The sequence below is a fragment of the Thermoplasmata archaeon genome (genome assembly GCA_038874435.1).
Classification (GTDB): domain Archaea; phylum Thermoplasmatota; class Thermoplasmata; order Lutacidiplasmatales; family SKW197; genus SKW197.
This window is the reverse complement of sequence record JAVZCK010000002.1, coordinates 1-57671: the sequence shown is the minus strand read 5'-3', so window position 1 is coordinate 57671 and position 57671 is coordinate 1. Positions and strand designations below refer to the sequence as shown.

Annotated in this window: 48 protein-coding genes and 2 tRNA genes; 28 read left to right on the top strand and 22 right to left on the bottom strand. The window is 42.9% G+C overall.

All coding sequences use genetic code 11. The features are described 5' to 3' along the window. The first annotated feature begins 72 nt into the window (after positions 1-72). Complete coding sequence (locus QXD64_01170; GenBank protein ID MEM3395926.1) at positions 73-693, top strand: 30S ribosomal protein S7; 621 nt, start codon at positions 73-75, stop codon at positions 691-693. Between the two features lie 7 nt (positions 694-700). Further along, positions 701-2902: an elongation factor EF-2 gene (locus QXD64_01165; GenBank protein MEM3395925.1), complete on the top strand. Its 2202-nt coding sequence runs from the start codon at positions 701-703 to the stop codon at positions 2900-2902. 29 nt (positions 2903-2931) lie between these two features. Here the strand turns inward: QXD64_01165 and QXD64_01160 are convergent, their stop codons facing one another. Continuing rightward, complete coding sequence (locus tag QXD64_01160) at positions 2932-3474, bottom strand: acyltransferase (GenBank protein MEM3395924.1); 543 nt, start codon at positions 3472-3474, stop codon at positions 2932-2934. A 124-nt stretch (positions 3475-3598) separates the two neighbouring features. Here QXD64_01160 and QXD64_01155 point away from each other — a divergent pair, with 124 nt between their 5' ends. The 7 genes from QXD64_01155 to QXD64_01125 all read left to right on the top strand — a co-directional run bounded on the left by QXD64_01155 (position 3599) and on the right by QXD64_01125 (position 9660). Next, positions 3599-3895, top strand: a complete 297-nt coding sequence (locus tag QXD64_01155; GenBank protein ID MEM3395923.1) for an MTH1187 family thiamine-binding protein — start codon at positions 3599-3601, stop codon at positions 3893-3895. Between the two features lies 1 nt (position 3896). Further along, the gene (locus QXD64_01150; GenBank protein ID MEM3395922.1) at positions 3897-4757 is read left to right on the top strand and encodes a THUMP domain-containing protein; all 861 of its coding nucleotides are present in this window, start codon (positions 3897-3899) and stop codon (positions 4755-4757) included. Further along, positions 4754-5263 (top strand): cob(I)yrinic acid a,c-diamide adenosyltransferase, encoded by a 510-nt coding sequence (gene cobO / locus QXD64_01145; protein MEM3395921.1) that lies wholly within the window; start codon positions 4754-4756, stop codon positions 5261-5263. The genes QXD64_01150 and cobO overlap by 4 nt, the downstream gene beginning before the upstream one ends. Positions 5264-5337: 74 nt before the next feature. Continuing rightward, entirely contained in the window at positions 5338-5559 is a 222-nt protein-coding gene (locus QXD64_01140) for an ATP-binding protein (GenBank protein MEM3395920.1), read from the top strand. Further along, the gene (locus QXD64_01135; protein MEM3395919.1) at positions 5516-6817 is read left to right on the top strand and encodes an AAA family ATPase; all 1302 of its coding nucleotides are present in this window, start codon (positions 5516-5518) and stop codon (positions 6815-6817) included. The genes QXD64_01140 and QXD64_01135 overlap by 44 nt, the downstream gene beginning before the upstream one ends. Before the next feature lie 21 nt (positions 6818-6838). Continuing rightward, positions 6839-8485, top strand: coding sequence for a tetratricopeptide repeat protein (locus tag QXD64_01130; protein MEM3395918.1), 1647 nt, complete (start codon positions 6839-6841; stop codon positions 8483-8485). 50 nt (positions 8486-8535) lie between these two features. Continuing rightward, on the top strand, positions 8536-9660 hold the full coding sequence (locus QXD64_01125) for a pyridoxal phosphate-dependent aminotransferase (protein MEM3395917.1): 1125 nt from the start codon (positions 8536-8538) through the stop codon (positions 9658-9660). Here the strand turns inward: QXD64_01125 and QXD64_01120 are convergent. From QXD64_01120 to QXD64_01095, 6 genes are all read right to left on the bottom strand, one after another. Further along, the gene (locus QXD64_01120) at positions 9655-10326 is read right to left on the bottom strand and encodes a DUF47 family protein (GenBank protein MEM3395916.1); all 672 of its coding nucleotides are present in this window, start codon (positions 10324-10326) and stop codon (positions 9655-9657) included. The two genes, QXD64_01125 and QXD64_01120, sit on opposite strands and share 6 nt — an antisense overlap. 4 nt (positions 10327-10330) lie before the next feature. Beyond that, entirely contained in the window at positions 10331-11410 is a 1080-nt protein-coding gene (locus QXD64_01115; GenBank protein MEM3395915.1) for an ABC transporter ATP-binding protein, read from the bottom strand. Next, positions 11410-12495, bottom strand: a complete 1086-nt coding sequence (locus tag QXD64_01110; GenBank protein ID MEM3395914.1) for an ABC transporter ATP-binding protein — start codon at positions 12493-12495, stop codon at positions 11410-11412. Before QXD64_01110 ends, QXD64_01115 begins: the two co-directional genes overlap by 1 nt. Next, positions 12492-14162 carry an ABC transporter permease subunit gene (locus tag QXD64_01105; protein ID MEM3395913.1) on the bottom strand — a complete coding sequence of 557 codons (1671 nt, stop codon included), beginning with the start codon at positions 14160-14162 and terminating at the stop codon, positions 12492-12494. Before QXD64_01105 ends, QXD64_01110 begins: the two co-directional genes overlap by 4 nt. A 71-nt stretch (positions 14163-14233) precedes the next feature. Continuing rightward, positions 14234-19078 (bottom strand): fibronectin type III domain-containing protein, encoded by a 4845-nt coding sequence (locus QXD64_01100; GenBank protein MEM3395912.1) that lies wholly within the window; start codon positions 19076-19078, stop codon positions 14234-14236. A gap of 241 nt (positions 19079-19319) precedes the next feature. Then, entirely contained in the window at positions 19320-20753 is a 1434-nt protein-coding gene (locus tag QXD64_01095) for an ATP-binding protein (protein MEM3395911.1), read from the bottom strand. Positions 20754-20915: 162 nt separating this feature from the next. Here QXD64_01095 and QXD64_01090 point away from each other — a divergent pair, with 162 nt between their 5' ends. The 4 genes from QXD64_01090 to QXD64_01075 are packed head-to-tail and all read left to right on the top strand — an operon-like array spanning position 20916 to position 24191. Then, a complete protein-coding gene (locus QXD64_01090; protein MEM3395910.1) occupies positions 20916-21833 on the top strand; it encodes a zinc ribbon domain-containing protein in 918 nt (305 codons plus the stop codon). Between the two features lie 44 nt (positions 21834-21877). After that, complete coding sequence (locus QXD64_01085; protein ID MEM3395909.1) at positions 21878-22243, top strand: prefoldin subunit beta; 366 nt, start codon at positions 21878-21880, stop codon at positions 22241-22243. Continuing rightward, positions 22243-23205 (top strand): DHH family phosphoesterase, encoded by a 963-nt coding sequence (locus QXD64_01080; GenBank protein MEM3395908.1) that lies wholly within the window; start codon positions 22243-22245, stop codon positions 23203-23205. The genes QXD64_01085 and QXD64_01080 overlap by 1 nt, the downstream gene beginning before the upstream one ends. After that, positions 23202-24191, top strand: a complete 990-nt coding sequence (locus QXD64_01075; protein ID MEM3395907.1) for a class I SAM-dependent methyltransferase family protein — start codon at positions 23202-23204, stop codon at positions 24189-24191. Before QXD64_01080 ends, QXD64_01075 begins: the two co-directional genes overlap by 4 nt. A 28-nt stretch (positions 24192-24219) precedes the next feature. On the opposite strand, the gene QXD64_01070 is transcribed toward QXD64_01075, so the two are convergent. Continuing rightward, positions 24220-27801, bottom strand: a complete 3582-nt coding sequence (locus tag QXD64_01070; GenBank protein MEM3395906.1) for a NosD domain-containing protein — start codon at positions 27799-27801, stop codon at positions 24220-24222. A 259-nt stretch (positions 27802-28060) separates the two neighbouring features. Between QXD64_01070 and QXD64_01065 the strand changes: the two genes are divergently transcribed. After that, the gene (locus QXD64_01065; protein ID MEM3395905.1) at positions 28061-30589 is read left to right on the top strand and encodes a hypothetical protein; all 2529 of its coding nucleotides are present in this window, start codon (positions 28061-28063) and stop codon (positions 30587-30589) included. 88 nt (positions 30590-30677) lie between these two features. Further along, entirely contained in the window at positions 30678-32066 is a 1389-nt protein-coding gene (locus QXD64_01060) for a tetratricopeptide repeat protein (protein ID MEM3395904.1), read from the top strand. Position 32067: 1 nt separating this feature from the next. On the opposite strand, the gene QXD64_01055 is transcribed toward QXD64_01060, so the two are convergent. Beyond that, positions 32068-34209, bottom strand: coding sequence for a tetratricopeptide repeat protein (locus tag QXD64_01055; GenBank protein MEM3395903.1), 2142 nt, complete (start codon positions 34207-34209; stop codon positions 32068-32070). A 94-nt stretch (positions 34210-34303) separates the two neighbouring features. Between QXD64_01055 and QXD64_01050 the strand changes: the two genes are divergently transcribed. After that, positions 34304-35065 carry a PrsW family glutamic-type intramembrane protease gene (locus tag QXD64_01050; protein ID MEM3395902.1) on the top strand — a complete coding sequence of 254 codons (762 nt, stop codon included), beginning with the start codon at positions 34304-34306 and terminating at the stop codon, positions 35063-35065. 46 nt (positions 35066-35111) lie between these two features. On the opposite strand, the gene albA is transcribed toward QXD64_01050, so the two are convergent. Both albA and QXD64_01040 read right to left on the bottom strand, forming a co-directional pair. Next, positions 35112-35396 (bottom strand): DNA-binding protein Alba, encoded by a 285-nt coding sequence (albA, locus tag QXD64_01045; protein ID MEM3395901.1) that lies wholly within the window; start codon positions 35394-35396, stop codon positions 35112-35114. A gap of 67 nt (positions 35397-35463) precedes the next feature. Further along, the gene (locus QXD64_01040) at positions 35464-37965 is read right to left on the bottom strand and encodes a PAS domain S-box protein (protein MEM3395900.1); all 2502 of its coding nucleotides are present in this window, start codon (positions 37963-37965) and stop codon (positions 35464-35466) included. A gap of 262 nt (positions 37966-38227) precedes the next feature. On the opposite strand from QXD64_01040, the gene QXD64_01035 reads away from it, so the two are divergent. Both QXD64_01035 and QXD64_01030 read left to right on the top strand, forming a co-directional pair. Further along, positions 38228-40801: a DUF2791 family P-loop domain-containing protein gene (locus QXD64_01035; GenBank protein MEM3395899.1), complete on the top strand. Its 2574-nt coding sequence runs from the start codon at positions 38228-38230 to the stop codon at positions 40799-40801. Between the two features lie 10 nt (positions 40802-40811). After that, a complete protein-coding gene (locus QXD64_01030) occupies positions 40812-41495 on the top strand; it encodes a PHP domain-containing protein (GenBank protein MEM3395898.1) in 684 nt (227 codons plus the stop codon). A 3-nt stretch (positions 41496-41498) separates the two neighbouring features. On the opposite strand, the gene QXD64_01025 is transcribed toward QXD64_01030, so the two are convergent. Next, entirely contained in the window at positions 41499-41720 is a 222-nt protein-coding gene (locus tag QXD64_01025) for a hypothetical protein (protein ID MEM3395897.1), read from the bottom strand. A gap of 161 nt (positions 41721-41881) precedes the next feature. Here QXD64_01025 and QXD64_01020 point away from each other — a divergent pair, with 161 nt between their 5' ends. Beyond that, the gene (locus tag QXD64_01020; GenBank protein ID MEM3395896.1) at positions 41882-42316 is read left to right on the top strand and encodes a pyrimidine dimer DNA glycosylase/endonuclease V; all 435 of its coding nucleotides are present in this window, start codon (positions 41882-41884) and stop codon (positions 42314-42316) included. A gap of 25 nt (positions 42317-42341) precedes the next feature. Here QXD64_01020 and QXD64_01015 read toward each other — a convergent pair whose 3' ends face one another. The 3 genes from QXD64_01015 to QXD64_01005 are packed head-to-tail and all read right to left on the bottom strand — an operon-like array spanning position 42342 to position 44705. After that, positions 42342-42578, bottom strand: coding sequence for a thioredoxin family protein (locus tag QXD64_01015; GenBank protein ID MEM3395895.1), 237 nt, complete (start codon positions 42576-42578; stop codon positions 42342-42344). After that, a complete protein-coding gene (gene arsB / locus QXD64_01010) occupies positions 42575-43648 on the bottom strand; it encodes an ACR3 family arsenite efflux transporter (GenBank protein ID MEM3395894.1) in 1074 nt (357 codons plus the stop codon). The genes QXD64_01015 and arsB overlap by 4 nt, the downstream gene beginning before the upstream one ends. Position 43649: 1 nt before the next feature. After that, positions 43650-44705, bottom strand: coding sequence for a permease (locus QXD64_01005; protein MEM3395893.1), 1056 nt, complete (start codon positions 44703-44705; stop codon positions 43650-43652). 73 nt (positions 44706-44778) lie between these two features. Between QXD64_01005 and QXD64_01000 the strand changes: the two genes are divergently transcribed. The 9 genes from QXD64_01000 (at position 44779) to QXD64_00960 (ending at position 51972) form a co-directional block, all read left to right on the top strand. Next, the gene (locus QXD64_01000; protein MEM3395892.1) at positions 44779-45150 is read left to right on the top strand and encodes a metalloregulator ArsR/SmtB family transcription factor; all 372 of its coding nucleotides are present in this window, start codon (positions 44779-44781) and stop codon (positions 45148-45150) included. Positions 45151-45189: 39 nt separating this feature from the next. Continuing rightward, positions 45190-45646, top strand: a tRNA-Gln gene (locus tag QXD64_00995). A 22-nt stretch (positions 45647-45668) separates the two neighbouring features. After that, positions 45669-46823 carry a CorA family divalent cation transporter gene (locus QXD64_00990; protein ID MEM3395891.1) on the top strand — a complete coding sequence of 385 codons (1155 nt, stop codon included), beginning with the start codon at positions 45669-45671 and terminating at the stop codon, positions 46821-46823. Continuing rightward, positions 46785-46869: transfer RNA gene (locus QXD64_00985), tRNA-Leu, on the top strand. Before QXD64_00990 ends, QXD64_00985 begins: the two co-directional genes overlap by 39 nt. A 249-nt stretch (positions 46870-47118) precedes the next feature. Beyond that, complete coding sequence (locus QXD64_00980) at positions 47119-47979, top strand: hypothetical protein (protein ID MEM3395890.1); 861 nt, start codon at positions 47119-47121, stop codon at positions 47977-47979. A 38-nt stretch (positions 47980-48017) separates the two neighbouring features. Then, complete coding sequence (locus QXD64_00975) at positions 48018-49148, top strand: ATP-NAD kinase family protein (protein ID MEM3395889.1); 1131 nt, start codon at positions 48018-48020, stop codon at positions 49146-49148. Between the two features lie 18 nt (positions 49149-49166). After that, positions 49167-50216, top strand: coding sequence for an L-threonine 3-dehydrogenase (gene tdh, locus QXD64_00970; GenBank protein ID MEM3395888.1), 1050 nt, complete (start codon positions 49167-49169; stop codon positions 50214-50216). A gap of 9 nt (positions 50217-50225) precedes the next feature. Continuing rightward, the gene (locus tag QXD64_00965; GenBank protein MEM3395887.1) at positions 50226-51413 is read left to right on the top strand and encodes a glycine C-acetyltransferase; all 1188 of its coding nucleotides are present in this window, start codon (positions 50226-50228) and stop codon (positions 51411-51413) included. A gap of 421 nt (positions 51414-51834) precedes the next feature. Beyond that, positions 51835-51972 carry a hypothetical protein gene (locus QXD64_00960; protein ID MEM3395886.1) on the top strand — a complete coding sequence of 46 codons (138 nt, stop codon included), beginning with the start codon at positions 51835-51837 and terminating at the stop codon, positions 51970-51972. Here QXD64_00960 and gatE read toward each other — a convergent pair. From gatE to QXD64_00925, 7 genes are read right to left on the bottom strand one after another with little or no spacing between them, the layout of a single operon-like run. Beyond that, complete coding sequence (gatE, locus tag QXD64_00955) at positions 51950-53815, bottom strand: Glu-tRNA(Gln) amidotransferase subunit GatE (protein MEM3395885.1); 1866 nt, start codon at positions 53813-53815, stop codon at positions 51950-51952. The genes QXD64_00960 and gatE overlap by 23 nt on opposite strands. 2 nt (positions 53816-53817) lie before the next feature. Continuing rightward, positions 53818-55083 carry a Glu-tRNA(Gln) amidotransferase subunit GatD gene (gatD, locus tag QXD64_00950; GenBank protein ID MEM3395884.1) on the bottom strand — a complete coding sequence of 422 codons (1266 nt, stop codon included), beginning with the start codon at positions 55081-55083 and terminating at the stop codon, positions 53818-53820. A 23-nt stretch (positions 55084-55106) separates the two neighbouring features. Further along, on the bottom strand, positions 55107-55775 hold the full coding sequence (locus tag QXD64_00945; GenBank protein MEM3395883.1) for a fumarylacetoacetate hydrolase family protein: 669 nt from the start codon (positions 55773-55775) through the stop codon (positions 55107-55109). A gap of 22 nt (positions 55776-55797) precedes the next feature. Further along, entirely contained in the window at positions 55798-55989 is a 192-nt protein-coding gene (locus QXD64_00940; protein ID MEM3395882.1) for a DNA-directed RNA polymerase subunit N, read from the bottom strand. A 5-nt stretch (positions 55990-55994) separates the two neighbouring features. Further along, positions 55995-56393: a 30S ribosomal protein S9 gene (locus tag QXD64_00935; GenBank protein ID MEM3395881.1), complete on the bottom strand. Its 399-nt coding sequence runs from the start codon at positions 56391-56393 to the stop codon at positions 55995-55997. A gap of 12 nt (positions 56394-56405) precedes the next feature. Continuing rightward, positions 56406-56828 carry a 50S ribosomal protein L13 gene (locus QXD64_00930; protein MEM3395880.1) on the bottom strand — a complete coding sequence of 141 codons (423 nt, stop codon included), beginning with the start codon at positions 56826-56828 and terminating at the stop codon, positions 56406-56408. 4 nt (positions 56829-56832) lie between these two features. Next, complete coding sequence (locus QXD64_00925) at positions 56833-57192, bottom strand: 50S ribosomal protein L18e (protein MEM3395879.1); 360 nt, start codon at positions 57190-57192, stop codon at positions 56833-56835. Between the last annotated feature and the right edge of the window lie 479 nt (positions 57193-57671).

The following is a 57671-nucleotide window of genomic DNA, read 5'->3' as shown; positions in this document are numbered from 1 at the left end:
ACTAGCGAAACCAATGAGAATCAGAAAGGGAAGTCGGGAGGAGAAACTCCAAAAGAAGAAAAAACTGATGCTATGGAAAAGAAGTCACCACTTGCAGAGCACGGCCTTCTGCTTTTTGGTAAATACTCTTGGGAAAACATTGTTATAAAGGATATGGGTATGGCAAAATACATAAATCTGGATCCAGTAGTTTTACCACACAGCGAAGGAAAGCTATCAAATGCTCCCTTCATAAAAGCCAGAATGAATGTAGTTGAGAGATTGATAAATGCTCTAATGAAGACGGGCAAGATTGGTAAAAAGACAAGGCAATACAACAACTATTCAGGCAAAAAATCAAAGGCCTACAATGTGGTCAAAAAAGCGTTCGATATAATCTACCAGCGGACAAAAACCAATCCGTTGCAAGTGCTCGTAGATGCAATTGTGAATTCTGCACCCCGTGAGGAAATTACAAGGCTCCAATATGGAGGAATATCTGTGGTGAAATCCGTGGACTCTGCACCATACAGAAGGGTAAATGTGGCAATAAGGAATCTTGCTCTTGGTGCAATCACAGCCACTCATAAATCCACGAAACCAATGGAAGAATGTCTTGCAAACGAAATAATTCTTGCAGCGAAAGGCGACATGGGAAGTTTCGCGGTCGCAAAGAAAGAGGATACCGAAAGAATTGCACTCTCAGGCAGGTGAGTAAGTTATGTATTTGCGTGAAGAGTTAATCAAGAAAATTCCAAAGATGATGTATAAAAAGGAGAACATAAGAAACATTGGTATTGTTGCTCACATTCACCACGGAAAAACCACGCTGTCAGATAATCTTCTAGCAGCAGCAGGGATGATTTCAAGCGAGCTTGCGGGCAAACAACTTGTGCTTAACTTTGATGAACAGGAACAGGCGAGACAACTCACAATAAACAACGCAGATGTAAGCATTGTGCACCCTTACGAAGGACAGGAATACCTCATCAACTTGATTGACACACCAGGGCATGTGGACTTTGGTGGCGATGTGACAAGAGCGATGAGAGCAGTAGATGGTGCAGTGGTGCTTGTGTGTGCTGTAGAGGGCGTGATGGCACAAACAGAAACTGTCTTGAGACAGGCACTTCGTGAAAAAGTAAAGCCAGTACTATTCATAAGTAAGGTAGATCGAGCTATAAATGAGCTTAAACTCACACCACAAATGCTTCAGGATAGGTTTACAAAAATCATATACGATGTCAATGCCCTGATCGAAAAGATGGCACCAGAGGAGTTCAAGTCAAAATGGAAAGTAAGTGTGATGGATGGAAGCGTTGCCTTCGGAAGTGCATACCATAACTGGGCGCTTTCTGTACCCTATATGAAGAAAACTGGTGTCACATTTAAAGACATCATCGAACTCTGTTCTGAAGGAAGACATAAAGAGCTGGCTGGAAAGGCAAGGATAAACGATGTGGTCTTCGATATGGTCGTGAGACATTTACCAAATCCAATAGAGGCCCAGAAATACAGAATACCCCACATTTGGAAAGGAGAGCTTGAAAGCCCTGTTGGTAAGGCGATGCTTAGCGTAGATCCTGATGGCCCTGTTTCATTTATGATAACTGATATTACAATCGACCCGAATGCTGGTGAGATTGCAACGGGACGACTTTTCAGCGGGAGATTGACGAAAGGCATGGAACTTTATATTGCAGGCACAAAATTCAAAGATAAGGTTCAGCATGTCTCTCTCTTCATGGGCCCAGAGCGGCTTGTCGTTGACGAAGTTGTAGCTGGCAACATTGCGGCAGTTACTGGCTTATCGCATGCAGTTGTTGGTGTGACTGCAAGTAATCTTCCAGACATTACACCATTCGAGGAAATTGTCCATGTATCTGAGCCAGTAGTCACAGTGGCAATTGAACCAAAGAAGATGGCCGACCTTCCAAAGCTGATTGAGGTGATGCGAAAAGTGGCTAAGGAAGATGCGTCGCTAAAGGTTGAGATAAATCAAGAAACTGGAGAGCATCTTCTCTCAGGAATGGGCGAATTACACCTAGAAATTACGACATACAGAATAATCAATGACCATAGGGTAGAGATAAACATTTCAAAGCCGATAGTGGTATATCGTGAGAGTGTTCAAGGGAAAGGAGGTCCTTTTGAGGGTAAATCTCCAAACAAGCATAACCGGTTCTACCTAGAAGTGTGCCCGTTGGAAGAGGGAGTCATAAAGGCAATTGAAAACGGAGAGATTCCAACTGGAGAGAGAATAAAGGACATAAAGGCATTGGCAAAGAAGCTCCAGGATGCAGGGATGGACAAAGAAGAAGCAAAGAAGGTTGTCTGGATTGAGGGGAAGAATATCTTCGTTGATGCTACATGGGGTATCCAGTATCTGAATGAAACAATGGAACTCTGCATTCAGGCCTTCAAAGAAGCAATGGATAGGGGCCCTCTTGCGGCAGAGAAAGTTACTGGCGTGAAAGTGCGACTCGTGGATGCAAAGCTTCATGAAGATAGCATTCACAGAGGTCCTGCCCAAGTAATTCCTGCTGTGCGGTCTGCAATCTACGGTGCGATGTGTCAAGCAGGAAGAATTCTCCTTGAACCAATTCAGAAAGTCACAGTGAATGTGCCTCAAGAAATCATGAGTAATGCGACAAGAGAATTACAAAAAAGACGCGGAGAAATAATGGATATGACGCAAGTGGGAGATTACACTACAATAATTGCTAAAGTTCCAGTTTCAGAAATGTTCGGGTTTGCCAGTGACATAAGAAGTGCGACTGCAGGTAAAGTGCTTTGGGGAACTGAGAATATGGGATTCCAGCCAGTTCCGAGAGAAATGATGATGAATGTCGTTGCTCAGATAAGAACTAGAAAAGGATTGAAACCAGAGCCATATGATGAAGCTTACTATGCTGGAATGTAAAAAAATTTAATAATTTTCTACCTTTTATTTTAAATCTCAAAATTTTTGCCACATTTTGTGCAAGTGTAGTGATTGTCAACTTTCTTTGCAGGGAAACCGCATTCACATACATAGCCCCGGATTCTGGCAGGAACACCAAGAACAAGGGCATGAGGAGGAACATCTTTTGTCACCACAGAACCTGCACCAATCATCGCGTACTCTCCAACGATAATCCCACATACAATTGTAGCATTCGCACCAATAGATGCACCTTTTTTCACAAGGGTTTTTACTAACCTTTCTTCCCCCCAGTATTTCGCTCTCGGATATAGGTCATTAGTGAATGTTGCAGAGGGACCGACAAACACATCATCCTCAATTACGACACCATGATATACACTCACATAATTTTGGATTTTTACATTGTTTCCGATTTTTACTCCAAAATCTATGTAAACTCCCTTTCCAATGTTACAGTTTTCACCTATCTCTGTATCTTCCCTTACCTGTGCCTGATGCCAGATTTTTGTGCCATCACCAATTTTGGCTCGCTCGGAAACCTCTGCAGTTGGATGGATCTTTATAGCCATGGAAATCTACCTCAGCTGGAAATGTGTTTAATATATAAAAGTTTACAATGTGAACCCCAATAAGACCGCATTTATTGATGTCAAAAACCAAAATTCTATATCTTCCAACTGTATCTTACTAACCATGATCGTAGCTGAGATAAGTGTGGTGCCAATAGGAGAAGGCACGAGTGTGGGAAAATATGTGCGTCTGGCTGTGAAAGCAATAAAAGAAAGCGGTGTGAAATATCATGTCTCGCCAATGGGCACATGCTTCGAAGTAGAGACACTGGAGAAAGCAATGGAAATTGCAGGAAGAGCCCATAGAGCAGTTGCAGAAGCAGGTCCAAAACGCATTGTGACCACGCTTAAAATTGATGAACGACTGGACACAGTACATAGCATGGAAAAGAAAATTGCCTCTGCAACAAAAGAGGAATAAGATGGTAATACTCGTAAGATATGCGGAGATTGCCCTCAAGTCCAACTATGTGAGAAATGCGATGGAAAAAGCGCTTATAAGGAACCTGGAAAGCAAGTTGCTGGAGCATAGAATCCAGGCAAAAATTGAACGGGACCGAGGCCATATTTATCTCACAAGTGATAGGGAGCAGGAAGTTGCTTCGCTCGTTGCAAAGACATTCGGTGTTGTCTCCTTCAGTCATTGCGTGAAATCTGGCACAGGCATAGCGGAAATTGAGCAGAACGTAGCTGAATTAGTTGCGTGCCATGCTGAAGATAAAAAAACATTTGCGATAAGGGCTAGGAGAGTGGGCGAATTCGGGTTCACCAGCATGGAACTGGCGAAACATCTTGGGAGTGTGGTACTTGCGAAATTCCCACATTTTGTTGTCAACTTAAATGAACCAGAACTTGAGATTCATGTTGAAGTGCGGCAGAAAGGTGCCTACATTTACACCGAGAAGCTACCTGGACCTGGTGGTCTACCCTATGGGACCCAGGGAAAGGTCGTGGGTTTGATTGAAAATGAGGCGGATGTGGTTGCTGCTTGGCTGATGATGAAGCGGGGTTGCAGCATGATTTGCACGGGTAAGGAAGGATATTGCAAAGTGCTCCGCCGGTGGGCACCTGTGAGAATCGAGGGTATAGAGTCTACAATGGCAAATGCGATTGCAATTGCAAAAAAAAGAAACGCACAGGGAATAGTGAGTGGGATGAACCCTGAGAAACTTCTTGAAGTTCTGCCAGAGCCAGTAGAGTTTCCTGTGTTCTTACCACTTGCCGGGTTGAATGAAACGGTAGTAAGCCAGTTGAAGGTGGAAATTGGAGTTGGAAAAGAATGAAAGGTTACATTCAGGTTTATACGGGTGATGGTAAGGGGAAAACGAGTGCCGCTCTCGGGCTTGCAGTGAGAGCCCTTGGTAGAGGGAAAAAGGTCTGCATTGTCCAGTTTATGAAAGGAATGGAAACAGGAGAGGTTTTGTTTTTTGAAAGAATACCTGGTATTGTAATACAACAGTTTGGGAGCGGTGAGTTTGTGAAAACAGCAATTGAAGAAGAGAAAAAATTAGCCCATCAGGCACTTGATCATGCAAGAGAACAGATGGTGTCTGGCAGTTTTGATGTAATCATCCTAGATGAAATAAATGTTGCGATGGACCTCCAACTCCTTGAAGTTCCTGCAGTAATGGAATTTCTGAAGCAGAAGCCAGAGCGTGTAGAAGTAGTCCTCACTGGCAGAAATGCACCGAAGGAGATTCTGGAAATCGCTGACCTTGTCACTGAGATGCGCGAAGTCAAGCATTATTACAAAAAAGGAGTTGAGGCCAGAGAAGGAATTGAGTTCTAGGCCTGGGGCTTTTTTGATAGCACCACAGAATTCAACATAAAGCGTAAAAAGAACACAAACAATATTCCACAACTTTGGGATACAGAATAAAGGTTATTATAGATGAGGACAATACACTTATGCCCATGAGCACTGTTTTTGTTGCCCGTGAGAAGGAACTTCTCCTGTTGAAAGAGTATGTAGACACGGCGTTGTGTGGTAATGCTAATTGCGTATTTATCGGTGGGGAGGCAGGGATTGGAAAAACCACACTTGTCACCAAAGCAAGCAGAATATGCTCAGACAAAGAATTATAGAATTCTAACTGGGTTCTGTGTTAAAGACGCAATTGTGCCCTACATGCCAATTAGAGAGGCATTCCGAACGGCTGGGTTGGACCATCTTGTAGCAGACAAAACTCCACCAAGATTAGAATGTGCCTATTTCATGAAGGACGCAGGGATTTTGGTATCGAAATATGAACGGACGAGTTCCTCCCTAGATCCAGATATATTCGCTGGAATGATTACTGCAGTCAACAACTTTGTCAGAGACTCGCTTTCAATGCTAGACAAAAAAGAGGGCGAAAAACAGCAGACACTTAACAGATTGGGTTATGGTGACTGGACTATCTTGATAAACAAAGGACAAAACTTGAATTTTGTTGTAATAGTTCATGGAGAAGCCGACGAATTTTTGAAAGAAGAAATGGAAGAAATCCACAGAAAAGTGGAAGAAGAATATGGGGCTGTCATTAAAAACTGGCACGGAAATGTGGATAAGGTCAAGGGAATTGAGGAAATTTTAAAATCTATGGTGGGATCTGGAAGATATGATGGAATTGATTACTCAAAAGAACTCTCTGATCCAAAACTCAAGCTAAACAGGTTATACGAAAACATTATTTCTGGGTTGAGGCGGGAAGCTAAAAAAAACCCGTTGTTGCTTTTCATTGATGACCTTCAGTGGGCAGACCCTTCCACACTTGCTCTCATACACTACCTGGCGAGAAACCTGAGAAATCTACCTGTATTACTCATTGGCACCTACAGAACTGAGGACATTACCGCAAGTAGTGATGGAAAATCCCATCCACTTGCAGAAACAATAAATCTCATGGAGAGAGAGGAGTTGGTGAAAAAGATAGAACTCGCTAGATTTACAAAAGAGGAAACACTTCTGTTGCTGGAAGCCCACTTTGGAAAAATTAGAAATCTCGATGAGAATTTTTTGGATACTATATTTAGGGAGACGGAAGGAAATCCTCTTTTCATACTGGAAGTTTTCAAGTTGCTTTCGGAGGAGAAGGCAATTCTTTATGACCCTTACAAGAAAGAATACATTCTTGAAAGGCCACTTAGTAAAATCAAGATCCCTGAAAAAGTCCAGAGTGTAATAGAGTATAGAATTAACCGCTTGGAAAAAACACACAGAGAAATTCTAGAAATAGCTGCAGTGGAAGGTGAGTGCTTTCATTCCAAAACGATTGAACATTTTACTGGAATGCCGAGGATAACCATTCTTAAGACCTTAAACATACTTGAGCGTGACTACAAACTGATTCATGCGTATTGAGACCATTACAAGTTTGACCATATGAAAATCCGAGAAACAATCTACGAATCTCTGAGTCCTGAATTACGAAGAGAGTATCATGGACTTCTTGCCGCATATATAGAGGAACAGAATGGAGGTAACTTAGATGCAGTGGCACCAATTCTCGGACTCCATTATTATTATGCTGGAGTGAAAGGGAAGGCATTACCACATTTACTAGTTGCAGGGAACAGAGCATTGGAAAATTTTGCGGCAATGGAAGCTGCGAGATTTTATCAGCATGCAATGGATTGCATAGATAAAGAAAAGCAGCGGGACCTTTATGTGGAATGCCTAGGAAAGCTTGGGGAAATTCACGCACTCAGCGGTAACTATGAGAAGGCCATTGAGTGTTTTTCAAATGCTGTTAACGACCTCTATCGAATTCAACCCTTGAATATAAAAAAGTTAGGGGAACTCCACATGAAAATCGGAGAAGTGTATGAAAAAACTGGGAGATTTGACGAGGCAATTGATTTTTGTATGAAAGCAGAGAAATTTGTTAGTGGAGACAATAAGGAATTGAGGAAAATTATTTCCTTCGAAGGTTTGATCTATATGAGAAAAGGAGAGTATGGTCCAGCTTTAGAGAAGTTAGAAAACGCCCTTAAAATGAGCAAAGAGGAAGACCACAAAAAAGAAATTGGATTAATTTATCGAAGAATGGGCACCATCCATATGTATCTTGGAAATACCCAAGAAGCCGTAAATTTGCTGAAATTGTCGCTTCAAATCTCTGAAGAAATAAACGATATAGAGGGCATCGGTAAATCCTCAAATAACTTAGGTATTGTTTATTACGGAATTGGAGAACTGGATCTTGCACTCAAATACTTTGAGAAAAGCATGGAGATTGCAAAGAAAATTGGGGATACATATGGAATTGGACTTTCTTACCTCAACATAGGGAATGTGCACCAAGATAAAGGAAACTTAGAACAAGCAATTGAATTTTACGGAAAAGGTCTTCAGATAAAGGAGAAGATAGGGGATATCTACGGTGTTGCACTCGTATACAATGCTCTAGGAAGCATTTACCTTGAAAAATGGGAACTTGAAACAGCACAAAAGTATCTGACCAACACCGTGAAACTGCAGGAAAAAATTGGCGACAATTATGGGCTCTCTCTTTCTTACATATCTCTTGGACACCTTCACAAGAAAATGGATAAACTGAATGTGGCAATAACTTACTACGAAAAAGCCATGGAAATTGCCAAAAAATCAGGTTCTAAGGAACTGATGTGTGTCGGACTTAGCTCTATTGCAGAAGTTCTAGCTAAGCAACAGAAATTCGAGGATGCGATGGAATGTATGAGGTTAGCAAGAGCAATTATCCCAGAAATAGGTTCCGATAACCTAGAGGCACTATATTATAGAACATTGGGAATCGTTAAACGGGAAGCAGGTTTATTTGATGATTCAGATGAAGCATTTAATAAAGCTCTCTCGCTCTACGAAAAGATGAACATGGCTCTCGAAATTGCAAAAACTTGCTATGATTACGGATTGATGCTGAGTAAAAGGCAAAAACCCGGCGACAGAGAAATGGCGAGAAAGTACCTTGAAAGGGCGCTAAAAATCTTTGAAGAGAAAAATATTACCAAATGGAGTGAACAAATATTTGAAATTAACCAGAACATTTAGTTTTGCATCTATATGCAAAGGTTAAATACCCAGTGCCTTTATGCCCTTTCATGCCCGCAAAAAGGTTCTCTAATATTGAAATCTCAGGCATAAGAAAGATGTTTGAAGGTGCACCTCCAGACGCAATCAATTTAGGGCTTGGAGAACCAGATTTTCAACCACCCGAATGTGTACTTAATGCCCTCCAGAATGCCGTGAAAAATGGTTTCAACAAGTATGGGCCTATTGGTGGTATCCCAGAGTTGAGAAATGAGATTGCATCTAGATACAACCGGCTTGCACCTACCAAATCTGAAAATGTAATAATCACTGATGGAGCTACAGAAGCTCTATTTGCTACAATTATGGCTATAATCGACGAAGGAGATGAGGTACTAATTCCAGACCCTGGTTTCCCGCTCTATGAAAGCCATGTAAAGATTTGTGGAGGAAAACCTATTTTCTACTCACTTAGCCAAAAGAATGACTTCGTTCCAGATACAAGCGAACTTCTAGGTTTGATTTCACCTAAAACAAAGGCGATTATTGTAAACTCTCCTTCAAACCCAACTGGAGGTGTAATCCCAGTAAAATGCATAGAAGAACTCGTAGCGATTGCTGACCAAAAAAATATAGTTGTGATTTCTGATGAGGTCTACGACCATATTATCTACGAAGAGAAACACGAGAGTTTCTGGGGTAGGTGCAGAAACGCAGTAATAATAAATTCCTTTTCAAAAACCTATGCAATGACTGGGTGGAGAATTGGCTTCTTACTTGCACCCCCTCACCTAATGCCACATATCTTCAAATCTCACTATCACTTAATTGCCTGTCCGCCCACTCCAACACAATATGCAGCTCTAGAAGCCCTTAAAAAAGCCGATGCAGATGTTACAAGAATGGTAAATGAATTTAGAAAACGAAGGGATTACATTGTGAACGCCCTTAATTCCATTCCAGGATTTAACTGTCTTACTCCAAAAGGTGCATTTTATGTATTCCCTGAGTTTACTTTACCCAAAACCTCAATGGAACTTGCTACAACTCTTGTACAACATGGAGTGATATGCACCCCAGGATCAGCCTTCGGTAGAAACGGTGAGAGGCACATAAGATTTTCCTATGCTAATTCGCTTGAAAACATAAAGAAGGCGATAGAAAGAGTTACGAACGTAATAGAAACACTTTCATAACCCTGCCACAACAAGCATTCTAATCATATCCCCAGTATCTTTGCAGTTGTCTGCAGAGTTCTCCATACCATGTAAAATTTCTCTCAAAACAATCACTGTTCTAGCATCGCTTACATGTTTCAGAACTTCTTTCTTTGCATTGAAGTAAATTTCGTCGATTTTATGTTCGAGCATCTCCACCTGTTTCTCACTCTCTCTAGCTTCCTCTGGATTAGTCGGCAGGAGTTCCATTGCTCTCTTCAAAGCTTTAGTGCACTCTACGATTTTTTCGTTCATTTCAAGAAGGGCCTTCCAGACTACATCTGGGCATGTCATCTTCAACTCAATGAGAATTTCAAGATTCATTCCAGATTCCTTTAGCCAATCAACTGCATAATCTTGATGCCTAATCATTCTCATCATGAATTCTCGCGCTCTTGGTTCCATATCTGAGACACTTACTTCATCAGCTATCTGATATTCTATGTTATCCGCATCCTTTTCAAATGTGTTGAGTGCATACAATGCTTTCTTTACTTCTGCATCCATTCCATGGCTTGCATACTTCAGTGCTTCATGTAGTTCAACACTCGCGCTCACAAGCTTATCTGCATGTTCAGCAGCTTTCCGCACCGCTATTGATTCATGTCTTTTTGTAAACCATGCCATTAAACCCTTTTCCTGCATTTGCTCACCTCAGTTTCTCAAGCGAAATTGCTGCAGTGAAACCCTCAGGAGGTATCCTATATACCTTTATCTCTTCCTTTGGTAGGGAGAGGGATATTTCTTCCCCATAATTAAATTTTTCATCTAGATCATAGGAAACCATCTTGATTTCCTCTCCACAATAGTCAAAAATGTGGACCAAATGAGAACCGAAGAACACCGTATTACGGAATTTTGCCTTTATTCCATCACCCAGCTCCAGATTCTCTGGGCGAATGGCAATTACAACTCTCTCGCCTTTGAGTTCACCGTAGTTTTCTAGCACTTCTATCTTATCTCCGCAGCCAGTAACCGCAAAAACTTTCTCTCCTTCCACATGGATTTTACAGAAAATAAAATTCATCTCGCCAATAAAGAATGCACCAAAAAGAGTTTTGGGGTGATGATAAACCTCGCTGGGCTTCCCATACTCTATAATTTCTCCGGAACGCATTACACAAATTCTGTCAGCAACCGCCAACGCTTCCTCCTGGTCATGTGTTACATGAATTACAGTGACACCAAAATCCTTCATGAACTTTCTGAGTTCAACCCGCAACTTTTTCCTCACACGTGCATCCAGCGCAGAAAGGGGTTCATCAAGAAGCATGAGTTTGTTTTGGGTTGCAAGGGCCCTGGCAATCCCACAGGACTGTTGGATCCCTGTTGGTAGTTCTCTTGGGTAACACTCCAGATAGGGCTTAAGACCTAGCATTTCCGCAAACTCTCTAACGATTTTACCAGCTTCTTTTGCATGAATAGACCTTATTTTTAGAGGATAAGCAATATTCTCCTCAGCCCTCATATGCGGAAAGAGTGCAATGTTCTGGAAGACATAGCCAAAGTTTCGCTTGGAGGGAGAAAGGGTTGTCACATCCTTTCCATCGATGATAATTCTACCATACGTAGGCTTTTCTATTCCTGATATCATTTTTATCAGTGTAGTCTTTCCACAACCAGAGGGTCCGACAATTGTGAGGTATTCTCCGTTTTCCACAGTTAGATTTACATTCTTCAATGCTTGAACACTCCCATAATTCTTTGATACATTTTCAATCCTAAGCATCACTCCACCTCCAGTTCCTCCTGTATGTTTAAATTTTCAGCACTAAAGCAAAGCACTTTTTTCGGCTTTAACCAACAATGAACTCCTTCGTTTGCAGGCAACCGCTCAGTGATAGGCATCTTTGCCAGCAATCGCTCATATTCTGTGCTAAAATCTATTTCATAAAATTTGCCCACTTGATATATTTTATCCACACATCCATAAAAACTATTTTCCTCCTCTGTCATTACTAACTCCATCTGCTCATATCTCATGCATACAAGCACCTTCTCGCCCACTTTAAACTTCTTGTTCACAACAACCTTAAGTTTCCTTCCGTGCACATCTTTTAAAATCAGTTCATTACTGCTACATGCCTCGACAAAAAATGCCATAAAGTTGCCACCACCAACAAAGTTTGCCACAAATGGGGTCGCTGGCTCACTGAAAATTTTTTCAGGTTTGCCTTCTTGCACAATTTTTCCGCGTCTTAGCACAATTATTCTATCCCCTATTTCCATCGCTTCTTCCTCATCATGAGTGACATGAATAACTGTAATCCCAAAGTCCTTTGCGATTTTTTTCAGCTCACTTCTCAGCATTATTCTAAGCTTCGCATCAAGTGCTCTAAGTGGTTCATCAAAGAGCAATATTTCAAACCCGGATGCCAGGGCTCTTGCGAGTGCTACCCTTTGCATCATTCCTCCACTCATCTCCCTCGGAAATGAAGTCTTTCTAGACAGCAAATTCATGAGGGTAAGATACTCTTCAGCAACTTTCATTGCGATGGCTGGGTTTGTACCACTAACAATCCTTGGAAACATCACATTCTCAAGAATGTTCATATGTGGAAAGAGTGCGTAAGTTTGAGACAAATAAGCAATTTTTCGTTCTTCTGGCTCCAACTTATCTATTCTTCTTCCGTCTCTCCAGACCTCCCCAGATGTTGGTCTTTCAAGTCCTGCAATGATTCGCAATAATGTAGTTTTCCCTGCACCAGTTGGTCCCAGAATTACAATGTACTCTCCTTTTTCCACCTTGAAATTTAAATTATCCAGTACCAATTTTTTCCCGAACCTCTTGCTTAGACCCTTTATCTCGATCATTTCTTCCTCCCCTTCATCGTCATTCTTATAGCAAGCAGCACAACTACAGATATTCCTATGAGAATGAGCGATGCGATTGCGGCAGAGTAGTAGTCCTTGGCTTTGACTAGCTGGACAATGTAAACTGGGATTGTAGTAATCTTAGAGTCAGAGGGAAGCACAGCAATAGTTGCTCCTGTCTCATCCAAACTTCTAGTAAATATCATTATAACACCTGCAATTATGCTGGGCTTGAATAGGGGATATACAATCTTTCTGAATACAGTAAGGGGTCTAGCGCCCAGTGTCTTTGCAGCTTCCTCATAATCCGGTGGAATTTGTCGCATTGCGGCAGCAAAGGTTCTCACAAGGAAAGGATAAGTAAATGAAACATGGGCCAAAACAACAACAAGAATAACTAGGAAATTATTATTGATGTTAAAGAAGTTCTTCCAGAATAAACCCAATGATATCCCTAACGCAACCGTAGGTACAATTATAGGAATGTTTGCTAACATATCTAATGTTTCTGCACTCTTTCGCTCCCTTGCTCTCGCAATGTAAATAGCAAGGGGTATTGCCGTAGCCAAACAAATTAGGGTTGTAAGAGTTGCAACAATCAAAGAAATCCCAAGAGAATAAAGCATTCTTCCATAGTCAATGTGGACGCTATGTCCCCATTGCTGAGGTATGTATGCAAGTATGAATAGAGAGGGGATAAGCACCAGGAAGAGGAAAAGAAAAAGACCAGATACATCGCGAAGCATACCCATCTTCTTTGTGCTGAACAGATTCTCTAATTGATAAACTTTTCTGAATGGAAAACGAACTTTTTCTGCAAAAATTTTCACAATCCCTAATAAAACCAGTGATATTAAAATCAAAACCATACTCATAAAACCTAGGGCTTCGTTGATGTATGGATACCCTGCATTTTTCAGAGAATTGATAAGAGCTGGGCCAGTGAGCGTTGAACTGGAAGTAAGAGTGGCATAGTCAACATTGGTCACCATTGAAATTGCAAGAAAGGTTGCACCAGTTTCGCTCAAACTTCTAGCTAGACAGAGGATAATCCCTGTAACAATTGCAGCTTTCATAATAGGCAAAGTAACTGTTCTTGCAACTGTGAATTTTTGAGCACCAAAGCATTCACCAGCGAACTCATATGTAATGTCTACCTCCTCTATTCCTGCCTTCATTGAACGCACCATGTAGGGAAGGGTGAATGCTATGTGGAGAAGAATGATAATTACAAAAGGCGAAGAAAAAATTGCAATGGCTCCTGACCTCGTGATTTCTGTGGTTAAGTCCTTCGCAAAGAAAAGGGTTGTGCTAAAACCCAGTGCTGCAGTTGGCATCACAAGTGGTATGTCAACAAGAGTATCGACAAACTCTTTACCTCGAAATTCTCGTTTTGCAAGGAACCAAGCAAGTGGTAATCCAAGTACAATGTCGATGATTACCACGATGATAGCAACTGCAAGCGAGACAAGAATGCTTCTACTGAACAAAGAGATGAGTTTTTCGTCGGTGAGAATGTTGCGGTTTACTGAGTCCCAATTAGTCCCTACATACACAAACGAATAAAGCACAGGCACAAGAACAAATATTATGAAGAAGACAATTGTAAGAGTATAAAACAGATATTTCCAGTGCCTCAGGGTCGGTCTTAGTTTTCGCCCAGCCATCGGTTCTCTAAACACATTTGGTATATATAATTTAAGAGTGGTTGCAGATTAAAAAATTAAAGAAAAAGAGTTTAGTAGGTCGTGGCTTTGATTGTGAAGCTGCCAGAACCGTAATAGGAGTACACCAAGATGTACCATGTTCCAGCTGGCGGATAGCCAATGATTATCGTTTCGTAAGACGAGGGTCCCACACTTCTGATGTCATAGTAGCATGGAGTTGGCTTTGAATTCAGTTTCACATAGAGGTCAAAGTCAGCGTTAGATGGTCCAGTGAGGTCAATTCTTAACCTGTACTTCCCAGTTGGAATTGTGATGTAGAAGTATTCGCCCCTTCCACTTCCGCTCAGCGAACTCGTCTTAGCCACACCATCCTGAAGTTGTCCATCGTCCACAGTGTCTGTTGTTGTTGCCTTAATAGTATAACTGCCAGCACCATAGTATGAGAAGACATATATGAACCAGATACCCTCGGCTGGGTTCAATATGGAAATTTTTTCGTTGGAGGAGGAACTGGTGCTCTTGTAGTCATAGCTCAGAGTGGTTGGGAGTGCATTGTATTTCACATAGAGGTCAAAGTCTTTGTAGTAGTAGGAACTTGAACCTACGAGCTCTATTTTCAGCTGGGCTCTTCCTGCAGCCACTGTGATTGAGTAGTATTTGCCATACCCAGTTCCATTGATTGTGTCTGTGTACGGCACTCCGTCTGTGAGCGGTGTGACTGACGGTGGTGCAGTCGTGGTGGCCTTGATTGTGAAGGAACCTTTACCAGAATAAGAATAGACCATGAAATACCATGTTCCAGGGGAGGGTGCGTTTATGTTCACAAGCTCATTAGAGTTTGAATTTACGCCTCTGTAGTCGTAGCTGGACAGTGTCGGCAGTGCTCCGAGTTTAACATAGACATCAAAGTCAGTGTATGCAGGGCCGCTCAACTCAACTTTCAATTTTATTTTCCCTGCTGGCACCACCAGACTGTAGTATCTTGTGTCCTTTGGTCCGTTAAGTGTGCCTGTTTCTGGCACTCCATCCGTAAGTGGAATCACTGTGGTATCGTTTAATGTTGTGAATGTATAGTCAGAACTGTTTGCGGCATTGCCATAGGCATCCGTTGACTTTACCATAAAGTGGTAGAGCGTCCCTGGTGTCAGTCCAGATAAAGAGACAGAGTGTGATGTTGTATTCCCAGCGCCCGTTGCACTCTTTCCATAGGCAGTGGTCGTGCCGTAATCTACTACACTACTGCTGGGCTCATCTGTTATCCAGGTTATAATTGCAGAGGTAGCCGTGATGTTTTTCACAGCCACATTTGAGATGACAGGAGGTGTTGTGTCTCCACCGCCACCAGATGTTGTGAATGTGTAGTCAGAACTTGTGGCAGTGTTTCCGTTGACATCTGCTGATTTGACTCTGAAATGATAAGTGGTTGATGCAGTTAAGCCAGATAGTTGGACAGAGTGAGAAATGACTCCATTTGCGCCGGTTGCCGTCTGCCCGTAGGAGGTAGTAGTGCCATATTCTACAATGCTGCTGCTGGGTTCATCCGTAGTCCACATAACCACTGCAGAAGTTGATGTGATGTTTACCACCGTAACATTTGAAATCTTTGGAGGCGTGGTATCATTAGAGGCAGTCGTGAAATTATAATCCTGACTGACTGCAGTGTTGCCGTAAGCATCTTTTGAATTTACTCTGAAGTGATATTTCGTAGATGGTGTCAATCCTGTCAAAGTCACCTGGTGAGATGTTACCCCAGTAGCACCTATTGCCACCTCTCCGTAGGATGTGGTGGTGCCGTACTCCACAACACTTGTGCTTGGTTCATCTGTGGTCCATGTAACTATCGCTGAGGTCATTGTTATTCCAGAGACTGCAACATTGGAGATTACAGGTGGTGTTGTGTCTGCCTGACTGGTTGTGAAGGTATAGTCGTCACTTTCAGCAGTGTTTCCAACGGCGTCCTTTGAACTCACCCTGAAGTGGTAGGTTGTTGCAGGTGTAAGCCCTGTTAGAACCACTGTGTGGAATGTGACACCATCTGGGCCATCTGCAGATTCACCATAATTTGTATCCAAACCATACTCCACTACGCTCGTGCTTGGCTCATCGGTAGTCCAGGTAACTGTTGCGGAATCCTGGGTAATATTGCTAACCGCTACATTGGATATTACGGGAGGTGAGGTATCATTTCCTCCATCAGATAAGGTGGTGAATGTGTAGTCAGAACTAGTTGCAAGGTTGCCTGCAGCATCTGCGGATTTAACCCTGAAATGATAAAGGGTTGATGCGGTTAATCCTGAGAGGGAGACAGAGTGAGAGGTAACGCCACCAACACCAGATGCCGTCTGCCCGTAGGAGGTTGTAGCGCCGTATTCCACAATGCTGCTGCTGGGTTCATCTGTTGTCCAGAGCACCACTGCAGAGTTTGACGTAATGTTTATAACTGCCACATTTGAAATCACTGGAGGTGTTGTATCTCCTGCGGATAAGGTGGTAAAGGTGTGGTCAGAACTCACTGCGGTGTTCCCTGCAGCATCTGCGGATTTAACTCTAAAGTGATAGGTGGTTGAGGCACTAAGTCCTAGCAAGGTAACAGAGTGAGCAGTGACTCCATTTGCTCCAATTGCTGTCTGCCCATAGGCGGTTGTGGTGCCATATTCCACCACGCTCGTGCTCGGCTCATCGGTAGTCCAAGTAATCGTTGCAGAATCCTGTGTGATGTTCTTCACCTGCACATTTGAGATTGTTGGAGGAGTGGTATCTCCACCACCTGAGCCAAAAGCACCAATTACTGCAAGTGCAAATGGTTGAGGTCCATTAGGCACATTGGTTGCAGTCACCCTGATTGTGTATGTTCCTGTAACTGGCGTAGGCAAAATAACGCCTTCCTCCACATTCAGGGTGTCAGGTGAGCCCCCAGTAACTGAGTGGCCTGGGTTCTTGCCTGAAAATACATTCCCTAGATAAACGCTGCCATCTGGAGCTGTGACCTTCAAGTCCAAGTTATTCACCAGTGCTTTTGAGGCGCCCACTGTGCCTGGATAATCAGTCCATGTCAGAATCACCTTGAACGGCTGAGCATTGGAGGATATTGTGTACTGATACTCCTTGTACTGGCCTGTGCTGATTCCAGTGGTCTCATCAACTATCTGAAGTCCTAAGGTGTCGCCAGAGAAGTACAATGAGTTATCCAGGTTAATTCTGCCCCATCCCTGGCTGTTGTTCGGGAATTTGCCCTCATTATTCATGTCGCTGTACGAACCAGTCAACTCAACACCACCAACCATCAGTACCGCTTTCAGCAGGGCCGCAGATGGTGTGAAAGCATTTGCAGGATTCTTTGTTCCAGTTGGATACCAGCCTTCCATAAAGTATTGTCTCACAAGAGCAGCATTTCCAGCAGCACATGGGGTTGCCATGCTTGTGCCAGCCATACCTATATATCCTGCATTATTTGTGTTGAGGTTACCATCAGAATCAGCAGAGTACAAACTAGAGCCAACTGCAGAGATTGTTGGCTTCAACCTTCCATCGGTAGTAGTTCCTCTGCTCGAAAAGGATGCCATGTCATTTTGATTTGGGCTGTTTTTGGATGCCCCCACACTTACCAGATTTTTAGCTGTTGCAGGCGAACCGACGGTTTGTGCTCCACTCGCACCAGAATTTCCGTTAGCAAACAGAATAAGGCAGTCCTTGTGGTTCCACATAAACAAATCTACCATTCTTGCATCGCTTGTGTAAGAAGCACTAGAGGAACCCCATGAATTCGAAATTATTCTTGCACCTGCATTGTATAAGGGTCCAAACAGGTTGTTATAGTCGGAGGGAATACCAGAAAGGCTATCTCCATATCCAATGTCTCCGAACGCTAGCTTAGCTTTATAGGCCATCCCATCGTAAGGTGCAGTTCCTCCCACATAGGAATCATCACCTGCAATTGTGCCTGCTACATGGGTTCCATGCCCTGAGTTATCTGAGTCCTTCCCATCTGCAAAGTTCTGATAGAGAACAATCTTTCTGTGGTTCTGGTTTACCTGGTTTAGCACAATCTGCACATTCGGGTCTCGGAATGCAGCATGGTCGTAGTCAATTCCTGTATCTGTCTCACCCACAATCTGCCCTTCTCCATGAATGCCTTTATCCCATATTTTTCTGTTTTCAGAATTGCCTGTCTGAGTAATCCACTGCGCATTGTTGTTCAGGATTTTCATTTCTTCGAAGGGTGAAATAAACTCAACGCCAGGGATCTCAGAAACCGCTCTTATTCCTGCTTGTGTGAGCTTAGCTATAATCCTCGTGGTACTCACACTCATCAATTCTCCTCCGTAAGCATTTACCACATTAACTACTTCACTTGTTGATGCTGGTGTTAATAACAAAATATCTACTTTTGATTCACCAGGAGTATTTAGAGACGCATCAATCTTATATGATGGTAAATATTCACCTACCCATCTAACAAAAGAAAGCTTCTTCACTAAAGAAAGGGAAGACGAAGGTATCTTTACAATGAATGCGTTGTTGGGGACATACCAGTAAATCTCGCAACCCAAATTCACAAGCGCCCTTTTCCACGAGTCCTTCACTGGGCCTATAAATTGAACCAGTTTCACATCAGATTCTGCTCTAGGAACAAGGGGTTCACCTTTAAGTGGATCAAACTGATAGTTTTGTAAAAGAATCGTGGTGTCTACATCTACCACTTCAAAGTTACCGTTTTCTAACAGTCTCCGTTCACTTTGTGTGACTTCAACGAGGGCATAGTTTGTGTATCTTTCTACTATTCGAACACCGCTCTTTTCTAAGATGCTTAATTGATTTTCTGATGCAGTGATATATACAAGCTGGTTTTCCTCGGTACTCTGGGGCTTCTCATAAAATAAAAACCAGAACACACTTAGCACTAACGCTGCTGTCACCACTATTCCCAATATAATTTTTCTTCTATGATGATACATAATATATCACCTATTGCTCTAACCCATCTCTAGAAATATAAACTTCACCGGGTAGTTACCGGGTAGGTACCAATTTTTAACTACGGGCTTGAGTTAACATTTTTATAGAGTTAGAGCACCTCCTTGCGGACATTAACCTCACTACATCGTTAAGAGAGCGTTTTTGGAACAATTTGGAACACTTCATTATTTTTACCGACTATTACTCAATTATTTTTACTGCCTCTCCACCGTGTTTCGATTCACGAGGCCTGATATCAACGAATACGGGCATAGGGAGAGAGGGTGAGGTTATGAGAGCAGTGCCAATAGGGAGGGACTGGATTTCGTCCATTGTTCCTGAGGTAATGCCTTCTACTGACGCACAAACCGCCTTCAAGTCATTTGGATTTGTAATTTTTAGAATAATCTGGGTGTTGCACTGGCTTAGCACATTTTTATCAACTTTCGCTGGACGCTGACTTATGATACAGAGCCCAAGCCCGAATTTTCTGCCTTCTGAGGCAATTGTTCTGAGAATCTTAGAACTCGCTGCCTGTCCCTGCTGAGGACAGAAGTTGTGTGCCTCTTCAACTACAAGCATAAGTGGTGGGATCTTATTTATCTTCCTAAGCTCAAAAAGAGCATTGCAAAGCCTTGTTACAATTAACTCCTGAATATCGGGAGGTGTGCCACGAAGATTTATGATAGAGGTTTTGCCTTTCACAACAATCTCATTCACATGCGTGCCGACTTCTGCAAAAATTTCCACATCCTTAAGATACTCAAGCTCATTTATCAATGTGCCAACGACATATTCTTGCTCTGTCTCTAAAATTGAGATTATCTCATCTATCGTATATCTTCCCTTTGTTTGCCTAAGCGTATCTATTGCCTTCCTGAGGTGAGTGAGATACTGACGCACATTCTTTATTGTGGTGAGAGCAATGATGTCCCTTGCGTCCATGCTAGATAGTGTGAATCTGAGGGGTTTCGCGGCAGGGTTTGTTTTGATGTCGGGCGAAAATTCTTGGATTTTCGAACTGTAACCTCTCGGGGAAACATGGAAATTCCTCTTCGTCTCTGGCAGCTTACCCGCTTCTCTCATTGAAGGGTACTCTCCATGAGGATCAATAATAACGCAGGTAACATCATGCTTCATGAACTCTTCCAGCAACACCCCCACAAGGTAACTTTTACCTCCTCCTGTTTTTGCCAGCACTGAAATGTGCTTCTGCACCATGTCGTTTATGTCTAGGTAAACCTCTATATCATGTCCCCTAAGCAAACCCACATATGCTCCAGTTCTGGTTTCTCTACCAAGCCCGAGCACTTCCCGAATCGTTTCCTCAGAGGCACGGAATACAGGAGAGCCAGGTAGGATTGGAGTATGGGGAACTTGAAGCAAATTTCGTTCGTCCCTATAACCAATGACCTTAATCTTAGCTATTGCCTTATACTCTGAATTTAAAAACTCCCCATATTGGTCTTTTGTCTCTCCCTTTGTTTTGATTTCTACATTATCGATTTGACCAAGAACAACACCGCATTTTTCGTGATTGATTTCTACATATTCTGTTTTCTCAGCGACTTTTGAAAGCAAACAGTCAAACTGAGTTGGTTCAGTGTTGCCCACAACGATACCAATCTCTTCCATCAATTCCAGGTAGCGGTTCGCTATAGATAAAACTTTCCTCGGAATTAGAGAAATATAGCTTACGATTTGATCGTTTGTCTTGATGGTGTCTGGGTCCCACGACATTAGTACCACATACAATGCATCCAAACCTATTTATTCCCCTGTTTATTCGCTTTAGGCATGAAATTGGAACTCGGGAACTTGAAAAAGGTGGTGGAGAAAAGCATTCTCGCACGAATCCTCGCAGTTATTCTCGTGATTCTACTCAATGTAGCTGCATACATCACAGCCACCTGCCTTGTTCCTATCGCTGGCGTTCTCTTCACATTCGGAATTCCAGTGCTTCTTGGCTGGAAAAACATAAAGTTCCTGCTTGGTTTTGGTCTGCCTGTAATAATTGGCACTGCAATAATTGTTGCCGCTTATCAGACAAACTATGTGCAAACAGGCCAAGATGCCACGCTCAGCGATGAGGCAGGACATTTTTCAAATGGCACTGTTTCTCCCTATAAAGGAAAAGGTGGGGAAACATTCAATTTCACTGTTGAGATTAAAAAAGAGAACAATACCTACGATACGGTTTACTTAATTCGTTCCAAAGACCTTTACATTCTGGATGACCCGATGGAAGAGATGACAAAATACTATGAAGATAACACAACCGCTAAATACTACTACAACACCAGTGTGGAAAAATCAATGATATGGTATTACACCTTCTCAATTCACCGCAACTACCAGAATGGTTCTATTGCCTGGCTCAATGTGACAAGGGGAGGACAGCAAATGATAAGAGTAGGGCCCGTCACGATGGACTACAATGAAATGCTCTTCTCATTCATAGGTGTCTATTTACTTAACACGATGTTGATGCTTGGCGTTGGCTACTACCTTCTTGTAAGCATGTACTGGTGGTTTGGAAAGGCAAAACAGAGAAGAGAGGCGATTCTGAAGGAAATGGAAGCCCAGAAGGAGGCAGAAAGTAAACAAATTGAGGAACTTGAGAAGAAAAAGACCCTCAAATGTTCCAGCTGCGGTGCCGTTGTTGACGAGGGGGCTGAGAAATGCTGGAAGTGTGGTGAAAAATTCGAGAAATAAAGAGTTAAATACCCATTGGAATTATGCAAACCTAAGGTGAAAACATGATAGGTGAAAGAGAACTGCCACCTGAAATTCAGAACCAGATAATCCAGTATAGACAGGTTGAACAGCAACTACAGGTGCTGCTCCAGCAGAAGTTTAATTTTGAGCTTCAAATGAGAGAGATAGACCAGGCACTTGAAACCCTGAAGGATGCAAAAGAAGACACACCAATATACAAGAGTATCGGTTCTTTGCTCATAAAGGCAAACAGCAAGACAGAAATTGTGGACGAGCTCAATAATACAAAAGAGAGTATCAACCTAAAGCTCACCAGCATAAAAAAACAGGAAGAACGGCTCAAAGAAAAATATGAGAGCTTGCAGAAGCAACTTGCAGAGAGTTTACAGGCATTTCAGAAGACATGATGACTCTTCAGAATTTTTGCGCAGAATTCCAGAAAAGAATTCAGAATGTAAGAAAAGGCCTTGTGCTCACTCACTGCCTGGCTGATGGCGATGCTGCTGGAAGTGCAATCGCAATCAAACTTGCCTTCCCATTTTTTGAGATAGGCATTCCTGACAACCCGACAAGAACTGCAAAGAAAATATTTTCAGCTATGGGTGTAAACTACCTCACAGCCCCATGCATTGATGATTTTGATTTTTTTCTTGTTCTAGATGCTGCTGCCCCCTATATGCTCGGTGAAATTGCTGGGAAGCTGGAGAATGCGATGGTGCTTGACCATCATAGTTATTGCTCCGATTGGGAATACCTTCCATATTACGCAGACCCGAGCAAAAGCTCCACTGCAGAAGTTGTGTACGAAATGCTCAGAGAGATTGGAGTTCGAATCACCCCAGAAATTGCAAAAGCTATTTTATTTGGAATTGCCTCCGACACTGCTCAGTTTGCCATTGCAAAGCCGCATGCCTTCAGAACAGCAGCTGAGCTACTCGAACATGGTGTTCGAATCCAGGATGTCTTTGAGATTCTTAGCGAAAAAAACCAGGACCTCTCGCAGAGAATAAGCATCCTCAAGGGTTTTTCCCGTCTCAAATACCAGCACTACAAAGAGTTTTTGGTTGCTGGCTCAATTGTGAGTGCCCACGAGGCAGTGGTCTGCACTGCTCTTGTAAATGCAGGCGTGGACATTGCATTTGTTGGTTCCCAGAAGGAGAAAGAGTTCAGAATAAGCGGGAGATTGAGCAATAATGCGACAAAACTTGGGATTTCTTTGACCGAGATTTTCAGCGAAGTGGCTTCGGACATGCATCTGGAAAGTGGGGGACACCCAGGGGCTGCAGGTGTGAGTGGCACTGGTGATGTGGAATTTGTAGTAAATGCCTGCATTAACACAGGGCTTAGAAAGCTAAGGGAAAAGGCATGAAAGTATTGTGCGTGAAAGTGTCAAAAGAAAAGGCAGAGAATGTGCTGGATTTTCTGGTTAAACACGGGTATCTGGATAAGTCAAAGAAGGTGGAGAGAGATACCTGGTTTGTCTATTTTCCAGTAGTTTGTGCGGTACCAGAGCTGGAAACTGTGGAAATGAATTGCATGGAACGGGAAAAATTCGTGCCCTTCAACGAAATCGCAAAGAAACTTGACATAGAGAAAGAAAAACTGCCCCATAAATGGGAGAAATTTGGGAATGTGGTTGTGCTTAAAATACCAGAATGTCTCAATGCTAAAAAGGAGGAGATTGGAAAAGTTTATGCGGAGGTGCTGGGGGCAAAAACCGTGGTTGCAGATAGGTGTGGAATTTATGGAGAATTCCGGAAGCCAGGTTTTGAAGTAATTTACGGCACAGAAACCGTGACACTGCACAAAGAGGCAGGTGTTCGGTTTAAGTTTGATGTTCTTAAGCAGATGTACTCCTCTGGTAACATTTTTGAGCGAGGAAGATTGATTAGTGTGGTGCAGCCGGGAGAAGTAATTGTGGACATGTTTGCGGGCATCGGTTACTTTTCAATTCCCATTGCAATGAAAACAGGTGTGGCAAAAATTTACGCATGTGAAAAAAACCCAGAAGCATTTGAGTTTCTGTGCGAGAACATAAAGCAGAATAAGGTTGAGAAAAAAGTGATTCCATTGCTGGGTGATTGCAGAGATGTGGCTCCAGCAAATGTTGCAGACAGAGTGCTCATGGGTTATCTAAAAGAAACTCATAAATTCCTTCCCCATGCTCTTCGTTGCCTGAAAGAGGGAAAGGGGATAATCCATTACCACGATGTTGTAAAATCAGAGCGATTTCCTGAGGAAATGCTGGAAAGAATCAAAGCCAATGTTCCGAGATTTGAGGTTATTCTGGCAAGAGTTGTGAAATCCTATGCTCCAAAAACGGTGCATGGTGTTGTGGATTTGAGAGTTTTGTGAGATTGCTTGTGTGGAAAGTCAAGAATTTTCATTCGATTATCTTGGACCTCCCTCTTCCTGTTCCCATATTATGTGTATAGAGAACAACGCCCGCAACTACCACTATCATCAAAATAGGAATATAGAAATCAAAACCAGGGGTTTTGGGCGTTTCCGGTTTTGTTTCAGTGAGCTTCACAGTGAGGTTTGCACTGCCTGTTGCATTTACATACCCTGCCTTCACTGCCATCGCTGTGATTGTGACTATTGTGGTAGCACTAATATTTGTGCTGGCAGTAAATTCAAATACAGCTCTGCCATCAGCATCAGTCAGCTTTGTTGTAGTGTTGAGAGTACCGATGGAATTGTTTGAAAGTTCAATGGTTACAGTCGCATTTGAAACAGGTGCATTTTTATAGTCATAGACCATCACAGAAAATTTTACACTGTTGCCTGGGTCAATCTGATCCTTGCTCACACTTATGGTAACTTTAAGTGGTTCCGGGGATTTTATTGTCAGGTTCGCACTATTTGTGACATAAACATATCCTGTCTTTGTTGCTGTCGCCGTAATTTTCACTATTGTGGTGGTGGTAACATTTGTGCTAGCAGTGAATTCAAACACAGCTTTGCCATCAGCATCAGTCAGCTTCGTTGTAGTGTTAAGAGTACCGATGGAATTGTTTGAAAGTTCAATGGTTACAGTCGCATTCGGAAGTGGTGTATTACCATCGTCATAAACCCTTACAGTAAAGTTTGCATTTTCTCCGGCATGGAGTTCTATCTTGCTGAGATTCAATTCAACCCTCAATGCCTGTAAAGAAACCGGTGTAGACAATGGATACCAGTCACTCACGCTTCCACAATAACCTATGCGATAGGCATTCTCGGTACCCCAATCATTCCCATCCCAGTTACTCCAGTAATTCCCTTCCTGAGATGTGTTGTCATACCAGTAGTTCCCACCAACATCATCGTATGCCTGTGAGTTACCAGAGACCCCTTTCTCTGCACCGTTCCGGGTATCATTAGATACCCCTTGACACAGGTACCGTAGGGCGGTAGCCCCGTTGCCAATGAAGTTGTTATGATGGATTTTGTTGCTTGTGGATGGAGAGATAACAGCCACTCCATAATTAGTGTTGTTGCAGAGCCAGTTATATGTAATGGTGTTGTTGTTTGAGGATGCCAGACAAATACCGTGTCCAGTATTATCTGATATATTGTTGTTCAGGATGTTATTGTTATCTGAGAAACCTAGCTGAATCCCATAGGAAGTATTGTGTATACTTAAGCCATAGACAAACATATTTGTTGAATTCGCAAGAATCACCTGCCCAGCATCAGCTGGAACCCTTCCACCATTTTGATTCTTGTAATAGTACACTGGTTTTCCATTCACTAAATTTGATGTATCTATATTGTGGGTATTCCAATCTGTGAGGTTAACACCCGTTATTACAATTCCATTGTTGTCCATACTGTTGTTTGTGAGTGTTGCAAATCCAGATGAGGTCAAATAGATGCCATTTTTAGCGTGACCATGAATATAGTTGTATGAGAGGTTGTTGTTATCTGAAAACTCTAAAACGATTCCTAACCGATACCACCACTCACTGCCAAAGTTGCTAATAGAAACATCGTTGCTCACAATCCTATTGTCACATGAGGCCTTCAGCCAGATACCATACATGTGGCTCACAATTTTACTATTCTGAATTGTTATATTGGATGAGTGAACGAGTTGAATCCCATAGGTGGTATTGGAAATATTTAGATTTGCTACCGTCATGGCATTGCAGTTTGCAAGAATCACCTGCCCGGCATCAGAGGGAACAGTTCCTCCATTGTGGTTTCTGTAATAGTACACAGGTTTCCCATTCACCAGATTTGTTGTATCTATACTCTGTGTAGTCCAGTGTGAAGTGTCAGAGCCCATTATTACGATGCCATTGTTTTCCATTGTGTTGTTTGTGAGGAGATTTCTGCTTGAGAGCATCAAAAAGATGCCACCATACCAGGAGTTGCTGGAGGCGTTGTTGTTTGCAATGATGTTGTTATCTGAAGTATCCAAGGATATGCTGTACCAGAAGCTATTGGATGCATTATTGCCTGTAATGTTGTTGTTGCTTGAAGAATATAAATATATGCCATCACTGTTTCCTGAGACGTTGTTGTTTGTGATTTTGTTATTACCTGAATTGTATAGTGCAATGCCATATGTGTTATTATAAACAGTGTTGTTTGTGATGATATTCTCACTTGATTCCAACAGATAAATACTCTCACAATTGCCAGAGACGGTGTTGTTTGTGATTTTGTTGTTATTGGAAAGATGTATGAAGATACCCATACCCTGGGACATGTTACCTGAGAGATTGTTATTTTCGATGTGATTGCCGTTTGAGAGTTCCAAAAAAATGCCTCTTGGATAACAATTGAAAAGATTATTTTGCGTTATGTTGTTATTATTGGAGGAATACAGGAAAATACCAGTTCTATCAACGCCTGAAATATTGTTTCTAGTGATGGTATTATAATCTGAAAAACCAAGTTGAATCCCTGTAGGGGCATTAGACATACTTAACCCATTAATAATAATGTTGGTTGAATTCGCAAGAATTACCTGCCCAGCATCAGATGGAACAGTTTCGCCATTGCGGTTCTTGTAGTAGTACACAGGTTTACCGTTCACTAAATTTGTTGTGTCTATGTTATGAGTATTCCAGTGTGCAAGCGCCTTCCCCTCTATCGCAATCCAGTTATCATACATGATGTTATTTGTTATGTTTGTATCAGTTGAGGACTCCAAATAAATAGCATATTTTGCATTTCCAGAAATATAGTTTTCTGCAATATTATTGTTGTTTGATGACCACAAAGAAATGCCTCCCTGAGAATTACTGGAAACATTGTTGTGCGTTATGTTGTTATCGTTGCTTGAGGAACCTATGGATATACCTGCACCTGAGTTGTCAGAAACATTGTTGTAAGATATACTGTTGCTGCTGGAAAACTGTAAGTCGATGCCCTCATTATTGTGTGTGAGATTGTTACCTAATATAGTGTTGTTGCTTGAGAACGACAAATAGATGCTCCGAAAATTGTCATAAACATTATTGTTTGCAATGAGGTTGTATTTAGAGGACCCATACAGATATATTCCTATATTTGTGCGATTGCAGGTGTTATTTTCTATTCTTCCATGTGTCACATTCTTAAGCGCAATCCCTGAACCAGAAGGAGGCATACTGCCAAAATCTGTTGCATTGTATACATTACAGTTCTTAATTACAAAGTAAGCATCAGTGTTCTCAATCCAGATGCAATAAGTGTTGCCATTGGCGTCTATTACCCAGCCCCCTATAATGTAAGGGTCATTCTCGGTACCTGAACCGCCGACAACACCGTTTGCCGCTGTAAACTGGCTGTTGCTCTCTATGTGTATTATTCCTCTAATCGTGCCCTTCATCGCTACGGCGCACGCCTCAATTTTCTCCTCTGCACTTACAACTCTGCTCTCCCATGTGAGACAAGCCACAACATTGAGGACAAGCACAGCAAGGACACAAACGGTCAACTTCTTCCCATGTCTCTGCCCCAAATCCTTATTCATCCTCTCCAAACTCATGGCTTTCACCCGTTACCGATAGGTAGATTGGAACGACCTATATATCAGTTGTCTTTGAGAGTATTATCTTCCTATCTATTCCTCGGATATTATGTCATCTAATAGCAGTGCAATATGGGTAGTGGTGCCACAAATCTGCACCTATAGAAAATCTTAATATCAATGATAGAATGCGGGCAACAAACACCTGAAATGTATTTTTCAGGTATGGCACAAACGCTAGATTTTGTGTCATTAAATCATGAATAGAGGTATGGGCATGCGGAAAAATACATTAATGGGAAAAACACTGGCTATTGTTTTAGTTATGTGTTTTTTGCTTTGTCCAACTATTTTTATAAGTCAGAATACCGTCTGCGGCAGCAACAATGAGACCGAAAGCACAATTATGGCTACATCCCAGCTGACTGTTGAGGTCTCTATTGCTAAAATCAAAGTGGATAGGCCAACAGACATAACCGTGAAAGTCAAAGATGCTTATGGGAATCCTGTATCAAACGCAACTGTATTACTTTACATCAGCAATTCATATCAGCAAAGACCGGGGGAAACTGTAGCAAATGGCACCACCAACCAAGAAGGTATTGCAGAATTCAGAGGTGTGGTGATTGATTATGCTTCTGAAGATGTCTCGCTCTACATTAACGCAGAATACAACGGAGTATATGGCTATACACAGATTCCGACCGAAGAAGTCACTTTCTTTGAGGAGCTGGGAGAAGGACTCTGTGTTCCTGCCTCACTTATCGCTCTCTTTCTCGGAATTGCCCTCCTTGGTTATGGCGTATTCTCAAATGTAGGGAAAGAAAGGGGAAGCAAGGCAAGATTTGCAGTTCCAATCCTTGGTATAATTTTCATAGCACTTGCTGTCTGGGTAATGCTCTCAGTTCCCACGGTTGGAGACGCTCTAAAACCCATCGTTACAATTTTTTCATCTATCTTCGGAATTGTTCTACTGATTTCCAGTGGCTACATTCTCTCCAAAAAAAGTTCTAGAAATCTTAGAACTGGAGCTGGAGGGATTGCAGCTGGGATTGTGCTGTTGTGCATTGCTGGAATATTCATAAGAGAGAGCATAGAGATTATGTCCCCCATGGCTCCTTGGCTCATGTTGATTTTTGCAGGTGCTGGCTGTGTGCTCGCGTTCCTGGGCACAATGTGGTCAATGCAGAATAAGAGAGGATTCGGTATGCTGTCGCTTTTCGGGAGCATAATTTTCCTCTCACTTTCCATGTTCATGAATGGAGGTGAGGTATCGCAGAACAACTACGCATTGCTGTTTTTAGTTATTTCTGCAATAACCGGGGTTATTTTCGTGGTCTCAGCAATTTTGAGGATGGCAAGAGATGGTGAGCATATTTTTACAAATTCATTTGTTGGGCTCCTGTTTATGTGCATTGCATCTGTTCTTGTCTATGAGATAGGTTGGTTCGGAAATTACTCATTCTTACTTCTCAGCATCTCCACAACAGCCATTGCATTCTCTTTCACAATCAATGTATGGAAAGCAGCAACTGTAGAAACCCAGAAAAGGTATCAGTCAATGGCGGCATCAGGTCTATATAAAAAATATGGAGACCCCGAATCCAACACATCAAGTTTGAAACATGTGGAAGGTGAGAGAATATTCAAAAAGTGGCGAAATAATTTGACTGCGATGAAGGAAGCTGAATTGTTTATGCCTGAGAGTTTACTTAAATCGTTTAAGTATCTATATTCAAATAAATTTTACGGTGGATTTTATGAGGCGGAGGAGGAAGTAGAATATTTTAGTGAGGATAAGATTGTAAAGAAGATAAATGAACCCTATCAACTTGATCCAGACCCTAAACCCAAACCCCCAACAAGTTTTAGAAACGAGACCCAGATTTATCCATACGACCAATACGAGAAAGAATGTAGCACTTGCAAAGGCACAGGTGAGGTAACCTGCCCAAAATGCAATGGAAGCGGGAAAGAGAAATGTAGTAATTGTGGAGGCAGGGGCTACAAGCAAAGGGGCGTTGTAAAATCACGGGAAGGCGTCAAATCTGGCGGTCCAATTAGGGCAGAGATTTATACGGAAGTTAGAAAATTAAGACATGCAGATGGAACTGTGTATGGAGAAGTCAAATCACCCCATGCTGTGACAATTGGCTCTAGCGCTGGGCGAATGGACACAACTAAAATTGAGATTGAGTCATACACCTGTCCAACCTGCAAGGGTTCAGGACTGTCCACAACTCCATGCAATAGATGTCATGGAAAAGGAAAAGTTACCTGCCAAGAGTGTGGTGGTCATGGCAAACTCCGAGTGTTGAAAAGAAAAATCTGGGAATACAAACATGAAACTGGTTATGGAAAGGTGCTACCTGAAAAATGCTATGCAACACCTTCTGCCAAGGAACTGCTTACAATCAACGAAGAGGAGTTTGAGAAAATCGATACACTGGAATTTAAAGACGAAGACAAAGTCGCAAAACCACCTACAATTAAAGAAATGCTGAAAAAGCTCAGATCTGACTACGAAAATTGGGTTGCGAGGAAAAAAGGAAAAGTGGTGCTTAATGCACACAAAGCATTTGTGTTTCCAGTGACAGAATGCATTGTAGAATATCCATCTGAGAAAGGAAAGAAAAAATTTTCTATCTGGGGTGCAGGAAATCAGAGGAACTGGGTAATTCATGCTGAAACCACACCCATAAAGAAAACACCCAAATTTTTCCTCAGACATGTACTGTTTTCCCTGATCACAATCTCAGAGATATTCGCTGTGATAATTCTTCATCGCCTGTTAATATTTACATGATAGTTATTCAACTCCTCGGACACAAAAACACAGAATAATTAAATATCCCCTTTGACATTACTCCATGAAATCAACGAGGGTGTAAATAATGGTTAAGGTCTGTCCTGTTTGCGGAACTGAGAATCCAGATGATGCAGATGTATGCAGTGGATGCAATATACGACTCAGTTCTGTGCTAGCATCAGAAAGTGGCGGTAAAACAGATACCGAAATTGATGCCCTTGTGAAGTCAATCCTGGTTAAGAAGGAAGCCCCACCCATTGAAAAGAAAGAAGAGAAACCAATCTCAGCACCAACAAGAAAAAGGGAACTTGAGATCCCAGTGCCTGGACCAAAGGAAAAACCTACGCCAGAAGTTGAGGAACGCACATTCAGATGTCCCACATGCAATGCTAAAGTGCCTGCTGCTGCAACAGGATGCCCGAAATGTGGCACCCTTTTCAAATACGAGGCGAATGCCTTTAACTGTCCCATATGTAACACTCTCCTACCTGGCACAGCCACTAAGTGCCCGAAGTGCCATGCTGAGTTTGAAGAGGAACAGGCACCTTCTCCTCCTCCGATGCCCGCTCCGGCATCAGCTCCGAAACCAGAATTGCAACCACCGAGACCCACACAACCAACTGGAAAACCACCACACCCCTCGCAAGTGATACCTCCTGCACCGCCCCCAGAACCAGTAGAAACAAGACCTGCACAAACTCCACAGCCACCAGCAAGAACCCCCCATGTTTATCCATCGACACAGAAAGCAAGAACCGAAGCCCCACCTAAAATTTACGAGGAGACAGTGAGGGTGTCTTTCGTGGCAAAGCACTTTGTTGACATTCTCATTGTGGTTTCGCTTTGCATTCTTCTCGCTATTTTCATTGGGTTCCGGCTCTGGGAACTCACAGACCTATTTTGGATTGGCTTTACTGTGCTTTTATCAGTGGGAGTTATGCTTTCCGCTGTAGTATTTGTGATTCTGAACCGAACGAGCAATGAAATTATTGCTGGGGATAAACTGCTGCAGCAGAGACGATACTGGGAAGCAATCCAGCACTATGATAGAGCAATAAAGCTCGGTGTTAATCTAACCGTGGCATGGACCAACAAGGGAGTTGCCTACAAAAAACTTGGAAAGTATAGTGAAGCACTTGCCTGCTTCGATCGGGCAATCCAGCTTGATTCGAGAAATGAAGTGGCATGGACTAACAAGGGCGATATTTACTTCAAAATGGGGAATTTTTCAGAAGCAATAAAATGCTACCACGAGGCTGTGAACATTAATCCAAGGTATGAGGTTGCCTGGAACAATCTAGGCGTTGCGAATGAGAGGATTGGTGCATTCAAGGAGGCAGAGCGATGCTATGATATGGCAATAAAATTAAGGCCTGGCTATCGTTCTGCTTACCTAAACAAAGGCGATCTGCTTGCGAGAACTGGGAGACAAGGAGAGGCAGCCCAGTGCTACAGAAATGCAGGTCTGATGTGAGTCATTTTTCCATTTCCTCAATTTTTTTCCTGGCTGCCTTAAAATCAGGTTTGATTTTCAGTGCGTTCTCAAAACACTTGAGCGCATTTTCCTTGTGTCCCTTCTGCTGATATACAGAGCCCATAATAAACCAGTAAAGTTCGCTATGCTGCATCTCCCTTGCAAACTTCTTGAGCTCAATTTCACATTCATCAAACTGTTTTTTCGCATAAAGGACTAGGCATTTTTTAAGTATTATTGCTGGATTTCTTGGGAACTTTTTTTCTAGGAGTTCAAGAGTAGATAGTGAGGCACCATAGTCACCAGAAACAAATGCTGTAAATTCCTTACCGAAGAGGGCTGGCAGGTGCATTTTCTGCTGGGCAAGTACTATCTCAAAAAACTCAGATGCAAGTTTGAAGGAACCTGTGCCAGAATGAGCATACCCTGCAATAAGTGCAATCGCCGGATTTTTCATACCTTTACCTTCCAGCATCTTTGCTGCTCTCTCAAACTCACCCTCTTTTACAAGGGACCAAACCTCTCCTACTTCTTCCTGGGGTTTTGGTATTTGTTCCTCTGGTATTGCCGATTCTTTTGCAATAGCGGATACCAGCGCTGCTAGCCCTTTCACACCCCCTTCTTTATTATCCACAGCCACCACCCTCTTCTCCTCTATGGGCTCTGGTGGCTTCTCCACATTTCTCTCGTCTTTCTCTTTTTCCTTTTCAACCATCTCCACAAGCTCGAACTTTTTTATCTCCTCCTTTTCTTCCTTTTTCTCCTCTCTTTTCTCAATAACTTCTAGTTTCTCAATTTCAAGAGAATTCTTTCCCTCTGATGCTCCGAATTCCTGCTGTAATTCATCGGGCGTCGACACCCCTCCTCCAATCACTCTGGTTTCCTCGACCTCGGAAATCTTTTTCTTATCACCTTTCTGGGAAAACTTACGTTTTGCTTCCTTCAGACCCTCCTTCGCCTCCTTCAAATCAGGTTTAATTTTGAGGGCCTCTTCAAAACATTTTATTGCTTGAGAGTATGCTCCAGCATTCATTGCTGCAATTCCTGCCAGATGCCAGCCTTTTGCAGAATTTTTTTCCTTCAAAAGATACTTTCTAAAACTTCTGTAGGCCTCTTCATATTTTTCCATTTCATTGTATAGCAAACCGATGTTCAGGAGGACATCTGCATAGTCAGGTGCAATTTCAAGCACTTTTTTGTAGCTAGATAATGCCTCCTCATGTTTTCCGAGCTTCTTCTGGGCTGTTGCAAGGTTGTTCAAGTAGTTGGGAGTGCCTGGCTTGAGCTTATTTGCCCGTTCGAAACAGAACAAGGCATCTTCATACTTCTCCTTGATAAAATACACGACACCCATATTGTTCCAGACATTATCAAGTTTCTTGTTGTTCTCAAGAATCTTAGTGTAACACTCCAACTCCTCATCATACCGTTCTAGCTGATGCAATAAGTCGCCAAGCTCATACCATAACTCGTATTTATCAGGCATCATTTCTAGTGCATTTTTGTAAATTTCAAGTGCAACCTCGTTTTTTCCCATCGCCATATAAGTTCTGGCCTTCATACTTATTGCTCTATCATATCCTGGTTTCAGTTGGAGGGCTTCATCAAACCACTGCAGTGCCTTTTCATACTCCTTCATCTCAAAAAATTTCATGCCTGTTTTCATGTACTTCTCCAGCGCTCCAGCACTAGGCAGTGAACTCTGACTTCCCACTTTCTGTTTATCTGATGTAATGGTTTTCCCACCAATTTGATCAAAGTCGGGAACAGCTGATTTTTCCGAAATTTCAACGAACCCCTTGCTCTCAAGAAAGTCCTCAAGTGCCTTACCCGAATAAATTTGCAGGTTTTCATCAACAACTTCACCGGAAACCTTTCCAGTGGTAAGAACCAATGCCTCTGCATTCTCTTTTTTAAGCACTTTCTTGAATGCATTTAAAAACTCTTCTGAGAGTGTGGCACCAGTGTGAAAGACAAGAACAAAACTCTTTTCAATACCTTCCTTCTTCAGCTTCCCTGTAAGCTCAATAAAATCTCCTTTTATAAACCTGGTTTCAACCTTGAGTTCAAGGAACTTAGCTATTCCATCAACAATTTCCTGGAGTGCTGGCTTTGGCATCTTTCTAAGGGATTCAACACGCATCTTGAACCCTTATCTCACTCTAATGATAAATATTTTTGGTTAAACCATGAAGTAAGCAGAAACTCTAAAATACTGAGATTCTATTGTTTCGTTCGTGAGCACTCTCTCAGATCTCCTGTTGAGATTTCTCCTTCTTGTGCTAGCTGGCTTCTTGCCCTCCCTTATCTACTTGATATTTATCAGAAATACAGAGAAGTTCAACAGGGAGCCATGGAGCATGGTACTCAGTGTATTTGCCAGAGGGGCATTTTTTTCAGTGGTGATTGCGATAATCTTTGAGTTGATTCTCTACTTCGTTTATAAAATTCAGATTGAAAGAATGTATCTAATTTTAAGAGAACATGCTGTATTAGAAGGAATTATAATGGCCTGTGTAATTGCACCATTCGTAGAAGAACTTGCGAAGTTATCTGCTGTCACCAAAGCGAAGTTTCAGATCGACGAATTTGAGGATGGTTTCATATATGGGGCCGCTGCCGGGCTTGGGTTCGCTGCCACAGAGAACATATTTTATGAATGGGAGTTTGCTCTCTCCGGAAATTTCGAGAGCTTTGCCATACTAGTTTTTGTGCGAAGTATCTCATCTACAATTCTGCATGCTTCTGCATCTGGAATCGCTGGCTATGGACTGGCTTGCATCTATCTTAGGGGAAGTTATGGGACTGGTATCTTAATGCTACTAGGTGCAATGGGTCTTCATGCACTTTTCAACCTATTCGCTTCTCTGGGAGCAATTCTCGGGGACCTTTGGTACTCAGGCCTTATTGGTTTTGTATTTGCGATTGCGCTTGCCTTCCTTGCGTTTGGTTATGTGCGTGGGAGAATAAAACAACTCGACATGGAAAATAGATATTGACAGAAAAAACAAAAATAGAGAAAATCACAGAAAAACAAACTCGGGTTTACTTGGAAAGATAAATCTCTATGGAAGAAACATTTGTCTGTTTGTTCTCCTGGTTCGTGACTGTTTCTGTGCCTATCCTGATTTCCTTTACCTTCACAGTGTTCAGGAACCTGTTTTTCACAATCTCTGCTACATCCACTGCCCTGCTGATAGCTTTGCCTCTCGCTTTTATTGCGACTTCTGTAGCACCACTGTTGAACTGAGTCACCACTGCCAACACATAGTTCATTGGTGGTTTTTTGCCCACGAGTATTATGTTATCTCCTTTTTCCTCTGATACCATGGATATCACCACACTTACAACGAGCAACCAGTATTTAAGGATTTTGCACAAATTATCTGGCTGTTAGCTATTTCTCTGTCCTTATTTCAACCTCAAACATACAGGTTTTTTCACCACCTGCGATACTCTTATGTTGCTCGTGAAACAGCACATCACCCACCCATGATGCACTTCTAAACACCAATCCCCTGCACATCCCACACATCACAGGATAATTTTTTGCCTCTTCTAGCCAGGGACAGGTGAGAAACTCCAAAATAAGATTTCCGTCTACTCTCCTTGATTTCACATTCACCCCCAGTTGCTTCAGTAGTTTCTCGAGCCACATCAAATAAACAGTTATGTCTGTAATGTCACTCATACCCTGCATTTCATCTTTGAATTTACAGAAATCGGCATAATATGTTTCTTCGAACCGTTTTCCGAACTTTTCCATTACAACATTGTAAACAGAGAAAGGTGCATCTTTGAAATACATCGGTATCGCTGTGCTCATCAAACTCTGGATTCTGAGTTTCTCAATTTCTACTGTAAGTCGCTCTCTCTGTTTTCTGTCAGAAATGTCCCTAACAGAAACAATAAGTTTTTTCTCCCTCTTTCTATGGGCAAAAGGTACAATTGAAATTTCACATTCAACCTGGCCTCTATGCGAAGAAGGAAGTCCCACCTCAAAATTTATCGGAACCATCAACTCCATTGCCTTTAAGGATTCCTGTCGAATTATATCATAATCCTGGCTTTTAAGAAGCTCTCGCACATCCTTCCCGACTAGTTTCTCTACTGGCAAACCAGTAAGCTCAGTTACTGACGGAGTAATAAATTCAATTACACCCTTCTCGCTTATTATACAAAGCACATCAGTAATGTTTTCAGAAATCTGTTTGAGACGCTCTGCATTTTCAATTAATGCCTCCTCCAATCGTCTCTTCTCCTCTCTATCCCTCATTGCCCCAAGCCCGAAACCAATATTTCCTGCAATCACCTCAAGCTCTTCAATTTCCTCCGATGTAAACGCATTTTTACCGACATAGCCAAGAAACAGAGAACCCTTGATTTTGCCTCTGTCAACTATTGGAAGAAGAACGAATTCAGATAAATCCATCTCAGCGAGAAAACGCCGCATCTCCTCTCCCTGGTGCTGTCTAATCATGTGAATTTTTTTCCCTTGCGATATCACAGTTCTAGCATACTCATTATCAAGAAGTTTATGTGCGAGAGATTCTAGAAACCCAATCTTTTCAATCGGTTTCATAACTTCAATTTCATTCTTCTCATTTTTCAGAAAGAACAAACAGGCATCGTAACCATTTTTCATGAAAGAAACGAACACATTATTCAAAAATTTATCCGCGCTTGAAAATGATGCAATTGCCATGCTCACATCAGACGAGATGCGGAGCAACCTGTTGGAGAGCGTCAATGTCTCCTCCAGATTCTTTTTCTCCGTTATGTCCACAGCCATGCCCTCAAAAAATTCCTCGTTGCCTACATTTACAACACGTGCATGAACCAGAAGCACACGGACCTTGCCGTCAACACCTATCATTTTTATTTCTGCACTTGCTGGTAATTTCCCGCTTTTTGCCCTGTTTATGATTTCAATTCTCTGTGATATGTCCACATAGTGTTCGCTTGCCACAAACTTGCCGACCACATCTTCCCCTTTCTCACAGCCCACCATTCTTGCAAATGCATCGTTGGCCATCACGACAAGCCCATCACTCAACCTTGACCTATAGATGCCAGCAACTGCATTGTCAATGATTGCCTTGTAGTCCTTTTCCACAGTTGCAAACTGCTTTCTGAGCGTCACAAGGTCTGTAAGTTCAGATGTTATCTCCATCACTGCCATAATTTCTCCAGCACTGTCCAGAATAGGATATGCTCTAATGTACCAAACCCTGCCATCTTTTCCAGATACAATGCCATCCTCAAATTTCTTGCTCATTTTTGCCGTGCGAACAGGACAGATTTCACAGGGGGTTTCCCTGCCATGCCAGATTTCATAGCACTTCCTGCCGATAAGTTCTTCCAGCTTCTTACCCACCGACTTCGCAGCGGCAAGATTTGTATAAAGTACTGTATGCTCTGGGTCCTGGATCGCAAAAAGGTCCTGTATTCCGTTTATTATAATGTCATATAATCTTGGCTCTACACTACCCCTAATGATGCTTGATGCCAAATGTGACGCAAGGGCTGCATAAAAATTCAAGTATTCCTTTATCTTGCTTTCCTCACCAGTCAAAAAGAAGATGAGACAGAGTTTCATATCTCCGCATTCTATTATTTTACCCCAGGCATCGATGTCTTCCAGAATCTGCAAGATGGGTTCATTCTCAGTACCCTCTGCAAACTGTCCTTCTATTTCTTCCCTTGAAATTCTGAACTTCTTTCCCTCCTCAAGGTTTCTGATTTTTCTCTCACTCAAATTAATTTTCGCATTGCAATTCCCTATGTTCTGGGCATGCTTATCAGCTGTTATATGAGACCAAATCAGCACTGATATTTTTCTCCCATGAAGTTGCCCCAACAGCACTGCCTTGGCATTCTTTCTCTCAAATCTTTTCATAAGGTGCTTTAGTATCATCTCACATAGACAATTTTCCGATTCTGATTCCCTGCTACTCATCTCGTTCAATAAGATTCCCCCTATGAACCATCAACATTAGCTGAATGTTTACCCGATTGATTTCAGGTTTAGGAATTTCGTTATGTATTCATCATATATGTGCGGAAACATAAATAATTTTCTGTAAAAATTTTTACAAAATCCCCAGATTACAAGTCCTCTGAGGACAAACTTTTTCTAACAGTATCATATTCTTTCAATCATGGAAATTCCGTTTGTAGGCAGAGATAAGGAAATCCAGGAACTGAAACAGGGACTGGAATCCGCAAGGAATGGTAGAGGCAAAATGTATTTTATTACTGGCCCTGTAGGAATAGGAAAAACTCGTCTTATTCTTGAAATCTCAAAGTATGCGGAGAAAGAAGGTTTTACTGTGCTTTTTGGTCGTTGCCTTGATGAGAAGGCGGTGCCTTACCTGCCGATTACAGATGTCCTTGAAAAATACTCTAAGAGAGAGGCAGATGATTCATACACTCCCCTTGCACTGGTTGGTGGTGCTAGTGCTGAAATAGTGGAGGAAACAAGCGTTAGTGTTGCAAGGGAAAAAACCAGAGTATTGGAAAATTACCTCAGAAAATTCACTGAAATTTCTCAGAAAGCCCCCATCCTTTTCATACTTGACGATGTACAGTGGGCAGATTCCGGCACGCTCTCGTTCTTGCACTATCTTTCCAGAGCAATCTCGGACATGCGGATTCTTGCTATTGCGGCCTATCCTGACGAGTACTTAAAAGTGATGGGGAACACACCATTTACCGAGACCATTCACAACATCAACATTGAGCGAAATTGCATGGGCATCGTTCTCTCCCCACTTGGTGTAAACGATGTCTCCATAATTCTTGGTGCAATTCTAGGAACTTGGAAATTGCCTAAGGAACTTGTAGAGGAAGTACATGAGCGGACTGGGGGAAATCCGTTGTTCGTGGAGGAAGTGGGCAGAGCAATCCAAGAGCAGGACTTATTTGATGTCACCAAAAGAAAACTCAAGGTGGATATAAGCGAGATCCAGCTCCCTGGTACAGTTAAAACCATAATCTCGCAAAGAGTAAGCAGATTTGACGAAGATACAAAAAAGGTGCTGAGAGGTTGTGCCATTCTCGGTAGAATCTTTGAGTATGAAGCCCTAAAGAATACTGTGGAGATGGATGAAGATAAACTCCTAGACATTTTGGATAAATTGATTGCCACTGGCTATCTAGAGCAGGCACATGCAAAGGAAGAAGTGTATAAATTCGTGCATAATCCTGTCTACGAAGTTATTTACATGGAGACCTCCGCACCTAGAAGGCGTCTGATGCACAAGAAGGCAGGAACTGAGCTTGAAAAACTCCATGGAAAGGATAAAAAATACTATGCCGAAATCGGACGCCATTTCATTCTAGGTGGGGAGCCCCAAAAAGGTGTTCAGTACAAAATTCTTGCAGCAGAATTTGCGATGGCAAACTATGCTACTGAGGAGACACTGCAAAATCTGCTGGAAGCTGTTGGTGTTCTTGAAAACATTCCAGATGAAAATGTAAAAAAGGACTTTGTCGTGAAAATCCACAGGATGCTTGGTGATTGCTACTCCACACTTGCAGAATTTGATAAGGCAATTTCATCATACGAAAAAGCCCTTCAGAACACAGAAGAAGTAAAAACCAGAATCGGGCTCCTCATAAAAATGAGCTATCCCTACATGGAAAAAGGGGACTTCTCAAAATGCATAGAAATCCTGGAGAATGCTCTATCTCTGGCAGGTGAAGACGCAAAGCTGAAGAGTGAAATTTATAGAAACAGGGGCTGGGTGCATGAAAAGAAGGGCGAATACATGGTTGCAGTCGATTTCTACAAAAAAGCTGCGGAACTCAGCGAACAGGCGGGTGATGAGATTCTCGTTGGTGAGGCCTACCATCGGCTTGGCACTGGACTCTGGTTCCTTGGCGACCTAAAGCGGGCAAAAGAGTACATAGAAAAAGGACTGGAAATCAGAAAAAAACACAATCTGAAGAAAGGAATTGCTGGCTCCTACAACAACCTTGGCATAATTTATGGAGACATGGGAGAGGTGGAAAAATCCCTCGAATTCTACGATAAAGCAAAAAGAATGTATGAGGAAATTGGAGACCTCTCAGGTGTCTCTACAATTTACAACAATGTTGCTGGCATCTACACACTTAAAGGGGAAGATGAAGAGGCAATTGAATTTTACAAAAAAGACCTGGAAATCTCGAAAAGAATTGGAGATAGAACTTCTGAAATGCTGGCTACAAGCAACATCGGAACCATTTACCAAGACAGAGAGGACTACAAGACCGCCCTAGAGTACTATGAGACAGCGATAAAAATTTCTCGAGAACTTGGTGAAAAGAGGATGTATGCCAGCACCCTCAACAGCATGGCAACAACCTATGCGGAGATGGGCAATCTGGAAAAGGCAATGGAATTGATAAAAGAGGCAAAGGCAATTGCTGACGAAACGGGCAGCAAGGAACTGATTGCGGGAGTAATCTCTGGCTTTGGCGAAATCTACCGCCTTTCAAAGAAGTTCGAGGAGGCGGAGCGAGAATACATGGAGGCAATGAAACTTTACCAAGAAATTGAAAAAATAGACAGTTTTTATAGTACAAAAGTGGACCTGGCAAGGGTTTACATAGATAGTGGGAGAAACGAAGAAGCAATAAAACTTCTAGAGGAAGCAAAGCAGTTTTACACAAAAGTGGGTGGTAAGGGAGTGCTTAAGAAGATAGAGAAGGAATATGCGAGAATCGAAAAAGGAAATGTTCAGGGATAAGGCGACCCAAATGGAAAAAATGAATCTACATTTGCATACGAAATATTCCGACGGAATTTTTTCTCCCAGTGAACTCATAGAAGCAGCAATACACTATGGAATCAATGTTGTTGGTTTTGCCGACCATTACCTCACAAATAAAACTACCGCAATCCAAAGATATGCAGAGAAATCCTATCTCCTGGAAATTGCCCAACTCAAAAAAAAATACAGCTATGTTATTCGTGTGTATGCAGGCGTGGAAATTGACTGTTCACTATCAGATTTTCAGTTAGAGAAATACAACTACGAATTTCTCAATCAACTGGACTTCGTACTGCTCGAGTATGTTAACGATAAAGCACATGATGGGATTCCACTTCAGGATGTGCTTCCGTTCCTTGATAAGCTCAATGTTCCAGTTGGACTCGCTCACAACGACATAGGCAAAAACTTTGAGGGAATAGAACACGATGTGCTCGCAGAATTTCTTTCAACCCATGGAATTTTCATAGAACTGGACACGAGCAGGAGATACCGCAGATTCGACATGCCATACTACAGGATTGCATCTGACTTTTTCAGAAATTATGGGCAAATGCTAAAGCTTAGCATCGGCAGCGATGTTCACACCGAAATTGAGGAGATTGCAAACATAGGAGATGCCATCAACTTCGTTCAAAAGCACAATCTCGAAAAATCTCTTATCTTTTAGCCCTTAGATTGTCTCAAATTTGAGAAGAATGTTTGTGCCTCTCAAAGCGTTCTGGACCCTGTTAACTAGCTCAATCGTTTCCTGGAGGTTCACGCTTGTCTTCCATTCATAGACAAAGTCGTAATTTCCCTGGGTTGGGCGAAAGCCCATCTGGTATAAAATGTCCGCAATCTTCGATGGAAGTTCGCCTTCGCTGTTAAATGTTACTGTAAGATATGTCTTCATCACTCTCCCCAATGTCAGAGTGGTATAAAAGAATTTCGTGGCCGAGCATTTAGTTTACTTTCTCAATTGTTTTTAGAATGATAGAAACAGACGAGGTCGTACCCTGCAGGTATCCTTAATAATACCAAAAATATCATAGATAAGTTAAACTCTGGGGTACTATGCGCCTATGGTCAATTCATCCAAAATATCTCGACAGAATTGGTCTCCTGGCAGTCTGGAGAGAGGGTCTATTAGCCAAAAAGGTTCTTGAAGGTAAAACAAGGGGCTACAGACAACATCCTCAGTTAATCCGCTTCAAAAACCACAAAAACCCTATTCTTGCAATCAACGCTTACCTTCTCGAAATCTACAAAGAAGCCAAGCGTAGAGAATACAATTTTGATGAACACAAAATAAAAACTGCGAATATGGATGAGAAAATTCCTGTCACCTCTGGGCAAATTGCATTTGAATTGGAGCACCTCTTAAAAAAGTTAATTGTAAGAGATACGGAGAAATATGGAAAAATAAAAAGAATTAAAAAAGAAGAGATCGAAGTGAACTCTGTTTTCTTTGTAGTCCCGGGTGAGATAGAATTCTGGGAAAAAACATGAAAACTTTAGATTCTTCTGCCTGCCTCTACTTTTTCCTCAACACTTCTTTGGCTTCCGCTACTTCCAGAACCTTGCCCTCCGATACCACCTCTCCATCTACCACAAGTGCTGGCGTCATCATCACTCCGTACTCACTTATCTTCGCAATGTCCTTCACTTCCACAACCTCTGCACTGATTTTCAACTCTTCCAACGCCTTCTTCACATTCTCCTTCAATCGCCTGCACTTTGCACATCCACCACCTAAAACCTCAATCTTCATTTTTTCACCTCTTTTGGTGACCCATGTTCGCTATAATACCTTTTCTTAATCCATAGGGCTACATTCACGAGTGAAATCAGCACAGGCACCTCCATCAATGGTCCAATTACCGCAGCAAATGCCTGGAGTGAGCCAATGCCCCAGATACCAATACATACTGCAATAGCCAGCTCAAAATTGTTGCTCGCCGCTGTGAACGATTGCGTGGTCGCAATGCTATAATTGAATTTCAGCTTGTAGGAAATGTAGTAGGAAACAAAGAACATCAGCAAAAAGTAAACCACGAGTGGCACGGCAACTCTTGCCACATCCATTGGGCGTTGCACAATGTACAATCCCTTGAACGCAAACATCACGACAATTGTGAATAGCAAGCCAATTAAAGCAATCGGACCGATTTTATTCACAAAATAACCATCATACCACTCCTTCCCCTTCTTCTTGAGTAGCACAAACCTTGTGACAATACCCGCAATGAAAGGAATGCCCAGAAAAATAAACACACTTCTTGCAATGTCCACCATTGAAACATGCACATACTCACTATTGCCAGAAATCCATCCAGAGACGAGTGTGACATAGAAGTAGGCAAGGAATGAATACATGAATATCTGGAATATGGAGTTAAGGGCCACAAGAACTGCACAATATTCTGTGTCTCCTTCTGCAAGCTGGTTCCACACAAGCACCATTGCAATGCATCTCGCAAGCCCAACCATGATTATGCCAATCCGAAACTCCGGCAAATCTGGCAAAAAGACCCACGCAAGAACAAACATGAGAGCAGGTCCTATTAACCAGTTGAGAATGAGAGAAGTCCCAAACACCTTCTTAGATTCCTTTGCCTTAACCAACCTGCTCAACTCCTCATACTTTACTTTTGCAAGCGGAGGATACATCATTACGAGCAAGCCAATTGCAATTGGAATAGACACTGTGTCTATCCTGTAGGAATCCAGGACTTCAGCCACGCCCGGAAATAAATATCCAACCCCTATTCCTATCCCCATCGCAATAAAAATCCAGAGCGTCAGAAATTTATCCAGCAACGACAAACTTTTCTTTTCCATCTCACCACCTCACTATGTTTCCAAAGATGTAGCCACAGAATGCAGAAATCACAATCACGAGAGCAAGATACGCAACTGTTTTCTTTGTCCCGATGATTCGGTAAAGCACCACCATATTCGGCAAACTTACTGCTGGCCCCGCTAAAAGCAACGAAATCGCAGGTCCTGCACCGATTATTCCTGAGTTATAACCCAATGTTGTACCAACAATCGGAACCTCAAGCAGTGTGGGCATGTAAAGCAAAGCCCCAACTATGCTTGCAGTGAAGCATGCAGAAATTGAATTACCAGAAAGAAACGGAGCAAAGGTTTGAGGAGGAAGAAAGTAGGCAACAACTCCCAGCACAAATGTTCCAGCCAGCAGAATTGGAAAAATTTTCTTTGCAAGGTCCAGGGTTTCCGTGCCCCATGTTTTCATCTCTTTCTTTGTGAAATACCTATAACAGAGCAAACCCAGAACAACTGCTAACAAAAGCATGACCATTATTTTCAGCCAGAGCTCTAGTTTTGCCCCACCTATAATCAGAATAGTTATAAGCAAAGTAAAGAAAACTAAGATTAACCAGATTGGTTTGCCCTTCTCATTGCTTTTTAGATTTGGCCTTTCCCCTCCACTTTCCCTCTTGAATAGAATACTCATGAGAACTCCAATTACCACAGACATCAGCACAGCACTTATCGCTCTTGCAGCCCCGAGGTCATACCCAAGTATCTGAGCAGTATATATAATTGCAAGAATGTTGATAGCTGGCCCTGCAAAAAGAAAAGTAGTGGCTGGCCCTATACCTGCACCTTTTTTGTATATTCCAGCAAAGATTGGGAGAATTGTGCAACTGCAGACAGCGAGCACACCACCAGAAACTGAGGCAACGCCATAGGATTTCCATTTTTCCACATCATTGCCGAAATACCTCAAAATTGCATCTTTCTTCACAAATGCAGCAATTGCACCAGCAATAAAAAATGCTGGAATCAGGCATGTGAGCACATGAGCTGATAGGTAATCAAGGACTGCATAGACCCCAGAAATAATTGCATCGTAAACTATATCTGCCATGTTTTCATCAATGGGTTAACCACAATGTGTATATATAATTTGGCATTTCAACAAAATTTGAAATGGTGAGAACATGAAAATTCCAAAAGAAATTGAGTGTAGGTTACGAACCAGAGGTGGAATTGACGGATTAAGCGAGAGTTTACCTAATGAAAAGAACTTGAGAAAAGCGGAAAAAGTGTTTAATGCATTGGGCGATTCCATCCGCATCAAAATTCTCTTCCTGCTTCATCACCAGGACCTTTGCGTTTGTATAATTAAAGAAATCTGTCACACGAGAGATTCCAGGCTCTCTTATCACCTGAGCGTGCTAAAGGATGCAGGGCTGATTGAATCCAGAGATGACGGAAACTGGCTGATATATTCTCTGACGAAAGATGGGAGGAAGGTTACAAAGTTTATATGGAACCTTATGAAAGAAAAGCAGTTTCTGAATGAGCTTTAAAAATGGTTATATACCTCTTTGAAATCGGGAATTTCAGATAGCCCCGTAGTGTAGTGGTCAATCATGCGGGACTCTGGAGGAACCCTTTTCAGGGGCTTACGCCCCCGAAAAGCGTTCACGGAAACCTTTTCAGGCTTCGCCCGAAAAGGTTTCATCCAAAAAAAAGGTCGGTTCGGAGATGCTGAAAGCATCCCCTTAATGCGGGTACCGTAGGGTGTCAACCCTCGGGGGTTACCGTAAGGGGGCGCAGCCCCCTCGCCCGAAAAGGTTTCATCCAAAAGATGGTACGACCCAAAATGGGCGGGTTCGGGGAACCCTGTTGCTCACTAACGCTCGCAAAAGCGTTCACGGAAAAAAGGGTCGGTTTGGGGATGCTGAAAGCATCCCCTTAATGCGGGTACCGTAGGGTGTCAACCCTTGGGGGTTACCGTAAGGGGGCGCAGCCCCCTCGTGCCAGAGATATCCTGCGACGCAGGTTCGAATCCTGCCGGGGCTACCTCTCAAAATAGAGGTGGAAAATGGCATTAAACAACGGATCTTGTATAACATCCGGAACAACTATGGAACACGACGGGCTTTTTGTAGGTGTAAATCCGGAGGGAAAAACCACCAGATGTTCTTCGTCCAACGCACCAGATTTCCTGCATGAAATAGAGAAGTGCACAATTTCATGGGTAAACTTCAGGGTTGATGACATTGAGAATGAGGGATTAAAAATTGCGACTATATTTGGCTTTTCTTCAAATCTGTATCAAACACTTATCAAGGAAGGATTATCTGGCTACTTTGACATTGACACAGAATTAGGAATTAAACTCCCAGCGGTTCATGTAGAAAAAGACACAGTTCACATTCTTCCAATTATTATTCTCATAAGAAAAGGTCTCGTGCTTACTATTCACACAGAAAAAATTATAAGGTTTTTTAGATTCGGAAGATATGCAGACATATTTTTCAAAAAAATTCCAAAAAACATTCCTATTGAAGACAAAAACACAATAATTATTTCACGGCTGATTGATGAAAGCAACACCAGGAACTTTGAGTATCTCTCAAAGATAGAAGCATCTGCAGATGCACTTAATGACCTTATGGCAGAAGCATCTACACCAGGGATAGAAATCGCAAGAGGGATTCACAGGGTAAAGAAGATGATAATCCAGTATATGAATGTGCTCTGGGCATCGCTGGATGTAATCCACTCCCTGAGATATGGTGATGCCGACTTGATTTCAGACAATCCCAAGCTACTGGCAAAAATTACACTTTTAGCAGAGGATGTAAACAGACAGATTGGCATCACAGAACACATGTCTGAGGTGCTTTCCTCCGGGCTTGAGGTTGTGCAAACAATCTACAACAACCAACTCCAGCAGTTAAATAACAGAATTACATGGATTGCTGCCTGGCTTGCAATCCTAAGCACTGCAGCCATCGTTCCCAACACAATCGCAACAATTCTTGGCTCCCCAGTATGGGGGTTAGATTCCACGAATCCCTGGCATGTATTTATCTATCTGTGTCTCATCACAATTCCCACAGTATGGGCTACATTCTTTGTTTACACATGGGTAAAACAGTTTGCGAAGCTTCCATCGAGAAGAGCAGAGGCAGAAATTAGAATTACGGAACGGGCGGGGATTCCCAAGCCTGGTCAAAGGGGCAGGACTTAGAATCCTGTTGCGTAGGCATTCGCCGGTTCAAATCCGGCTCCCCGCAAACCCTTTTCAGGGGCTTCCGTCCCCGAAGCGTTCACGGAAAAGGGGGTACATTAGGGGGACGAAGGCCCCTCGTCCAAAAAGCGTTTATGGAAACCTTTTCAGGCACGCCCGAAATGATTTCATCCAATAAATGACAGCCAGTTCTGTGTGTTGTAAGAGGCAGATTGACACAATTACCTTAAGGCAGGTAAACCCAACAGAAAAGGTTATCTCTCACCTGTGCTATCCTGATTTTGGAGGCGTTTTGATGGCTGAGCCACCGGAAGAGAAAATTACCGCTGAGCAAGGAACGAAGAAAAAACCTGACGAAAGAGAGAGAATCGCAAAGATGCTCATAAGATTGAAAGAGGAAACAAGAAGGGTAAATGCACTTTTAAAACAAGCATCTGAAAAGGAGGCAAGAGCAGAGACGCTTTTGAAGGAAATCACACTCCAGAAAGAAAATCTTGCAAAGAGAGAAGAGGAAATCAAGAAAAGGGAGGAGATGATCGAAGAGAGAGAAAGAAACACAACTGAGCGTATTGAAAAACTTCAAGAAAGGATAGATGAATACAAAAAGTTACGAAGTGAGTTTGAAGCTAAGAAAAAGGAATATGAGGAGTTTGAAGCAAAATACAATGAAAAAATGGAAGAGCTAAAGAGGAAGTCTGAAGAACTCGATGCCAGGGAAAAGAGCATAATAGAAAGCTCTAAAGTTTTGGAAGAGAACCTTAAGAAAGCTGAGGAGAAGTATGTTGAAGGGGAGAAAGCAAAGCGAGAGTATGAAGCAAAGCTTGCTCACCTTGAGGAAAGAGAAAAAATTTTGGAAGAATTTGAAAAGAAGCAGGAAGAGTATGCTAAAACCCTTGAAGAAAAAGAGAAGGAACTGTTCGAAAGAGAATCCAGAATTGAAGCATTTGAGGAGAAGGCATCTGGCGAGGTAGTAACCCCAGATCTTGCTGCAAAGGAAGAGGAGATAAAGAAACGTGAAGAGGCCCTTGCTGAAAAAGAACGATTCCTCGCAGAAAGGGAAGAAAAACTGAATACATTGGCTGAGAAGATTAGAAAGGAAAGAGAGGCACTGGTGGCACTGCGAGAGAAAATCAAGAGTGAAAAAGGAGAGCAATAAGGCAAAACTTCTATATCTTCCATTTCTTCTTCTGTTTGATGCTGAAACTTGGCTTTGTATTGAACCCAATTGCAGGAATGGGTGGGAGTGTTGGACTGAAAGGTACAGATAATGTCGTGGAGGAAGCATTGAAAAGAGGTGCAAAGCCAGTTGCAGAAGCAAGAGCAAGAAAGTTTTTTCAGACATTGGTTGCTGAACACAGCGAAGTTCTGAACTTACACAAACCAGTGTGGTTTGTTGCAGGTAACCCCATGGGTGCTAGTTTGTGTATTGAGGCAGGGATAACACCAGAGATAGTTTATATTCCAAAGGAGCCAACCACCACAGAGGATACATTAAATGCAGTCAGAGAGTTCATTGAGAGAAAATGCGATTTAATTTTATTTTGTGGAGGTGACGGGACAGCCAGAGACATTGCTTCAATTGTTGGAGCCAAAATCCCAGTGCTCGGAATCCCTGCAGGTGTGAAAATGCACTCCGGTGTTTTCGCCACCACACCACAAGCTTGTGCCCATGTGCTGGCTGACTTTATCAATGGAGAATTGCGGCTTCGGGAGAGCGAAATAATGGATGTGGACGAGGAAGCTTACAGACAAGGCACCTGGAGAGTTAAGCTCTATGCCCTCGCACTCACACCCTCCGAACCAGAATTTGTACAGACCAGCAAAACCGTGATTGAGGTGGATGAGACCGAACTACTGGATGGAATTGCAGAACATGTGATTGAAGAAATGGAGAAAGAACCAGATACTCTATTTGTATTTGGCCCAGGTTCCACAACTGCCCATGTTTTTGAGAAAATCAGGCTTGAAAAAACCATTCTAGGTGTGGATTGTGTCGCTAACAAAACGCTCGTAGCAAAAGATGTAAGTGAGAAGGAGTTGCTGGATTTGATACCGAAATACAAAAAAGTTAAGCTCGTGCTCAGTCCGATAGGCGGCCAGGGTTTTGTGCTTGGCAGGGGAAACCAGCAGATAAGTGCTGCAGTGCTTTCCCAAATTCAATTGGATGATATAATGATAATTGCTACTCCTGCAAAACTTGCCTCAATCTCCGCACTGAAGTTCGATATATTCGGCTTGGAGATTACAGATAGGTTTAAAGAGAGGAAGTACTTGCCGGTTATCACGGGGTATCACACTTGCACGATAAAGAAAGTGCAAGTTTGAACTGGCAGAGGTGAAAAAATGGAAAAAATGCGAGCTGTAGTAAAGGTTAAAGGTGAGGCAAACGGAACTGAATTCAAAGAGGTTCCGGTGCCTGATGTGGGTCCAAACGATGTGTTGATTAAAGTAAAAGTGGCATCAATTTGTGGCACTGATGTGCACATCTTCAATTGGGATGACTGGGCAAAAAATCGGCTCAAGCTTCCGCTTGTGTATGGTCATGAATTTGCTGGTGAAGTTGTGGAGATTGGAAAAAATGTGAGGTTTGTGAAAGTTGGTGAATTTGTGTCTGGTGAGTGCCACATCGCCTGTGGACATTGTTTTAACTGCAGAAATGGACTTGCCCATATCTGCCTCAACACGAAAATTTTCGGTGTGGACAGAGATGGGGCTTTTGCTGACTACATTTCAATTCCAGAATCAAATGTGTGGCACAACGACCCTTCTCTCCCACCAGAGCTTTGCTCTGTGCAAGACCCCCTTGGAAATGCTGTGCATACTGCCTTCTCTACTGATTTTGTGGGAAGGGATGTTGCCGTGCTGGGGCTTGGACCAATCGGTGCAATGTGTGTAGCAATTCTAAAAACCTGTGGTGCAAGCAGAATTTTTGCAATTGGGAGAAGAAATGCCTACAGAATAAAGCTTGCAAAAGAAGTGGGTGCTGACTATGCCCTCAGCTCTACCGATGACGATGTGCTCAGCATTGTGAAAAAGGAGACAGGAGGCAAGGGAGTGGATGTGGTCCTTGAAACCGCAGGGACGCCTGATGCAGTGCAACTCGGGCTCGACATTCTGCGCCCTGGCGGGAAAATTTCCCTGCTTGGAGTTTATGCAAAACCCCTCACACTTGACCTTTCAAAGAGCGTTGTCTTCAAGTACGCTACAATTCAGGGAATAAACGGAAGGCTGATGTATGATACATGGTACAGAATGGCTGGACTTTACAGAATTCCAGAATTCAGAGAGCGGATTGCGAAAATTATAACCCATAGGTATAAATTTGAGCAGTTTTTTGAGGCAATGGAGAAAATGCGCTCAGGCGAAAGTGGAAAAGTGGTAATGTTCATGTGAGGTGAAAAAATGAAACGAGATCCAGTAGGATTTTTGAAAACAGAGTACGAGGAGCTTGTGGCGAAGGCATTTGACTGGAAAATCAGAGTAGTGCAGGGACCTTCAACGCCCAGGTTAACAGTGGACGGGAAGAAAGTGATAATGTTCTGCAGCAACAACTACTTGAATCTGAGCAACCATCCAAAGCTCATCGAGGCTGCAAAGAAAGCCCTTGATACCCATGGTGCTGGCTCGGGCAGTGTGAGGGCAATTGCAGGGACAATGGACTTACACATAGAGCTTGAGAAGCGAATCGCAAAGTTCAAGAAGAGAGAGGCAGCACTGTATTATCAGACAGGGTTTGCAGCAAATGCGGGACTGATTCCACAGCTTGTTGGAGAGGGCGATGCAATTCTCACAGATGAGCTAAACCATGGCAGCATAATTGATGGTGTGCGACTGACAAAGGCAAAGCGATACATCTATCCGCACAATGACATGGCAGGACTGGAGAATTCACTCAAACAGGCCGATAAGGAAGGCGCAAGACGAATATTGATTGTGACTGACGCTGTTTTCAGCATGGATGGAGACATTGCAAAAGCAAAAGAAATCTGCAAGTTGGCTGAGGAATATGGAGCAATGACCTACTTTGATGACGCCCATGGCGAAGGCGTGCTGGGTGAAGGAGGCAGAGGGATTGGCTCCCACTTTGGTATAGAAGACAAAATCCATGTGGAAATGGGCACATTCTCAAAAGCCCTTGGCGTTGTCGGAGGAATGATTGCTGGCACTCAGGATCTGATCAACTTTGCCTACAACAAATCCAGAACATGGTTGCTTTCAGGTAGTGCACCACCAGCAACTGTCGCTTCATGTATTGCAGCAATCGACGTGCTTGAAACAGAGCCACAGCATGTCCAGAAGCTATGGGAGAACACAAAGTATGTGCGAAAAGAGTTGCAGAGCATGGGATATGACACTGGTAATAGTGAAACCCCGATAATTCCTGTGATTCTTGGCAGGAGTGATCTGGCAAAGCAGTTCAGCGAGATGCTGTTTGAAGAAGGCGTGTTTGCATTGCCAATCGTGTTCCCGATGGTAGCAAGAGACAAGGCACGAATCAGAAACATAATGAATGCTGGACATACAAAAGAAGACCTGAACGAGGTGCTTGCTGCCTACGAGAAGATTGGAAAGAAGCTGAAAGCAGTGTAAAAAACTTTTTATACAATTTTTTTAATGTAATATTGTCAGAAGAACATTCATCCATCTACCATAAACCATTAGAATGTAATCTCACAAATAACCTATATTTTATTCTAATCTTAGGACTGATTGTATTAGACCAGCTTCCAGTAAAATTTCATTACTGCATTTGTGTTCTAGCCATCTATTTTTCCATTGACTACATTGTGCCTTATGGGTCTGTTGATCACATACAGGCGTCATAAGGTTCCACTGATTTTCTTCTTTTCCTCACCAAACCCCATGAACTGTTATATCTGGATTCTTGTCGTTCACTATGTGCGTGAGAAGACAAAAAATTTCCCTTACCTTCATTTCAAGCCAGAAATAGCCAGATAATTTGTGTATCTTCCGTAAATTATATATATCCCTCAAAACAATTACAAATTGTATGCAAAATGTAGACGAAGCACGGAAGACCGAGATAGAATTACTCTGCAAAGGATTCCTGCTCACTTATGAGACCAACAAGGATACGGCTACAGCGTTTTGCAAGGGATTTTTGCTCAAGCTGGAGGGTTATCGCTAAGCTTTCTTTTCACAATCTCATTTACTGTTTTTCCATCTGCCCTTCCCCTCAATTTTGCCATTGCTAGGCCCATCAATGCTCCCTCTGGATTTGGTTTCGCTCGAATCTCTGGATGTGCAGCCAACAACTCCCCCACAATTCTCTCAACTTCTTCTACCGAAAGCTTGGCAACGCCAGATTTCTCAATCGCTTTCTCAATTGTGGTGGCACCCAGCAGGAACGCCTCAATCACCTTTTCAATTCCTTCCTTGGCAAATTTTCCAGAAGTATAGGCAGAAAAAATTTCCTCAAGCACATCCTGGCTCAATCGCTCAACATCCAGCCCGCGCCCCTTCATCTCTCCCAATGTGTTTGTCAGCACCCTTGCTATTTCGTTCACAGCCGCAGGAAACTTTCCAGCCAGATACTCAAACTCAATGTCTTTCCAATCCCTTATTATCTGCCTTGCAATCTCATCGCTTATTCCATATTCCCTTGTGAATCTCACAACCTTCTCCTCAAATTCCTCAACAACAATCAGGTCTGCCAGAAGTTCAGGAGTTACAGGGATCGGAGGCACATCTGTTTCTGGATACATTCTCGCACCACCTGGCAATGGCCTGCTGTATCTTGTTGTCCCATCAGGCAATGGGTCCCTTGTTTCCTCTGGCACACCCGCAATTGCAACTCGCGCTCGCTGTATTACAGCCCTCAATCCCTTTTCCAGTTTTTCTGGCTCACCTGCAGCCAGCACGAAGGCATCGTTTTCAGCAAGAGAGAGCCTCTCACGAAGTTTTACAATCTCCTCAGCCGTGATTCCATAATTCGGCAATTCATCAGAATGGAAAATGCCCCCTAAGCCAAACACCCTTGCATGCTGCGCAAGCTCAGAGCCCAACCGATGGGTTTCCTCCCATTTCTTTCCTAAAAGTCCTGCAAAGCCAAGAAGTTTCACAGCCATTACTTTGCCACCACTGCTCAGTGCACTTTTTATTACCTTCGACCCAGTTTTTTCAAACACTTCTGTCACATCAAAAATCTCATCCACAACCACCGCATCTCTCTCCTGAAGCTTCTTAGATACTTCCACCAGTTTCAACTGTCGCATCGCCTCATTTTTCACATACTCTGGCAATAAATTAAGTTCCTGGACACCTTTTATCTCCACTCTTGCTCCTCCGCCTACTGAAATGTTCAGGTCCTCCCTGATTGTCCCTATTCCCCGCTTCACTTTCTTGGTTGCTCTCAACATCAGACCGATCCGTTCAGCCACTTCTCTTACCTCCTCAGGACTGTGTAAATCAGGCGTTGTGGCAATCTCAATGAGCGGAATGCCCAGGCGGTCAAGACGGTAGGTCACTTCCTGCCCCTGCATCTCTATTTTTCTGGCTGCATCCTCTTCAATGCAGATTGTCGGAATCCCAATTTCCTTTTCATCAACCTTCAATTTTCCGTTTACAGCAACAAGCGCAGTCCGTTGAAATCCGGTTGTATTTGACCCATCCACCACAATTTTCCGCATCACATGAATTTCGTCAAGCACCTCTGCATTCAGATGCTTTGCGATGCTCAGCACTACCTTCAGCGCCTCTGGATTTAGAGCATGCGGTGGCTCTTCATCACACTCAACAAGGCATGTGCTCCCTTTAACAACCTCATACTTAAACACTAGGTTTCGCTCCGCAGTTTCCCTTGCAGCTGCATCTATCTCTCCTTCCTCCCCCTCTGCAGCCCTCAATTTTCTCAGAAATGTTGTCAGGACTTCCTCGCTTAGCTCTGAATCGCACTCACAGAAAAGTTTTTTTGTATCCAGTTGCTGATGAATTTCAAGCCCCACCTTCAATCCAACAGCCAGCCAGTCCATCATCACACCTCCCTTCTCTGTGAAAACTCACCAGCGATGTTTGTCACCATCAATGTCTTTACCTCTTCCTGGCTCTTTGCACGGGGAAGCACCCACATCAGCTTCACATACGCCGTCTCTGGAAGCATGTCCTTTCCATCAATCACCCCTGCCCTTACCAATTCTCTACCAGTTGAGTAAACATTCATATTCACTGTACCATGGATGCATTGCGAGGTCATCACCACAGCACAACCTTGGCCGATGTATTCTTTCACAATGGGCACAAATTTGGAATTCACATGCCCGAGCCCTGTACCAGCAATCACAACACCTCTTGCACCGTCAAAAAATGCTCTGAAAAGCTTCTCGCTCATTCCTGGATAGAAATAAAGCAAATTCACATTTTCTTCCAGCTTTGTGTCGAACTTCAGCAACCCGGGCTTTCGCACTCCTTGCACCACAACCTTCTCACCCTCCACAAACCCAACTGGCTCGGCGTTAATGGTTTTAAACGCATCCCTCCTGCTCGTGTGCATCTTTCTCACTTTGGTGCCTAGATGAACTGCACATCTTGTATCTGAGCTGTTTTCGTGCATGACAACACAAACATCTCCAACCTCTGCACTGGCTGCAAATCTAACTGCTGAGAGTAAATTAAGATGGGCATCGCTGGAAGGTCTATCCGAGGAACGCTGAGAGCCAACAAGAACCACTGGCCCTGGGAGCGAAGAAAACATGAAGGAGAGGGCAGCAGCAGTGTAGCCCATTGTGTCCGTGCCATGGGTAATTACCACTCCTCTTGCGTTACTGAACTTTTCTGCAATTCTCTCAGCAATCTGCTGCCACATTTTCACATTCATGTCCTCACTCAAAACGCTGAAGAGAATCTCAGGAGAAATCCTTGCAATCCTGAAAAGCTCTGGCATCGCTTTCACGAGTTCACCTGGTGATTTGGCCGGATGCACTGCCCCTGTGCGGTAGTCCACATAACTTGCAATCGTGCCTCCAGTTCCAATTATTGCTACATTAGGCAACTCTGGATTCTGCTCAACAGCAACCTCCTTTTCCTCCTGAATTTTTCGCTTCTGGACAAGCTCAACACTCTTTATTTTTTCAATTGCAATTCCAATGTTGTAACCATTTTTGAGTTTAACTACAATTGCTCCTTCATCACTAAATTCATGGTGGGGCATGAGGATACCCTGAAAAATGCCTGTAGTGGTCTGAACTGCAATTGTGTCTCCTGTTTCCAGCCCTTTCGCCTTCAGAAACTCCTCATAGTTCATGGCATGCCTTAAGGAATAAAGGATTATGAATTTTTGGGCGGGCCTATTCTCACACAAAGTTTTCCTATGCCAGAAATTTCAGCTTCCACAATGTCGCCTGGCTTCACGACACCAACACCCGCGGGTGTGCCTGTAGCAATGATGTCGTAGCGCTCAAGTGTGAAAATTTCTGATGCCTTTGCAATCAACTCTTCAATTCCAAAGACCATCTGACTTGTATTTCCTTGCTGTCTCAACTCACCGTTCACTCTCAACGAAATTTCCAGTTTTCTCCAGTCCAACTTATCTGGCTCCACGATTTTCGGTCCGAAAGGAGCAGAGGTGTCAAAACACTTTGCCTTTGTCCATGGCAATCCCTGGTTTTTCGCCTCTCTCTGCACATCCCTTGCTGTCATGTCTAGAATTATTGAGAACCCCATTACATCCTTCTTTAAGTTTACCTCTTTTGCATTTTTCAACCTTCGCTTTATGACCACAGCAAGCTCTACCTCATGCTCCACATGATTTGAATAGGCAGGCAGAACCACGGTGCTTTTGTGAGGCACCAGGGCCGAACGAGGTTTGATAAAGAACACTGGCTCTGATGGGAGATTTTCCTGCATCTCGTTTGCATGAGCAGCATAATTTCTGGCAACACACACGATTTTTGAAGGTAAAATCTCAATTTTCCTGCCTTTGTACCAGACCTTCATAAAAGGAAAAAGGGAAAAAATTTCAGTCAAATTTTGCGATGTCGTCTATGAGGTCTGCGTGGGTGAGCAGCATCCTCCTGCAGCAGTATCTTTTCAAGCCAAGGCTGTCCAGAACTTCTCCCGGCTTCTCTCCACTTTCCACCCTGCGCTTGAACACTTCATAGTAGGAGCCAATCACCTTTCCGCAGGTGAAACATCGCACTGGGATTATCATCTTCCTCACCTGTATGATTTCTGGCGTTTCTTCCTAGCGCCTCTACCACCTGGCTTCTTCGGTAGTTTTCTTCTCGGGTCACTCACAAGCAGGTTGCGGTCCACCTTCCTAAAGAGTTCCTCGAGTTCCTTATCGCCCAGAAACTTCACAAGGCCTTTTGCAATTGCAGTTCTAGCTGCTGAGGCCTGTCCCATGATGCCGCCACCTTCCACAACCACATCTATGTCCACCTTCATCGCCTTTTCCTTCGCAAGAATCAATGGTTCCATCACCTTCAATCTTGCGAGTTCTGGCTGGTAAATTTCTATTGGAACTTTGTTGATTCTAACCCTGCCCTTGCCTTCACGCACATATGCCCTTGCAATGGCAGTTTTTCTTTTTCCACTTGTTGTGATAACATTCATTCAAATACCTCCTCAAAATTTAGCTCCAAGTTCTCTAGATAACTCACCCAGAGATATGAATTTCACTTTTCCTTTGCCTTCCGCCTCTGGCACACTCACTATCTTGTAATTCTTGAATTCTTCTGGCATTCCAATGTAAACCCTTAGGCGTCGATACGCCTCGGTGCCTCGTCTTGACTTTGCATAGGGGAGCATGCCCCTCACCGTACGTCTCAGAATTCTATCTGGCATTCTCGGGTAAAATGGCCCTTTCCTTTTTCTCACATTGCCAGCATGCCTCTTCTTCAGGTAATCCTCAATTATCTGCTCTCTTGAGCCAGTTATAATTGCTTTCTCTGCATTGAGCACCACCACTTCTTCACCATCAAGAAGCAGTTTTGCCACCTCTGAGCATAGTCGCCCCAGAATCTTGCCTGTTGCATCTATCACTATCATTGTTTCACCCCAGAATCCTCACATTTGTGCCTTTCGGATTTTCGGCCATCAACTCTCTGAGTGTGAGTACTCTTCCACCCGCTTTTGTGATTTTTTCCTTTGCACTGGCACTCGCACTATAGGCTGCAACTGTCACTGGCTTCTTGATTTCTCCAGCACCGAGCAGTTTTCCTGGCACTACAATGGTTTCGTTAGATGCTGCAAATCTGTCTATCTTGCTCACATTCACTTCAGCTCGATTTCTGTTTGAGCCCTCAAGACGAAGTGCAACATCTCGCCAGATTGGTGCATCTGTTTCTCTTGCCCTCTTCTTCAGCTCGAGAATCAGATTCACCAGTTCAGGGTTTGTTTTTTTGTTTTTCATATCTGACTCCTCCGATGTTGTGAACTCTCCTAAACTCAGATGGTTTATAACAGTTTCGGAGAACCCTTTTCAGGGGCTTACGCCCCCGAAAAGCGTTCACGGAAACCTTTTCAGGCTTCGTCCGAAAAGGTTTCATCCAAAAAAAGGGTAGGTTCGGAGATGCTGAGAGCATCTCCTTTGCACAGGTACCGTAGGGTGTCAACCCTCGGGGGTTACCGTAAGGGGGCGTAGCCCCCTCGCCCGAAAAGGTTTCATGGAACCCTTTTGTTCGCTAACGCTCGCAAAAGCGTTCACGGAAAAAGGGTCGGTTCGGGGATACCTAAGGTATCCCTCCTTGATGCAGGTTATGGTAGGGTCATAAAGAATAGCCATTACAAATCTTTATTTGGGAGAGGCATATAAAAACCTCCTTGGGTAGAAAGGAAGCATTCGCGGTGTGTCCCATTTGGAGCAAGATGGGACACCCTCTCTTTTCTAAG

Excerpts from the sequence above, each read along its gene's own strand:
- QXD64_01125 (MEM3395917.1), top strand. The coding sequence starts at position 8,536 with ATGCCCGCAAAAAGGTTCTCTAATATTGAAATCTCAGGCATAAGAAAG.
- QXD64_01115 (MEM3395915.1), bottom strand. The coding sequence starts at position 11,410 with ATGCTTAGGATTGAAAATGTATCAAAGAATTATGGGAGTGTTCAAGCA.
- QXD64_01075 (MEM3395907.1), top strand. The coding sequence starts at position 23,202 with ATGAAAGTATTGTGCGTGAAAGTGTCAAAAGAAAAGGCAGAGAATGTG.
- QXD64_00980 (MEM3395890.1), top strand. The coding sequence starts at position 47,119 with ATGGCTGAGCCACCGGAAGAGAAAATTACCGCTGAGCAAGGAACGAAG.
- QXD64_01120 (MEM3395916.1), bottom strand. The coding sequence starts at position 10,326 with ATGCAGGAAAAGGGTTTAATGGCATGGTTTACAAAAAGACATGAATCA.
- arsB (MEM3395894.1), bottom strand. The coding sequence starts at position 43,648 with ATGGAAAAGAAAAGTTTGTCGTTGCTGGATAAATTTCTGACGCTCTGG.
- QXD64_00945 (MEM3395883.1), bottom strand. The coding sequence starts at position 55,775 with ATGAAGGTCTGGTACAAAGGCAGGAAAATTGAGATTTTACCTTCAAAA.
- QXD64_01080 (MEM3395908.1), top strand. The coding sequence starts at position 22,243 with ATGACTCTTCAGAATTTTTGCGCAGAATTCCAGAAAAGAATTCAGAAT.
- QXD64_00990 (MEM3395891.1), top strand. The coding sequence starts at position 45,669 with ATGGCATTAAACAACGGATCTTGTATAACATCCGGAACAACTATGGAA.
- QXD64_01030 (MEM3395898.1), top strand. The coding sequence starts at position 40,812 with ATGGAAAAAATGAATCTACATTTGCATACGAAATATTCCGACGGAATT.
- QXD64_00925 (MEM3395879.1), bottom strand. The coding sequence starts at position 57,192 with ATGAAAAACAAAAAAACAAACCCTGAACTGGTGAATCTGATTCTCGAG.
- QXD64_01035 (MEM3395899.1), top strand. The coding sequence starts at position 38,228 with ATGGAAATTCCGTTTGTAGGCAGAGATAAGGAAATCCAGGAACTGAAA.
- gatD (MEM3395884.1), bottom strand. The coding sequence starts at position 55,083 with ATGAACTATGAGGAGTTTCTGAAGGCGAAAGGGCTGGAAACAGGAGAC.
- QXD64_01160 (MEM3395924.1), bottom strand. The coding sequence starts at position 3,474 with ATGGCTATAAAGATCCATCCAACTGCAGAGGTTTCCGAGCGAGCCAAA.
- QXD64_00965 (MEM3395887.1), top strand. The coding sequence starts at position 50,226 with ATGAAACGAGATCCAGTAGGATTTTTGAAAACAGAGTACGAGGAGCTT.
- QXD64_01005 (MEM3395893.1), bottom strand. The coding sequence starts at position 44,705 with ATGGCAGATATAGTTTACGATGCAATTATTTCTGGGGTCTATGCAGTC.
- QXD64_00960 (MEM3395886.1), top strand. The coding sequence starts at position 51,835 with ATGCAAAATGTAGACGAAGCACGGAAGACCGAGATAGAATTACTCTGC.
- QXD64_01130 (MEM3395918.1), top strand. The coding sequence starts at position 6,839 with ATGAAAATCCGAGAAACAATCTACGAATCTCTGAGTCCTGAATTACGA.
- tdh (MEM3395888.1), top strand. The coding sequence starts at position 49,167 with ATGGAAAAAATGCGAGCTGTAGTAAAGGTTAAAGGTGAGGCAAACGGA.
- QXD64_01065 (MEM3395905.1), top strand. The coding sequence starts at position 28,061 with ATGCGGAAAAATACATTAATGGGAAAAACACTGGCTATTGTTTTAGTT.
- QXD64_01165 (MEM3395925.1), top strand. The coding sequence starts at position 701 with ATGTATTTGCGTGAAGAGTTAATCAAGAAAATTCCAAAGATGATGTAT.
- QXD64_01150 (MEM3395922.1), top strand. The coding sequence starts at position 3,897 with ATGGTAATACTCGTAAGATATGCGGAGATTGCCCTCAAGTCCAACTAT.
- QXD64_01025 (MEM3395897.1), bottom strand. The coding sequence starts at position 41,720 with ATGAAGACATATCTTACAGTAACATTTAACAGCGAAGGCGAACTTCCA.
- QXD64_01155 (MEM3395923.1), top strand. The coding sequence starts at position 3,599 with ATGATCGTAGCTGAGATAAGTGTGGTGCCAATAGGAGAAGGCACGAGT.
- QXD64_01105 (MEM3395913.1), bottom strand. The coding sequence starts at position 14,162 with ATGGCTGGGCGAAAACTAAGACCGACCCTGAGGCACTGGAAATATCTG.
- QXD64_01110 (MEM3395914.1), bottom strand. The coding sequence starts at position 12,495 with ATGATCGAGATAAAGGGTCTAAGCAAGAGGTTCGGGAAAAAATTGGTA.
- gatE (MEM3395885.1), bottom strand. The coding sequence starts at position 53,815 with ATGGACTGGCTGGCTGTTGGATTGAAGGTGGGGCTTGAAATTCATCAG.
- QXD64_01090 (MEM3395910.1), top strand. The coding sequence starts at position 20,916 with ATGAAATTGGAACTCGGGAACTTGAAAAAGGTGGTGGAGAAAAGCATT.
- QXD64_00935 (MEM3395881.1), bottom strand. The coding sequence starts at position 56,393 with ATGAATGTTATCACAACAAGTGGAAAAAGAAAAACTGCCATTGCAAGG.
- QXD64_01020 (MEM3395896.1), top strand. The coding sequence starts at position 41,882 with ATGCGCCTATGGTCAATTCATCCAAAATATCTCGACAGAATTGGTCTC.
- QXD64_01040 (MEM3395900.1), bottom strand. The coding sequence starts at position 37,965 with ATGAAAAGATTTGAGAGAAAGAATGCCAAGGCAGTGCTGTTGGGGCAA.
- QXD64_00975 (MEM3395889.1), top strand. The coding sequence starts at position 48,018 with ATGCTGAAACTTGGCTTTGTATTGAACCCAATTGCAGGAATGGGTGGG.
- QXD64_01085 (MEM3395909.1), top strand. The coding sequence starts at position 21,878 with ATGATAGGTGAAAGAGAACTGCCACCTGAAATTCAGAACCAGATAATC.
- QXD64_01015 (MEM3395895.1), bottom strand. The coding sequence starts at position 42,578 with ATGAAGATTGAGGTTTTAGGTGGTGGATGTGCAAAGTGCAGGCGATTG.
- QXD64_01000 (MEM3395892.1), top strand. The coding sequence starts at position 44,779 with ATGAAAATTCCAAAAGAAATTGAGTGTAGGTTACGAACCAGAGGTGGA.
- cobO (MEM3395921.1), top strand. The coding sequence starts at position 4,754 with ATGAAAGGTTACATTCAGGTTTATACGGGTGATGGTAAGGGGAAAACG.
- albA (MEM3395901.1), bottom strand. The coding sequence starts at position 35,396 with ATGGTATCAGAGGAAAAAGGAGATAACATAATACTCGTGGGCAAAAAA.
- QXD64_01095 (MEM3395911.1), bottom strand. The coding sequence starts at position 20,753 with ATGGAAGAGATTGGTATCGTTGTGGGCAACACTGAACCAACTCAGTTT.
- QXD64_00930 (MEM3395880.1), bottom strand. The coding sequence starts at position 56,828 with ATGATAGTGATAGATGCAACAGGCAAGATTCTGGGGCGACTATGCTCA.
- QXD64_01170 (MEM3395926.1), top strand. The coding sequence starts at position 73 with ATGGAAAAGAAGTCACCACTTGCAGAGCACGGCCTTCTGCTTTTTGGT.
- QXD64_00940 (MEM3395882.1), bottom strand. The coding sequence starts at position 55,989 with ATGATAATCCCAGTGCGATGTTTCACCTGCGGAAAGGTGATTGGCTCC.
- QXD64_01055 (MEM3395903.1), bottom strand. The coding sequence starts at position 34,209 with ATGCGTGTTGAATCCCTTAGAAAGATGCCAAAGCCAGCACTCCAGGAA.
- QXD64_01070 (MEM3395906.1), bottom strand. The coding sequence starts at position 27,801 with ATGAGTTTGGAGAGGATGAATAAGGATTTGGGGCAGAGACATGGGAAG.
- QXD64_01060 (MEM3395904.1), top strand. The coding sequence starts at position 30,678 with ATGGTTAAGGTCTGTCCTGTTTGCGGAACTGAGAATCCAGATGATGCA.